This is a genomic window from Streptomyces nigra (genome assembly GCF_003074055.1).
GTDB lineage: Bacteria > Actinomycetota > Actinomycetes > Streptomycetales > Streptomycetaceae > Streptomyces > Streptomyces nigra.
This window is the reverse complement of the sequence record NZ_CP029043.1, coordinates 5646128-5703798: the sequence shown is the minus strand read 5'-3', so window position 1 is coordinate 5703798 and position 57671 is coordinate 5646128. Positions and strand designations below refer to the sequence as shown.

At 71.8% G+C, this 57671-nt stretch carries 47 protein-coding genes, 1 pseudogene and 1 riboswitch (1 of these 49 cut by a window edge); of the genes and pseudogenes, 16 read left to right on the top strand and 32 right to left on the bottom strand.

The genetic code is table 11. From position 1 onward, the window contains the following. Positions 1–117 precede the first annotated feature (117 nt). Positions 118–1170, top strand: coding sequence for a septation protein SepH (gene sepH / locus DC008_RS26425; protein WP_108709076.1), 1053 nt, complete (start codon positions 118–120; stop codon positions 1168–1170). A 105-nt stretch (positions 1171–1275) separates the two neighbouring features. Here the strand turns inward: sepH and DC008_RS26420 are convergent, their stop codons facing one another. Then, the gene (locus DC008_RS26420) at positions 1276–2127 is read right to left on the bottom strand and encodes a sulfurtransferase (RefSeq protein ID WP_108709075.1); all 852 of its coding nucleotides are present in this window, start codon (positions 2125–2127) and stop codon (positions 1276–1278) included. Between the two features lie 286 nt (positions 2128–2413). Between DC008_RS26420 and DC008_RS26415 the strand changes: the two genes are divergently transcribed. Then, positions 2414–3217 (top strand): VOC family protein, encoded by an 804-nt coding sequence (locus DC008_RS26415; protein WP_108709074.1) that lies wholly within the window; start codon positions 2414–2416, stop codon positions 3215–3217. Between the two features lie 118 nt (positions 3218–3335). Here DC008_RS26415 and DC008_RS26410 read toward each other — a convergent pair. After that, positions 3336–3659: pseudogene (locus DC008_RS26410) on the bottom strand (MFS transporter); the annotation flags it as partial. On the opposite strand from DC008_RS26410, the gene DC008_RS26405 reads away from it, so the two are divergent. Beyond that, complete coding sequence (locus DC008_RS26405) at positions 3634–3837, top strand: hypothetical protein (RefSeq protein ID WP_425276552.1); 204 nt, start codon at positions 3634–3636, stop codon at positions 3835–3837. The pseudogene DC008_RS26410 and the gene DC008_RS26405 overlap by 26 nt on opposite strands. 4 nt (positions 3838–3841) lie before the next feature. Here the strand turns inward: DC008_RS26405 and DC008_RS26400 are convergent, their stop codons facing one another. From DC008_RS26400 to DC008_RS26380, 5 genes are read right to left on the bottom strand one after another with little or no spacing between them, the layout of a single operon-like run. Further along, positions 3842–4312: a hypothetical protein gene (locus DC008_RS26400; protein ID WP_108709073.1), complete on the bottom strand. Its 471-nt coding sequence runs from the start codon at positions 4310–4312 to the stop codon at positions 3842–3844. Continuing rightward, positions 4309–4956: a thymidine kinase gene (locus DC008_RS26395; RefSeq protein WP_108709072.1), complete on the bottom strand. Its 648-nt coding sequence runs from the start codon at positions 4954–4956 to the stop codon at positions 4309–4311. Before DC008_RS26395 ends, DC008_RS26400 begins: the two co-directional genes overlap by 4 nt. 49 nt (positions 4957–5005) lie before the next feature. Continuing rightward, on the bottom strand, positions 5006–6199 hold the full coding sequence (locus DC008_RS26390) for an alkaline phosphatase family protein (RefSeq protein WP_108709071.1): 1194 nt from the start codon (positions 6197–6199) through the stop codon (positions 5006–5008). Next, a complete protein-coding gene (locus DC008_RS26385) occupies positions 6199–6786 on the bottom strand; it encodes a DUF5998 family protein (RefSeq protein WP_055622092.1) in 588 nt (195 codons plus the stop codon). The genes DC008_RS26390 and DC008_RS26385 overlap by 1 nt, the downstream gene beginning before the upstream one ends. 49 nt (positions 6787–6835) lie before the next feature. After that, positions 6836–9682 (bottom strand): bifunctional acetate--CoA ligase family protein/GNAT family N-acetyltransferase, encoded by a 2847-nt coding sequence (locus tag DC008_RS26380; RefSeq protein WP_108709070.1) that lies wholly within the window; start codon positions 9680–9682, stop codon positions 6836–6838. Between the two features lie 177 nt (positions 9683–9859). Here DC008_RS26380 and DC008_RS26370 point away from each other — a divergent pair, with 177 nt between their 5' ends. Then, positions 9860–10141 carry an HPr family phosphocarrier protein gene (locus DC008_RS26370; RefSeq protein WP_055622094.1) on the top strand — a complete coding sequence of 94 codons (282 nt, stop codon included), beginning with the start codon at positions 9860–9862 and terminating at the stop codon, positions 10139–10141. A gap of 202 nt (positions 10142–10343) precedes the next feature. Here the strand turns inward: DC008_RS26370 and DC008_RS26365 are convergent, their stop codons facing one another. The 4 genes from DC008_RS26365 to DC008_RS26350 all read right to left on the bottom strand — a co-directional run bounded on the left by DC008_RS26365 (position 10344) and on the right by DC008_RS26350 (position 15136). Continuing rightward, positions 10344–11039, bottom strand: coding sequence for a GntR family transcriptional regulator (locus DC008_RS26365; protein ID WP_108709069.1), 696 nt, complete (start codon positions 11037–11039; stop codon positions 10344–10346). A gap of 193 nt (positions 11040–11232) precedes the next feature. Further along, positions 11233–12018: a M23 family metallopeptidase gene (locus DC008_RS26360; protein WP_108709068.1), complete on the bottom strand. Its 786-nt coding sequence runs from the start codon at positions 12016–12018 to the stop codon at positions 11233–11235. 12 nt (positions 12019–12030) lie between these two features. Beyond that, a riboswitch (cyclic di-AMP (ydaO/yuaA leader) is annotated at positions 12031–12194 on the bottom strand. A gap of 213 nt (positions 12195–12407) precedes the next feature. Next, entirely contained in the window at positions 12408–13796 is a 1389-nt protein-coding gene (locus DC008_RS26355; protein WP_108709067.1) for a M16 family metallopeptidase, read from the bottom strand. Next, positions 13793–15136: a M16 family metallopeptidase gene (locus DC008_RS26350; protein ID WP_108709066.1), complete on the bottom strand. Its 1344-nt coding sequence runs from the start codon at positions 15134–15136 to the stop codon at positions 13793–13795. The genes DC008_RS26355 and DC008_RS26350 overlap by 4 nt, the downstream gene beginning before the upstream one ends. Before the next feature lie 679 nt (positions 15137–15815). Here DC008_RS26350 and DC008_RS26345 point away from each other — a divergent pair. Further along, a complete protein-coding gene (locus DC008_RS26345) occupies positions 15816–18272 on the top strand; it encodes a DNA gyrase/topoisomerase IV subunit A (protein ID WP_108709065.1) in 2457 nt (818 codons plus the stop codon). A gap of 19 nt (positions 18273–18291) precedes the next feature. Here DC008_RS26345 and DC008_RS26340 read toward each other — a convergent pair whose 3' ends face one another. After that, positions 18292–19353 (bottom strand): CobW family GTP-binding protein, encoded by a 1062-nt coding sequence (locus tag DC008_RS26340; protein ID WP_108709064.1) that lies wholly within the window; start codon positions 19351–19353, stop codon positions 18292–18294. 377 nt (positions 19354–19730) lie between these two features. Between DC008_RS26340 and DC008_RS26335 the strand changes: the two genes are divergently transcribed. Both DC008_RS26335 and DC008_RS26330 read left to right on the top strand, forming a co-directional pair. Further along, positions 19731–20240 carry a DUF6082 family protein gene (locus DC008_RS26335; RefSeq protein WP_341867302.1) on the top strand — a complete coding sequence of 170 codons (510 nt, stop codon included), beginning with the start codon at positions 19731–19733 and terminating at the stop codon, positions 20238–20240. Positions 20241–20370: 130 nt separating this feature from the next. After that, positions 20371–20607 (top strand): hypothetical protein, encoded by a 237-nt coding sequence (locus DC008_RS26330; protein WP_108709062.1) that lies wholly within the window; start codon positions 20371–20373, stop codon positions 20605–20607. 194 nt (positions 20608–20801) lie between these two features. On the opposite strand, the gene DC008_RS26325 is transcribed toward DC008_RS26330, so the two are convergent. Then, complete coding sequence (locus DC008_RS26325; RefSeq protein WP_108709061.1) at positions 20802–21968, bottom strand: citrate synthase/methylcitrate synthase; 1167 nt, start codon at positions 21966–21968, stop codon at positions 20802–20804. 110 nt (positions 21969–22078) lie between these two features. Here DC008_RS26325 and DC008_RS26320 point away from each other — a divergent pair, with 110 nt between their 5' ends. The 4 genes from DC008_RS26320 to DC008_RS26305 all read left to right on the top strand — a co-directional run bounded on the left by DC008_RS26320 (position 22079) and on the right by DC008_RS26305 (position 26837). Then, positions 22079–23341 carry a citrate synthase gene (locus DC008_RS26320; protein WP_108709060.1) on the top strand — a complete coding sequence of 421 codons (1263 nt, stop codon included), beginning with the start codon at positions 22079–22081 and terminating at the stop codon, positions 23339–23341. Positions 23342–23418: 77 nt separating this feature from the next. Further along, entirely contained in the window at positions 23419–24366 is a 948-nt protein-coding gene (locus tag DC008_RS26315) for a sucrase ferredoxin (protein WP_108709059.1), read from the top strand. Between the two features lie 117 nt (positions 24367–24483). Continuing rightward, entirely contained in the window at positions 24484–26160 is a 1677-nt protein-coding gene (locus DC008_RS26310; RefSeq protein ID WP_108710863.1) for an ATP-binding protein, read from the top strand. Further along, the gene (locus DC008_RS26305) at positions 26157–26837 is read left to right on the top strand and encodes a response regulator (RefSeq protein ID WP_108709058.1); all 681 of its coding nucleotides are present in this window, start codon (positions 26157–26159) and stop codon (positions 26835–26837) included. The genes DC008_RS26310 and DC008_RS26305 overlap by 4 nt, the downstream gene beginning before the upstream one ends. 319 nt (positions 26838–27156) lie before the next feature. Here DC008_RS26305 and DC008_RS26300 read toward each other — a convergent pair whose 3' ends face one another. From DC008_RS26300 to DC008_RS26290, 3 genes are all read right to left on the bottom strand, one after another. Continuing rightward, positions 27157–28752: a solute symporter family protein gene (locus tag DC008_RS26300; RefSeq protein ID WP_108709057.1), complete on the bottom strand. Its 1596-nt coding sequence runs from the start codon at positions 28750–28752 to the stop codon at positions 27157–27159. Further along, positions 28749–29210 (bottom strand): DUF485 domain-containing protein, encoded by a 462-nt coding sequence (locus tag DC008_RS26295; protein ID WP_108709056.1) that lies wholly within the window; start codon positions 29208–29210, stop codon positions 28749–28751. The genes DC008_RS26300 and DC008_RS26295 overlap by 4 nt, the downstream gene beginning before the upstream one ends. Positions 29211–29414: 204 nt before the next feature. Then, the gene (locus tag DC008_RS26290; RefSeq protein ID WP_108709055.1) at positions 29415–31538 is read right to left on the bottom strand and encodes a DNA gyrase/topoisomerase IV subunit B; all 2124 of its coding nucleotides are present in this window, start codon (positions 31536–31538) and stop codon (positions 29415–29417) included. Positions 31539–31980: 442 nt separating this feature from the next. On the opposite strand from DC008_RS26290, the gene DC008_RS26285 reads away from it, so the two are divergent. Beyond that, on the top strand, positions 31981–32211 hold the full coding sequence (locus DC008_RS26285; protein ID WP_055622107.1) for a DUF7455 domain-containing protein: 231 nt from the start codon (positions 31981–31983) through the stop codon (positions 32209–32211). 99 nt (positions 32212–32310) lie between these two features. Here DC008_RS26285 and DC008_RS26280 read toward each other — a convergent pair whose 3' ends face one another. The 7 genes from DC008_RS26280 to DC008_RS26250 all read right to left on the bottom strand — a co-directional run bounded on the left by DC008_RS26280 (position 32311) and on the right by DC008_RS26250 (position 43351). Further along, a complete protein-coding gene (locus tag DC008_RS26280; RefSeq protein WP_108709054.1) occupies positions 32311–33168 on the bottom strand; it encodes a serine protease in 858 nt (285 codons plus the stop codon). Positions 33169–33298: 130 nt separating this feature from the next. Further along, positions 33299–34837 carry an RNA polymerase sigma factor gene (locus tag DC008_RS26275; protein ID WP_108710862.1) on the bottom strand — a complete coding sequence of 513 codons (1539 nt, stop codon included), beginning with the start codon at positions 34835–34837 and terminating at the stop codon, positions 33299–33301. Positions 34838–35288: 451 nt separating this feature from the next. Further along, the gene (locus DC008_RS26270; RefSeq protein ID WP_079033647.1) at positions 35289–36176 is read right to left on the bottom strand and encodes a FadR/GntR family transcriptional regulator; all 888 of its coding nucleotides are present in this window, start codon (positions 36174–36176) and stop codon (positions 35289–35291) included. Between the two features lie 163 nt (positions 36177–36339). Further along, positions 36340–38385, bottom strand: coding sequence for an ABC transporter ATP-binding protein (locus DC008_RS26265; RefSeq protein WP_108709053.1), 2046 nt, complete (start codon positions 38383–38385; stop codon positions 36340–36342). A 248-nt stretch (positions 38386–38633) separates the two neighbouring features. Then, complete coding sequence (locus DC008_RS26260) at positions 38634–39392, bottom strand: NUDIX hydrolase (protein ID WP_108709052.1); 759 nt, start codon at positions 39390–39392, stop codon at positions 38634–38636. A 120-nt stretch (positions 39393–39512) separates the two neighbouring features. Then, positions 39513–41063 (bottom strand): DUF4192 domain-containing protein, encoded by a 1551-nt coding sequence (locus tag DC008_RS26255; protein ID WP_108709051.1) that lies wholly within the window; start codon positions 41061–41063, stop codon positions 39513–39515. A gap of 134 nt (positions 41064–41197) precedes the next feature. Further along, positions 41198–43351: a RecQ family ATP-dependent DNA helicase gene (locus tag DC008_RS26250; RefSeq protein ID WP_108709050.1), complete on the bottom strand. Its 2154-nt coding sequence runs from the start codon at positions 43349–43351 to the stop codon at positions 41198–41200. Positions 43352–43688: 337 nt separating this feature from the next. Here DC008_RS26250 and DC008_RS26245 point away from each other — a divergent pair, with 337 nt between their 5' ends. Beyond that, on the top strand, positions 43689–44324 hold the full coding sequence (locus DC008_RS26245; protein WP_055622112.1) for a hypothetical protein: 636 nt from the start codon (positions 43689–43691) through the stop codon (positions 44322–44324). A gap of 260 nt (positions 44325–44584) precedes the next feature. Here DC008_RS26245 and DC008_RS26240 read toward each other — a convergent pair whose 3' ends face one another. The 3 genes from DC008_RS26240 to DC008_RS26230 all read right to left on the bottom strand — a co-directional run bounded on the left by DC008_RS26240 (position 44585) and on the right by DC008_RS26230 (position 46692). Then, a complete protein-coding gene (locus tag DC008_RS26240; protein WP_108709049.1) occupies positions 44585–45217 on the bottom strand; it encodes a hypothetical protein in 633 nt (210 codons plus the stop codon). 68 nt (positions 45218–45285) lie between these two features. Then, positions 45286–45987: a ribonuclease HII gene (locus tag DC008_RS26235; protein ID WP_108709048.1), complete on the bottom strand. Its 702-nt coding sequence runs from the start codon at positions 45985–45987 to the stop codon at positions 45286–45288. An 81-nt stretch (positions 45988–46068) separates the two neighbouring features. After that, positions 46069–46692, bottom strand: a complete 624-nt coding sequence (locus DC008_RS26230; protein WP_108709047.1) for a TetR/AcrR family transcriptional regulator — start codon at positions 46690–46692, stop codon at positions 46069–46071. A gap of 305 nt (positions 46693–46997) precedes the next feature. Here DC008_RS26230 and DC008_RS26225 point away from each other — a divergent pair, with 305 nt between their 5' ends. Beyond that, complete coding sequence (locus DC008_RS26225; protein WP_425276568.1) at positions 46998–48548, top strand: MFS transporter; 1551 nt, start codon at positions 46998–47000, stop codon at positions 48546–48548. A 90-nt stretch (positions 48549–48638) separates the two neighbouring features. Here DC008_RS26225 and DC008_RS26220 read toward each other — a convergent pair whose 3' ends face one another. From DC008_RS26220 to DC008_RS26210, 3 genes are all read right to left on the bottom strand, one after another. After that, the gene (locus DC008_RS26220; protein ID WP_108709046.1) at positions 48639–49544 is read right to left on the bottom strand and encodes an ADP-ribosylglycohydrolase family protein; all 906 of its coding nucleotides are present in this window, start codon (positions 49542–49544) and stop codon (positions 48639–48641) included. A gap of 12 nt (positions 49545–49556) precedes the next feature. Continuing rightward, positions 49557–50216 carry a histidine phosphatase family protein gene (locus DC008_RS26215; protein WP_055622117.1) on the bottom strand — a complete coding sequence of 220 codons (660 nt, stop codon included), beginning with the start codon at positions 50214–50216 and terminating at the stop codon, positions 49557–49559. A 116-nt stretch (positions 50217–50332) separates the two neighbouring features. After that, on the bottom strand, positions 50333–50938 hold the full coding sequence (locus tag DC008_RS26210; RefSeq protein WP_055622118.1) for a YdbC family protein: 606 nt from the start codon (positions 50936–50938) through the stop codon (positions 50333–50335). A gap of 155 nt (positions 50939–51093) precedes the next feature. Between DC008_RS26210 and DC008_RS26205 the strand changes: the two genes are divergently transcribed. Continuing rightward, positions 51094–51624: a TerD family protein gene (locus DC008_RS26205; protein ID WP_108709045.1), complete on the top strand. Its 531-nt coding sequence runs from the start codon at positions 51094–51096 to the stop codon at positions 51622–51624. Positions 51625–51699: 75 nt separating this feature from the next. On the opposite strand, the gene DC008_RS26200 is transcribed toward DC008_RS26205, so the two are convergent. Together DC008_RS26200 and nrdR are read right to left on the bottom strand one after the other, a co-directional pair. Beyond that, on the bottom strand, positions 51700–54594 hold the full coding sequence (locus tag DC008_RS26200; RefSeq protein ID WP_108709044.1) for a vitamin B12-dependent ribonucleotide reductase: 2895 nt from the start codon (positions 54592–54594) through the stop codon (positions 51700–51702). A 164-nt stretch (positions 54595–54758) separates the two neighbouring features. Next, a complete protein-coding gene (nrdR, locus tag DC008_RS26195; protein WP_108709043.1) occupies positions 54759–55328 on the bottom strand; it encodes a transcriptional regulator NrdR in 570 nt (189 codons plus the stop codon). 679 nt (positions 55329–56007) lie between these two features. Between nrdR and lexA the strand changes: the two genes are divergently transcribed. Further along, positions 56008–56787 carry a transcriptional repressor LexA gene (gene lexA / locus DC008_RS26190; RefSeq protein ID WP_055622122.1) on the top strand — a complete coding sequence of 260 codons (780 nt, stop codon included), beginning with the start codon at positions 56008–56010 and terminating at the stop codon, positions 56785–56787. Between the two features lie 183 nt (positions 56788–56970). On the opposite strand, the gene DC008_RS26185 is transcribed toward lexA, so the two are convergent. After that, positions 56971–57671, bottom strand: the 3' portion of a protein-coding gene (locus DC008_RS26185; protein ID WP_108709042.1) for an ATP-dependent DNA helicase. It continues 1327 nt past the right edge of the window; only the last 701 of its 2028 coding nucleotides appear in the window; its start codon lies beyond the right edge, outside the window; it ends in the stop codon at positions 56971–56973.

Here is a 57671-nt window from a genome sequence, read left to right as displayed (position 1 = left end):
GCCCGACACGCCGGGCAACTCGGCAAGGTTGTGGCAGGCTGCACCCGGGCAGGCCACACTCGACTAGCGGAAGCAGCGACGCACGTGACGTCGGCAGGCACCACCCGGGAGGTCCCCATGCCCGAACTGCGTGTCGTGGCCGTCTCCAATGACGGCACACGGCTGGTGCTGAAGGCTGCCGACGCGACGGAGTACACCCTTCCGATCGACGAACGCCTGCGCGCCGCCGTGCGCGGCGACCGTCCCCGCCTCGGCCAGATCGAGATCGAGGTGGAGAGCCATCTCCGCCCCCGCGACATCCAGGCGCGTATACGAGCCGGTGCGACCGCGGAAGAGGTCGCCCAGCTCGCCGGCATCCCCGTCGACCGCGTACGGCGCTTCGAGGGCCCCGTGCTCGCCGAGCGCGCCTTCATGGCCGAGCGCGCCCGCAAGACCCCCGTCCGCCGCCCCGGTGAGAACGCCGCCGGTCCGCAGCTCGGCGAGGCCGTCCAGGAGCGCCTGCTGCTGCGCGGCGCCGACAAGGACACCGTGCAGTGGGACTCCTGGCGCCGCGACGACGGCACCTGGGAAGTGCTGCTGGTCTACCTGGTGGCGGGCGAACCGCACTCGGCGAGCTGGACGTACGACCCGCCCCGGCGGCTCGTCCAGGCCGTCGACGACGAGGCGCGCTCGCTGATCGGCGAGTCCGACGACCTCTCCGCGCCCGAGCCGAGCTTCCCGTTCGTGCCGCGTATCGCCCGGCTGCCGCGTGAGCGCGCGGAGCGCTCGATGGACCGCGCGTTGGACCGTGCGCTGGAGCGGCCGAGCCTGCCCGCGCAGGCGTCCGAGCCGGCCGAGGAGATGACGGAGGAACGGGACTCGCTGACCAGCCTGCTGGAGGCGGTGCCGAGCTTCCGCGGCGACCTGGTGGTCCCGGAGCGGCCCACCGAGCCCGACCCGGAGGAGCCGGTGGTCGAGCCGGCCGCCGAGGAGCCCCCGGCGCCCGCCGCGTCGGCCGGGTCCGCGTACGCGGACGTCCTCATGCCGCGCTCCGTCGGCAGCCACCGTGACCGTCTCATCGGGGCCACGGACCGTCAGGCCGAGGCGGACGGCGTCCGTCCCGGTCGTCGGGCCGCCGTGCCCAGCTGGGACGAGATCGTGTTCGGCACCCGGAGGAAGAAGCAGGAGTAGCGGGCGCGTACTCGTGTCTCGCTGAGCGTTCGGGAAGGGCCGCGTCGGACGGACGCGGCCCTTTCCCATGCCACTGCTGGGGGGGGCAGGCCTTCCCCCTTGCCGCTACTGGGGGTCCGGGCCCACGGCCACCGGGCGGGCCGGGTCCGACGACCACTCCGACCACGAACCGACGTACAGGGCCGCCGGGACACCTGCCACGGCGAGAGCCAGCGCCTCATGGGCCGCCGACACGCCCGAGCCGCAGTACACGCCGACATCCGTGCCCTCGACCGCGCCCAGCTCCTTGAAGCGGGCGGCGAGTTCACCGGCGGGCAGGAAGCGGCCGTCCGGGCCCACGTTCTCGTTCGTCGGCGCGGACACGGCACCCGGGATGTGCCCGCCGACCGGGTCGATCGGCTCGACCTCGCCGCGGTACCGCTCCCCCGCCCGCGCGTCCAGCAGCACACCCGACCGCGCGAGGGCCGCCGCGCCGTCGGCGTCGAGCAGTCCGGTCGGCGACGGCACCGGCTCGAAGTCGCCCTCCGCCGGGGCCGGTACGGCCTTCTCCAGCGGCCCCTGCCAGGCCGGCAACCCGCCGTCGAGGACCCGCACATCGGGGTGTCCGGTCCAGCGCAGCAGCCACCAGGCGCGGGCCGCCGCCCAGCCCTGCCCGCCGTCGTACACGACGACGGGACGCGCCGCCGACACGCCCGCCCGTCGCATCGCCCGGCCGAAATCGGCCAGGTCGGGCAGCGGGTGACGGCCGCGCGGGCCGGGCGCGGAGGCCAACTCCCGGTCCAGGTCGACGTAGACCGCGCCGGGGATGTGTCCGGCCACGTACTCCGCCCGGCCGTCGAACGGCGGTTCGCCGTTCGCCGTGGCGAGCGTCAACTGCCAGCGGACGTCCAGCAGCACCGGCGGGGCGTCTCCCGCCAGCACAGTGGCCAGATCGGATGCGGTGATGATGGCGTTCATGGCCCCATCCTCGCGCACAGGGTGGCCGTGACGGCTCACGCCGGTTAATCTGCCCGCCGGACAGGCCCGATCACGAGGCGTACGGGATCGGGCACATGCTGTACAGCCGATCGACATCCGTCGGCCATCGCACGGCACGGATGGTACAGCGCACACCGGGCACCCTCCGGCCGCCGTGCGGCGGCGCGCCCGCGACACGCGCGGCCACGGTGGTGCGAGCATCGGCTCGGGGGTCCGGACAGCGGAAGCGACACGGCCTGCGCCAGCGGCCGAGGAGAGAGTGACGATGACCGAGGCACGGGGGTCGGCCGGCCCGAACGGCGCGACGCACGCCCGGCACGCGCCCGGCACGCCCTGCTGGGTGAGCCTGATGGCACACGCACCGGACGCCACCCAGGAGTTCTACGGAGCGCTGTTCGGCTGGGAGTTCCAGCCCGGCCCTCAGCAACTCGGACCGTATCTGCGGGCGCTGCTCGACGGGCGCGAGGTGGCCGGTATCGGCCAGTTGCCGCCCGACCGTGATCTGCCGATCGCCTGGACGCCCTACCTCGCCTCGCCCGACGTCGACGCGACCGCCGAGACGGTACGGCTGTGCGGCGGCACGGTGGGTGTGGGGCCGCTGGACGCCGGTGAGGCCGGCCGCATGGCGATCTGCTCCGACCCCGCCGGGGCCGTCTTCGGCGTCTGGCAGACCGCCGCGCACCTCGGCACGGCCGTCTCCGGCGTCCCCGGCACCCCCGCCTGGAACGAACTGCGGACCTACGAGTCCGAGAACATCGCCAAGTTCTACGCCACCGTGTTCGGTTACGAGGAGGAGCCGGCCGGTGCCGACGCCCCCGACCATGTCACCCTGCTCGTCGACGGCCGCCCGGTCGCGGACATCCACGGCGACGGTGCCGCGCTTGCCCGGGACCGGGGCGCGCACTGGCTGACGTACTTCACCGTGCCGGACACCGACGCCGCCGTGGACCGGGTCGTCGGGCTCGGAGGAAGGTCGTTGGTCGCGCCCCATGACACCGCGCACGGCCGGGTCGCCACGGTGACCGATCCGGAGGGGGCGCGGTTCGCGGTGGTGGGGGAGGCGAGTTGACGGCTTTCGGCGGGGGCCGTTGAACCGGGCCTCTTTCAGCGGGGGTTGTGAAGCGGGCGTCGAGGCGGTGGCGGGACTGGACCGCCAGGGCCGCCGCCATGAGGAGGGCGGGCAGGAGTGTGAAGCCGAGCAGGATGGCGGTGTGCGCGCCGCCGGACCGGGTGACCTCCTCGCCGGCCCGCGCGGCCGCGTAGCCGCCGAGGGCGAGGGCCGCCGAGCAGAGGTGGGGACCGGCCGCCGCGCCCGTCGCCTCCGTCACGGTCCACACGCCGCTGTAGGCGCCGGTACGTCCGATCTCGTCGCCGTCGGCCGCGCGGACCGTGTCCGGGACCATCGAGAACGGGAAGAGCTGAAGTCCCGCGAAGCACACGCCGGGTACGAGCGCGCACAGCACTTGGACGACGAGCCCGGCCGCCTTGCCCGACCCTGCGGCTCGCAGCATCCCCCGTACGCACATCCACTGCGTCGGCCCGGCCCCGGAGGGCATCACCCGCCGCCCGGCCCCGGCGACCCAGCCGAACGGTTCCCCGTCCCGGGCCCACGAACTGCCCACGGGACACGACTGCATGATCCCCACGCCGAAGGAACTCGGCGACCCGCTGCTGAACCTCAGCGGCTGAGCGCTCAGGTACCCGGCCTGTCGGTGGAGGACGACTCCTTGTCGGACTCAGCGGGCTGCTGGGTGAAGAAGGACAGGTGCCAGGCGCCGTCCTCCCGTATCACCGTGAAGCTGTCCCGCAGGGGGCGACCCGCCTTGTCCTCGGCTTCGAGGCGGGCCGAGCCGGTGTCCGGGCCCATGTCGAGGTCGACCCGCACGCCCTCGATCCGCCATCCGCGTCCGCCCCGGTTCGCGAGGATCCGTTCGGCCTCCCGCCTGGACCACGTCTCGTCCGCCACGCCCCCGACGTCGATCAGCCGGGCGACGCTGCGGGAGTTCAGGGCGTCGACGTACGCCACGACGGCGGCGCGAGCCCCGTCTGCCGATGCCGAGGAACTGGATGACGCGGGCTGGTCGTCGCCGGACGCGCAGCCGGGCAGCAAGGCCAGTGCGGCCACCGCCGTCAGGACGGTCGGCAGACGCCGGCCGGCGCTCATGTCGCCGTCACCGGCAGGACGTCCGGTGACAGGGCCGCCGCGCGGGCCGTCGCCGCTGTCATGCGGCGGCGGTGGTGGCGGCGGCACAGGACCTCGTAGCCGATGGCGTCGGACTGGTTGACGTCGCCGACGACGACCTGGGCGCCTTCGACGACCATCTCGCCGCCGATCGTGCGGGCGTTGTGCGTGGCGCGGGCGCCGCACCAGCACAGGGCCTCGACCTGGAGGACCTCGACGCGGTCGGCCAGTTCCACCAGGCGCTGGGAGCCGGGGAAGAGCTTGGTGCGGAAGTCGGTCGTGATGCCGAAGGCGAAGACGTCGAGGCCCAGGTCGTCGACGACGCGGGCGAGTTGGTCTATCTGCTCCGGGGCGAGGAACTGCGCCTCGTCGGCGATGACGTAGTCGGCGCGGCCGCCCCGGGAGAGGTGGTCGACGACATAGGCGTACAGGTCGGCGCCGTCCTCGACCTCCACCGCGTCGGTGACCAGGCCGAGCCGGGAGGACAGCTTGCCCTCGCCCGCGCGGTCGTCACGCGTGAAGATGATGCCGGCCAGGCCCTGTGCCGAACGGTTGTGCTCGATCTGGAGAGCCAGCGTCGACTTCCCGCAGTCCATGGTTCCGGAGAAGAACACCAGCTCGGGCATGTGGGGTCGAGCGCCTTTCGGTGAGGGAGCCATCAAGGGGTGCGGGGCTTCAGGAGCGTACTTCGAGCAACGGGACCAGCTGCTCGGCGGGGGTCATCGAGCCGTGGTTGCCGACCATCGCCGACTCCTTGGGCTCCCGTTCGGACGCGATGATCAGGACGTCGTCCCGCGCGGCCGCGATCACGTCGCCGAGGCGGCCGTGGACCCGCTCGTCGATCTTCGGGCCGAACCAGCCCGCCTCGATCGCCTCGTCCCGCGACGCCACCCAGAACTGCTCCCCCAGCACCTCGCGCCAGCAGGTCAGGACGTCCTGCGCGGCGCCGGGCACCGCGTAGACGTGCCGCGCCCGGCCCTCGCCGCCCAGCAGGGCGACCCCGGCCCGCAGCTCCCAGTCCGCGTCGAAGTCGATGCGGTGGTCCTCGTCGAAGGGCACGTCGATCATGCCGTGGTCGGCGGTGACGTAGAGCGCGGTGCGCGGCGGGAGCTGTTCGGCCAGGCGCTGGACGAGCCGGTCGACGTACATGAGCTGGCCGCGCCAGGTGTCGGAGTCGACGCCGTAGCGGTGTCCGGCGCCGTCGAGCTCGGCGTAGTACGTGTAGACCAGCGAGCGGTCGCCCGCCGCCAGCTGCTCGGCGGCCAGGTCGACACGGTCCTCGCCGGTCAGGCGCCCGAGGAAGCTGCCGCCGCTGAGGGCGACCTTGGTGAGCGGGGTGTTCTGGAAGGTGGGGGACGAGACCTGCGCGGCGTGCACGCCCGCGCGGTGCGCCAGCTCGAAGACGGTGGGGTACGGCTGCCAGATCTGCGGCGGGGTCCAGGGGTTCCAGCGGAGCTGGTTCATCAGCTCGCCGGTGTCGGGGTTGCGCACGGTGTAGCCGGGCAGGCCGTGCGCGCCGGGCGGCTTGCCGGTGCCGACGGAGGCGAGCGACGTCGCCGTGGTCGCCGGGAAGCCCGCGGTGATGGGGTTCCCGCTGCCGCCGCGGGAACCGGCGAGGAGCGACGCCATGAACGGCGCCTCGTCGGGGTGCGCCCGCAGCTGCTCCCAGCCGAGCCCGTCGATCAGGAACACGCAGTTGCGGTCGGCGGCGGACAGCTCGGTGATCGCGGCCGTCATGTCCGGTACGCCCATGCCCGCGGCCAGCGTGGGCAGCAGGTCGGCGAGGGATCCGCCGCCGTACTGGGGGACGGGGGCGGAGGCGACGGCGAGGGGTTCCGGGTGGGCGTCCCAGGCGGCGGTGTGGACCATCAGCGGGCGACGTCCGCGGTCGCCTCGGAGAGCGACTGGGCGAAGAGAAGGGCCTGGCGGACGGTCTCCGGACCGTCACCGGCCTCGCTGACCCGCAGGCTGAGGTCGTCCGCCGTCGAGCTGCCCGTGTAGCCGTGGTCGGCCTCGCAGTTGGGGTCGCCGCAGGCGGCGGGCTCCAGGTCGATCCGGGAGACGGCGCCCCAGCCGATGGTGAGGACGATCTCACGGGGCAGGGTGCCCGGCGTGTACTGCTCCGGGTTGGCGACGACACGGCTGACGACGACCGACGAGATCCGGCCGAGCTTGACCGACTCGGTGGACGTCGTGGCGTACGGCGTCGGAGAGGTGCTGTCGGCGGCCTGCTCGTCGGTGTGGCTGACGATGAAGCGGTTGTGCGTGAGGACGAGCACGGTCACATGCCGGCGCACCTCGTTCTGGTCGAACGTCGTCTCCTGGTGGACCAGGTACGACCGGATGGGCTCGCCGCCCACGGCGGCCTCCACCGCCTCGGCCACGAGGGCCGGGTAGTAGCCGCTGCGCTCGATCGCCGCACGCAGCCCCTGGGTCGTCGTACTGGTCTTGGCCATGACGCCATCCTACGGGGGTGCACTGACTGCGAGGCACCGGTCAAGGGTCTCAGTAGGCGGGCAGGGTCCGCGGCCCGAGGTCGTCGCGGGCGGGCGGCGGCGCCAGCCGCACGGAGGCGCCGAGCACGCTGAGGCCGTGCCCGGCGACGACCACCGGTTCGAGGGTGACGGCGACGACCTCGGGGTGGTCGTGGACCAGCCGCGACACCCGCAGCAGCAGCTCCTCCAGGGCCGGGGTGTCGACGGGCGCGGAGCCCCGCCAGCCGAACAGCAGCGGGGCGGTCCGGATGGCGCGGACCAGCGAGGCGGCGTCGCGGTCGGTGACCGGGACCAGGCGGTGCGCCATGTCCCCGAGCAGCTGGGAGGCGGCACCGGCGAGCCCGAAGGACAGCACAGCACCGGCCGCCGGGTCGATCACCGCGCGTACGACGGTGTCGACGCCGCGTGGTGCCATGCGCTGCACGACCGGCCTGAGCTCCTCCGGCTTGCCGAACAGCTCGGCCAACTCGGTGTACGCCCGACGCAGTTGCTCCTCGTCCGCGAGGTCGAGCCGGACGCCGCCGAGGTCGGCGCGGTGCCGCAGATGGGGCGCGGTGGCCTTGAGGGCGACGGGGTAGCCGAGCGTCTCGGCGGCCTCCACGGCGGCGTCGGCGGTGGGGGCGTGCAGCGCGCGGTGCACCTGGACGCCGTAGGTGCCGAGCAGCTCGCAGGTGTCGTCGGTGCCGAGCGTGAGGCCCTGGCCGCGGGCGAGCAGCCGGTCGATGAGCCGGGCGGCGCCCTTCTCGTCGATGTCGTCGTACTCGGGGACGCGGCCGGGTTCCGCGGCCTCGCGTCGCCACTGGGCGTACTTGACGGCTTCGCCGAGCGCGCGGACGGCCCGTTCGGCGGCCGGGTAGGCGGGGATGAGACGGGGTGCGGCGTCACCCTCGCCGTCCGGTCCGGGCTGCGGGTCGGCCGGGAAGTCGAGGGGGCGGACGGGGTGAGGGCGGGGCAGGGTGCCGCGGGCGGTGGCGTCGGTCCGAGGTGCGGTGCTGGCGGCGGCCGACAGGGCCTCGGCCAGTCCGCCCAGCTCGACGTGCACGACCAGGACCGGCTTGCCCGGCACCCGTTCTGCCGCCGACCGCAGGGCTTCGGCGAGCTCGGCGTCCCGGGTCGAGGCGTCGCCGATCCCCGGGATCGCGGTGACCACGACGGCGTCACAGGTGTCGTCGGCGAGCGCGTGGGACAGGGCGGTGTGGAAGTCGGCGGCGGACGCCGCGGTCGTCAGGTCGAGCGGCGGCAGGGGGCGCAGCCCCTCCGCGAGGCAGGCGTCGTACGTGAGCAGGCCGAGCGACTCGGAGTTGCCGAGGATCGCCACCCGGGGGCCGGCCGGCAGCGGCTGGCGGGCGAGCAGCAGTCCCGCGTCGACCAGCTCGGTGATGGTGTCGACGCGGATCACACCGGCCTGGCGCAGCAGCGCGGACACGGTGGCGTGCGGCAGCCGTGTGACGCGGACGGTGTGGCCCTGCGGGGCGGCGCCGCCGTGCCGGGCGCCCTGGACCACGACGAGCGGCTTGGCCGCCGCCGTGCGCCGGGCGAGGCGGGTGAACTTGCGGGGGTTGCCGATGGACTCCAGGTACATGAGGGCGACATCGGTGTCGGGGTCGTCGTACCAGTACTGGAGGACGTCGTTGCCGCTGACGTCGGCGCGGTTGCCGGAGGAGACGAACGTGGACACGCCGGTGACCCCGGTGACGCCGCCGCCGCGGCGGTGCAGCCGGGAGAGCAGCGCGATGCCGATGGCGCCGGACTGGGCGAACAGCCCGATCCGGCCGGGGCGGGGCATCTCGGGGGCGAGGGAGGCGTTCAGCCGGACCTGGTCGGAGGTGTTGATGACGCCGAAGGCGTTGGGGCCGATGATCCGCATGCCGTAGCTGCGCGCCTGCCGTACGAGGGCGCGCTGCCGCTCGCGTCCGTCGGGCCCGCTCTCGGCGTATCCGGCGGAGAGGACGACCAGTCCCTGGACGCCGTGCTCACCGCACTCGGCGACGACGTCGGGCACGTGCTCGGCGGGGACGGCGACGACCGCGAGGTCGACCTGCTCCTCGATCTCCCGCACGGACCGGTGCGCGGGTACTCCGTCGATCTCCTCGAGGTCCTTCGGGAACGCCCTGTTCACCGCGTACACCCGGCCGGTGAACCCGGCGTCCGTGATGTTGCCGAGGACGCCGCGGCCGACGCCGCCCGGGGTGCGCCCGACGCCCACGACGGCGACCGAGCCGGGCACGAGGAGGCGCTGCACCGATCGGGCGTCGGCGCGCTGCTCGCGCGCGTACTGCACGGCGAGCGAGCGGTCGGTGGGCTCCAGGTCGAACTCCAGACGGACGACGCCGTCCTCGAAGCTGCGCTTCTGGGTGTACCCGGCGTCCGTGAACACCTTGATCATCTTGTTGTTGGCGGGCAGCACCTCGGCGGCGAACCGGCGTATGCCGCGCTCCCGGGCGACCGCCGCGATGTGCTCGAGCAGGGCGGAGGCGACGCCGCGCCCCTGGTGGGCGTCCTGGACGAGGAAGGCGACCTCGGCCTCGTCGGCGGGGGCGGACGCGGGCGTCCCGTCGGCGCCGATCCGGTCGTACCGCACGGTGGCGATGAACTCGCCGCCGACGGTGGCCGCGAGTCCCACCCGGTCCACGAAGTCGTGGTGCGTGAAGCGGTGGACGTCCTTGGCGGACAGGCGTGGGTAGGGCGCGAAGAAGCGGTAGTACTTCGACTCGTCCGACACCTGCTCGTAGAAGCTGACCAGGCGCTCGGCGTCGTCGACGGTGATGGGACGGATGCGGGCGGTGCCGCCGTCGCGCAGCACCACGTCGGCTTCCCAGTGGGCGGGGTACACGTGCCGGTCCGAGGCGCTCTGCATGGGGCCAGGTTACGGCTCGCGTACGACACCGGCGCGAGGCAGGCTGGTCCCGACGTCCCGCGGGCCGGGGCCGGGATCCGGCGGCCGTCGAGGCAGGGGCGCCCGGGCCGTTCCGCCGGGCCCCCCTCGTGTGGGAAACTGGTCTAGACAACCCTGAACCACGAAGGGCAGCAACACATGGCTGAGCGCCGCGTCAACGTCGGCTGGGCCGAGGGTCTCCACGCCCGCCCCGCCTCCATCTTCGTCCGGGCCGCCACGGCCACGGGAGTCCCGGTGACCATCGCCAAGGCCGACGGCAACCCCGTCAACGCGGCCTCGATGCTGGCCGTCCTGGGCCTGGGCGCCCAGGGTGGCGAGGAGATCGTCCTGGCCTCCGACGCCGAGGGCGCGGACGCCGCCCTCGACCGTCTGGCCAAGCTGGTCGCCGAGGGCCTCGACGAACTGCCCGCGACGGTCTGAGGGGTCCGGGCGGGTATCCCGCACGGAACCAGGAAGCCGCGTCCGCCTGACCGGCGGGCGCGGCTTGGTCTTTCCCACCGCATTACCGCCCGGAGCGCATGGAATCTCACGGCGGCGGGCTCCATAATTACCCGAGCACCCGAAAAAGGGCAGCGGGAATTCACCGCCCCGAAATTGCTCTTCTTTGTATACGGTGCCGGTGTTAATTCCGCAGGCTCGGCATGTTTACGGCATGTTGCGAATTCCTCACACGCTCCGTGCGGTCGCCGCCCGAGCCGAAGCGCAGCCGGTGCGCGGACAGCCCGCGCTCGGTGTGCAGGGTGGTGAGCGCGCGGGCGCGTTCGCCGTCGCCGCGCGCCACCGCGTCCACGATCGCGCCGTGCTCGGCCCAGATCTCCGCGGGGTCGGCGGACGCCTGCACGGTGTACATCCAGGCGATCTTGTGCCGCAGCTGGGTCAGCGTCGAGGTCAGCGCGGTACTGCCGGACGCCTGGGCCAGCGTCTCGTGGAACCAGCCGCCCAGCGAGCGCAGATCCTCGCTGTTGCCGCCCCTGGCCCGCTCCTGCCCCAGCCTGACCAGCCCGCGCAGCACCTTGAGGTGGGCCTCGGTGCGCCGCTGGGCGGCCCGGGCGGCGCCGAGGGGTTCCAGCAGGGTGCGCATCTCCAGCACGTCCGCGGCCTCCTGCTCGGTCGGCTCCGCCACGCACGCGCCCGCGTGCCGGCGGGTCACCACGAAGCCCTCCGCCTCCAGGGTGCGCAGTGCCTCGCGCACGGGGACACGGGAGACGCCGTAGCGGCGGGCGAGGACTTCCTCCGTGAGACGGCCGCCGCGCTCCAGGACACCGGCGACGATGTCGTCCCGGATCGCGGTGCACACCGAGTGCGCCGGAATACGCATGCCGACCTCCGCCTTAATCCCCGTGAAACGTCGACGAATGACGTGTGTTCAGCGACTCTATGGCAAGGAGCGTCAATTTCCGACGGCAGGCCGGAATCCATGGATATTTTTTGGACAGTCATTGTCCAGAAAGACCGAAAGCCCCGGCTCGGGAGCCGGGGCTGCGGTAAGGCGGTCGGAGACGCCGGAGGTCTCAGATGTCGACGCCGTGCGAGCGGAGGTAGGCGACGGGGTCGATGTCGGAGCCGTACTCGGCGGTGGTGCGCGCCTCGAAGTGCAGATGCGCCCCGGTGACGTTGCCGGTGGCGCCGGACAGGCCGATCTGCTGGCCGGGGGTCACGGTCTGGCCGACCGAGACGCCGATGGACGACAGGTGGCCGTACTGGGTGTAGGTGCCGTCGTTCATCTTGATCACGACGTTGTTGCCGTAGGCGCCGCCCCAGCCGGCCTCCACGACGGTGCCGGCGCCGACCGCGTGCACGGAGGTGCCGCTCGCGGCGTGGAAGTCGATACCGGTGTGGCTGCCGGAGGACCAGACGGCCCCGCCGGACTGGTACGAGGTGGACACGTACGACCCGGCGATCGGGGATACGTAGGAGAGCAGGCGCTTGCGCTCGGCCTCCCGGGCGGCGCGCTCCTTGGCCTCGCGCTCCTCCTTGGCCTTCTCGGCGGCCAGGTGGCGCGCGGCCTCCTCGGCGGCCTGCTTACGGGCCGCGGCCTCGGCGGCGGCCCGCTCCTGGGCGGCGGCCTGCGCGTCGATCTGGAGGGCGATCGTGTCCTCGACGGCGACGACCGGGATGAGGCCGGTCTGCTCCGCGGCGGGCTCGGCGGCCAGCGCCGGGGCCGCGAGGGTGCCCACGACGCCGGTGGCGGTGAGGGCGGCGACACCGGCCGCGCGGGCCGTGGTGCGCTCGAACCGGCCGGGCTTGCGGTGCTTCCCGGAGGGGCGGTTCTTCCCCGAGGCGCAGCTGAACGCCATGTGGTGGCTGATCCTTTCCTTCCCTCTCGCCTACCGGGTTAGCTGACGGGTTCGGAGCAGGAAGGTCTCCTACGGGCCCCCTCGCGGCTGCGCGGGCGTCCGATTCACCCCAGGGACTGCGATGGGTCCCCGGCTCCCCTGGCTCGCGCCGTACGGGGACTCGGCGATGACTGTCCGGTGCCGCGGACGCGGCGCACTGCTGGACGAACAGCCCGGAAGACGCTAAGCGGGGCGGCTTTCAATTCCCAAACGGATCGGGGCTTTTGTAGTGCATCCCACAGGGCAGACAGGCAACCTCCGCATCAATTCGGGCATAAGGGAGCCCCGGTGACACAGCCGTCACCGGGGCTCGCCTCGCGCGCCGGTCCGTCGCGGGGCCGGCGAATCCTCTACTCGGCCGTCACGACGGTGACTTCACCGATGCCGAGGGCCTCCACGGGCTCCCGGATCGCCGAGGCGTCCCCGACGAGGACCGTGACGAGGCGGTCCGCCGGGAAGGCGCTGACGACCGCGGCCGTGGCCTCGACGGTGCCGGTGGCGGCGAGCTGCTGGTACAGCTTCGCCTGGTAGTCGTCGGGCAGATGCTGCTCGACCTGGTCGGCCAGGGTGCCCGCCACGGCGGCGGCCGTCTCGTACTTCAGCGGCGCCACCCCGACGAGGTTCTGCACGGCGAAGTCCCGCTCGGCGTCGGTGAGTCCCTCGGCGGCGATCCCGCGCAGGACGGTCCACAGGTCGTCCAGGGCGGGGCCGGTGTTGGGGGTGTCGACGGAGCCGGTGATGGCGAGCATCGAGGCGCCGGTGCCGTCCGGCGCCGAGCGCAGGACCTGGCCGAACGCGCGCACGCCGTACGTGTAGCCCTTCTCCTCGCGCAGGACCTTGTCCAGGCGGGAGGTGAGGGTGCCGCCGAGGCAGTACGTGCCGAGCACCTGCGCCGGCCATACGCGGTCGTGCCGGTCGGGTCCGATCCGGCCGATCAGCAGCTGCGTCTGGACGGCGCCGGGGCGGTCCACGATGACGACCCGCCCGGTGTCGTCCGCGGTGACCGGCGGGACGGGCCGCGGCTCGGCCTGCGAACCGGTCCAGGCGCCCAGGCTGTCGCCCAGCAGGGCGTCCAGGTCGACGCCGGTCAGGTCGCCGACGACCACGACGGTGGAGGTGGCGGGGCGGACATGCCGCTCGAAGAAGGCGCGTACGGCCGCGGAGTCGATGCCGGCGACGGTCTCCTCGGTGCCCTGGCGCGGGCGCGACATGCGCGAGGACGCCGGGAACAGCTGCCGGGACAGCTCCTTGGCCGCCCGGCGCGACGGGTTCGCCAGCTCGTGCGGGATCTCGTCGAGGCGGTTGCGCACCAGGCGCTCCACCTCGGCGTCGGCGAACAGCGGCGCCCTGAGCGCGTCGGCGAGCAGGTCCAGCGCCTTCGGGAGCCGGGAGACCGGCACCTCCAGGCTGACGCGCACGCCCGGGTGGTCGGCGTAGGCGTCGAGGGTGGCGCCGCAGCGCTCCAGCTCGGCGGCGTACTCCTCGGCGGTGTGCTTGTCGGTGCCCTCGGACAGGGCCCGCGCCATGATCGTCGCGATACCGTCGAGGCCCTTGGGCTCGGCGTCGAGCGGGGTGTCGAGGAGGACCTCGACCGCGACGACCTGCTGGCCGGGGCGGTGGCAGCGCAGCACCGTCAGACCGTTGTCCAGCGTGCCGCGCTCGGGGGCCGGGAACGCCCAGGGGCGGGGCGCGCCGGCCTGGGGCTGCGGGTGGAACTCCATGCTGGCGAGCTCGGTCACTGCGCCGACTCCTCGTTCTCGTCGGTGGTCTCGTCGGCCTCGGTGGCGGTCGGCTCGTACACGAGCACCGCGCGGTTGTCGGGGCGCAGCCGGGCCTGGGCGACCGCCTGCACCTCCTCGGCGGTGACCTCGAGGACGCGCCCGACGGCGGTGAAGGCGAGCTGCGGGTCGCCGAACAGGACGGCGTACCGGCACAGTTCGTCGGCGCGGCCGGCGCAGGTGCCGAGCCGGTCCAGCCACTCGCGCTCCAGCTGGGCCTGCGCGCGCTCCATCTCCTCGGCGGTGGGCCCCTCCGCGGCAAAGCGGGCGAGCTCCTCGTCGACGGCCGCCTCGATCACGGGCACCTCGACGTCGCCGGAGGTCTTCACGTCCAGCCAGCCCAGGGAGGGCGCGCCGGCCAGGCGGAGCAGGCCGAAGCCGGCCGCGACGGCCGTACGGTCGCGCCGCACCAGCCGGTTGTAGAGCCGGGAGGACTCGCCGCCGCCGAGAACGGTGAGCGCCAGGTCGGCGGCGTCGCACTCGCGCGTGCCGTCACTCGGCAGCCGGTAGGCGGCCATCATCGCCCGCGCCGGGACGTTCTCCTCGACGACCTCGCGCAGCTCCTTGCCGATCACGTCGGGCAGCGAGCCGTCGCGCGGGGCGGGCTTGCCGTCGTGGGCCGGGATGGAGCCGAAGTACTTCTCGACCCAGGCGAGCGTCTGCTCGGGGTCGATGTCGCCGACGATCGACAGCACGGCGTTGTTCGGCGCGTAGTAGGTGCGGAAGAACGCGCGCGCGTCCTCCAGGCTCGCCGCGTCCAGGTCGGCCATCGAGCCGATCGGCGTGTGGTGGTAGGGGTGCCCGTCGGGGTACGACATCGCGGTCAGGCGCTCGAACGCGGTGCCGTACGGGACGTTGTCGTAGCGCTGGCGGCGCTCGTTCTTCACGACGTCCCGCTGGTTCTCCAGGCCCTCCTCGTCGAGCGCGACCAGGAGGCTGCCCATGCGGTCGGCCTCCAGCCACAGCGCGAGCTCCAGCTGGTGGGCGGGCATGGTCTCGAAGTAGTTGGTGCGCTCGAAGCTGGTGGTGCCGTTCGGCGAGCCGCCCGCGCCCTGGACGAGCTCGAAGTGACCCGTGCCCTTCACGCTGTTCGAGCCCTGGAACATCAGGTGCTCGAAGAGGTGGGCGAGTCCGGTACGGCCCTTGACCTCGTGGCGGGAGCCGACGTCGTACCAGAGGCAGACCGCGGCGACCGGTGCGAGGTGGTCCTCGGAGAGCACCACGCGCAGGCCGTTGGCCAGGCGGTGCTCTGTCGCGGTGAGGCCGCCGGATTGTGCCTCCGGTGTGGCCGTGTGACCCATGGGCAAGATGTCCTTCCGGTCGCGTGCGCTGCGTTGTGTCGAGCGGATCCTGCTCAGCTCCTGCCACTGTATGCAGCGTGCGAAGGCTCGGCGAAGTTCCCGGATGGAACGTTGTGCCGGTCAGGCGGGGGCCGCGGCCTCCTTCGTTGCCCGGATGGACCCGCCGGGCCCCTCGGCCGGGCCTCACCGGGCCGGTACGTCGGAGCCGGGCGGTCCGGGACCCGGGCCGACGCCCGGTGGCTCGACCTGGCATGCTTCCCGTCGATCACCCCTGAGGGTGAACGGTCGCGCGGCACCGGCTTGCCGCCGGCGCCGTGCGCGGTCCCTAGGGGGTGTCTTGTCGATCAGGCCGGGTCAGCTCCCGGTGTCTGGTGCCGTGCATCGCAAGGCGGAGGAGGGAGCCGATGCGGCGCATCGGGGACCGACGACAACGCGGCGAGGCGCGGTGCCAGGCGCCGGGAGCCCGGCCTGATCGGCAAAGCACCTCCTGGCGGGCCGGCCGGTGCCGCCTGCGCCACCGCGGTCGCGGGAGGAGACCGGCGTCGGCGACACTCGTTCCTCGCCGGGCGGGAGCCCAACATCGGGTCCTGGTCGGTGGTTGTCAGTGCCGCGGTCCACAATGGTCCGCGTCAGACCCGTCACACGCTTGCGCCACAGCACACAGAAGGAGCCGGCAGCGATGGCCCGCCGCAGCACGAAGACCCCGCCGCCCGACGACTCGTTCGAGGAGCGGATCCTCGACATCGACGTCGTCGACGAGATGCAGGGCTCCTTCCTCGAGTACGCCTACTCGGTCATCTACTCGCGTGCCCTGCCGGACGCCCGCGACGGCCTGAAGCCGGTGCACCGGCGCATCGTCTACCAGATGAACGAGATGGGCCTGCGCCCCGACCGCGGCTATGTGAAGTGCGCCCGTGTCGTCGGCGAGGTCATGGGCAAGCTGCACCCGCACGGCGACGCGTCGATCTACGACGCCCTGGTGCGCATGGCCCAGCCCTTCTCGATGCGTGTGCCGCTGGTGGACGGCCACGGCAACTTCGGCTCGCTGGGCAACGACGACCCGCCGGCCGCCATGCGGTACACCGAGTGCCGGCAGGCGCAGGCGACGAGCCTGATGACGGAGTCCATCGACGAGGACACGGTCGACTTCGCCCCGAACTACGACGGCCAGGAGCAGGAGCCGGTCGCCCTGCCGGCCGCCTTCCCGAACCTCCTGGTCAACGGCGCGTCCGGCATCGCCGTCGGCATGGCCACGAACATGCCGCCGCACAACCTCTCCGAGGTCATCGCCGCCGCCCGGCATCTGATCCGCCACCCCAACGCGGATCTCGACACCCTGATGAGGCACGTCCCCGGCCCCGACCTGCCCACCGGCGGCCGGATCGTCGGCCTCTCCGGCATCCGGGACGCCTACGAGACGGGCCGCGGCACCTTCAAGATCCGCGCCACGGTCGAGATCGAGACGGTCACCGCCCGCCGCAAGGGCCTGGTCGTCACCGAGCTGCCCTTCACGGTCGGCCCCGAGAAGGTCATCGCCAAGATCAAGGACCTGGTCGGCTCGAAGAAGCTCCAGGGCATCGCCGACGTCAAGGACCTCACCGACCGCGAGCACGGACTGCGCCTGGTCATCGAGATCAAGAACGGCTTCGTGCCCGAGGCCGTCCTGGAGCAGCTGTACAAGCTGACGCCGATGGAGGAGTCCTTCGGCATCAACAATGTGGCGCTGGTCGACGGGCAGCCGCTCACCCTGGGCCTGAAGGAGCTGCTGGAGGTCTACCTCGACCACCGCTTCGAGGTCGTACGGCGCCGCAGCGAGTTCCGGCGCGGCAAGCGGCGGGACCGGCTGCACCTGGTCGAGGGCCTGCTCACGGCGCTCATCGACATCGACGAGGTCATCCGTCTGATCCGCTCCAGCGAGAACAGCGCGCAGGCGAAGGAGCGTCTGATCGGTCGCTTCTCGCTGTCCGACGTGCAGACGCAGTACATTCTCGACACCCCCCTGCGCCGTCTCACCAAGTTCGACCGCATCGAGCTGGAGGCGGAGAAGGAGCGGCTGGGCCAGGAGATCGACGAGCTGACCCGGATCCTGGAGTCGGACGCGGAGCTGCGCAAGCTGGTCTCGGCCGAACTGGCGGCGGTGGCGAAGAAGTTCGGCACCGAGCGGCGTACGGTCCTGCTGGAGTCGGCCGGCACCCAGGTGTCCGCCGTGCCGCTGCAGGTCGCGGACGACCCGTGCCGGGTGCTGCTGTCCTCGACGGGGCTGCTGGCCCGTACGGCGAACGGCGACCCGTTCGCGGACGACGGCGACGCCAAGCGGTCCAAGCACGACGTGATCGTCTCGGCGGTGCCGGCCACGGCCCGCGGCGAGGTCGGCGCGGTGACGTCGACGGGCCGGCTGCTGCGGATCAGCGTGGTCGACCTGCCGCAGCTCCCGGAGACCGCGACGCGGCCCAACCTCGCGGGCGGCGCCCCGCTGACGGAGTTCCTCTCCCTGACGGAGGGCGAGCGGGTGGTCTGCCTGACGACGCTCGACGAGTCCTCCCCCGGCCTGGCGCTCGGCACCGAGCAGGGCGTCGTCAAGCGGGTGGTCCCCGACTATCCGTCCAACAAGGAGGAGCTGGAGGTCATCACCCTGAAGGAGGGTGACCGGATCGTCGGCGCGGTCGAGCTGCGCACCGGCGAGGAGGACCTCGTGTTCATCACGGACGACGCCCAGCTGCTGCGCTACCAGGCCTCCCTGGTGCGCCCGCAGGGCCGTCCGGCGGGCGGTGTGACCGGTATCAAGCTGGCGGAGGGCGCGAAGGTCATCTCGTTCACGGCGGTGGACCCGGCGTCCGACGCGGTGGTGTTCACGGTCGCCGGTTCGCGCGGCACCCTGGACGACTCGGTGCAGACGACGGCGAAGATGACGCCGTTCGACCAGTACCCGCGCAAGGGCCGCGCCACAGGTGGTGTGCGCTGCCAGCGGTTCCTGAAGGGCGAGGACTGCCTCTCCCTGGCCTGGGCGGGTCCCGCCCCGGCGCGGGCCGCCCAGAAGAACGGCACACCGGCCGAACTGCCCGAGATGGACCCGCGCCGCGACGGCTCGGGTGTCTCCCTGCCGAAGACGGTAGCGGTGGTGGCAGGACCGTTCTGATCCTCGAGGGGAGGCCGCGTCAGGCGGCCTCCTCCGGTTCCCGCACATAGCGAAGGACGCCCCACATGCCGTGCTCGTCCGCGGTGTGCGGGGCGTCGCTCGTACAGGCCCGCAGGTCCTTCTCCAGGGCGGCCGCGTCGATGCCGGAGCCGATGAGGACGAGCTGCGTACGACGGACCTCGTCGCCGGGCCACGGCTCCGGGTAGAAGCGCAGGAACGGCCCCACGGCGTGCACGGCGTAGCGGTTCACCGTGTCGTACGCCCCGAAGTCCACGTAGCCCTTGATCCGGTACAGCCCGTCGGGCCGCCCGTCGAGAAACCCGATGACCCGCCGCGGATCGAGCGGAACGTCGGAGGCGAAGGACAGGCTGTCGTACTGGGTATGCAGATGCCCCTCATGATCGCCACGGTCCTGATCCCGATCCCGATCGTGCAGATCGTCGAAGGACAGCTGCCCGACGCGCTCCTGGCTGGGCCGGCAGTCGAAGAGGAACCCGGGGTCGATCCGGCCGTAGGTGGCGGGGACGACGGCGGCGTGGTCCGTCAGCCCGCGGACCGTCCCGAGCACGCGCTCGGCGTCGGCGGCCCGGTCCAGCTTGTTGACGACGACGAGGTCGGCGAGGGCGAGATGCCGGTCGATCTCGGGGTGCCGGGCGCGGGTGGCGTCGAACTCGGCGGCGTCGACGACCTCGACGAGGCCGCCGTACACGATGCCGGGATGCTCGCTGGCGAGCAGCATCCGGACGAGTTCCTGCGGCTCGGCGAGCCCGCTGGCCTCGATGACGATGACGTCGATCCCGGCGTCCGGCCGGGCGAGCCGCTCCAGATAGGCGTCCAGCTCGCTGGAGTCGACGGCACAGCAGAGGCAGCCGTTGCCCAGGGACACGGTGGAGTCGCCGAGCGCGCCGGCGACGGCGAGCGCGTCGATCTCGATGGCGCCGAAGTCGTTGACGATCGCGCCGATACGGGTGCCTCCGCTGCGGTGGAGGAGGTGGTTGAGCAGAGTCGTCTTGCCGGAACCGAGGAATCCGGCAAGGACGACGACCGGAATCTGCTGCGGACCCTTGCTCGGTTGACGCACCGTGCGACCTCTCTCACGCCGACGGGTGCACCGGCTCGTGGCCCGGCGCACGTACGAGGATTGAATGCCGGACCAGGATACGAGTGGGAAGAATCGCCGCGAAGTGAACGATTGTTAGCAGCACTTGCCGGGCAGACGTCTGGCATGGCGCTGGAGTGTGCGACCCTCGCTTCCCTCTGTGCGCCTCCTCTCCGCCTCCCCGCCGATCAGAGCCGCTCGGCACTCTGGGAGACGGCAAGCGCCGCCCACCGCTCGCCGGTCCCCTCCAGTCGACCCACATCCCGACGACCGGCGGACGGCCGCCGCCTGATTCGGGGGTTGACATGGCCACACGGAAACGTTCCACAAGGAGGCTGGGTGCCGCAGCGGTCGCGGTCATGGCTGCCGCCGCCACCGCGACACTGGCAGCACGCCGCAGCCTCGAAGCGGAGAAGCTGCAGTTGAGGCGCCTGGAACTCGAGGAACTGACCTCACGCCGCCGGGCACTGGCCCACCAGCAGCGCATGCACTGGGAACTGCTGTCCCGGGCGATCGACGATCCGTCGCTGGCCGCGGTGATCGACACGTACGCTCCGGATACGCCTGCGGCCAAGCGTCGCCAGTACTTCTATGCCAACGCCTGGTACGTCAACCTGTACCACCTCTATCGGGTGGGTCTCATCGACTTGGAGGAGTTCCACGGGCACGCCCGGGAACTGATGCACAACCCCCTGATGCGGGAGTACTGGGAGGCGTCGAAGGCGTTGCGCGCGACTCTCGCGGACTCCTCCGACGAGGCCGAGCTCGGCCGTATCGTCGACCAATTGGTCACGGACTTGGACGAAGCTGACACGGACGAGTGGTGGGTGGTCGGCGACCCCCCGACCATTCCTAGGGACGACAGCTGAGGCACCGTATGCCAACGGGGTCAACTCGTCGCTACGACTCGGGTTCTTTGTGAGTCAGACGTCGGTCAGACGTCAGGAATCCCAGTAACGTTCTGCCGTCCACTAACCCTCCGTAGTGATCGGAAGTAACTTGAAGATCAAGCGCCGCACTGGTGTGCCTCCAAGTGCCCGTGGGAGTGCCTCGGGAGGCAACTGCCCGGATGTGTTCGAGCTGACCGACGGGAACTTTGCCGTGATCGGCACCGAGGCCACTGAGGCGCTTGAGCGAGAACTTCCCGCCGACGCCTCACGTGCCGACTACGAGCGCATCGTGATCGTGAGCAGAGAGACGCTGATCCGCGCCAAGGCCGACATCCCCGACGCCTGAGACCACGCGAGCAGGCGTCAGCCAGGCTCGTCCACCGAAGCCGCACCCGACCGCGCGCCACCGCTGAGCGACCCGGGTCCACCCACTCGCGAGCAGACCGGCACCCCGTGACTGCTCGATCCGCGCCCGATGAGGCCTGGAGCCAGAACGGCACCAGGCCACACGTATGTCCGGGCACTTGCCCTGCTGGGCGCTCACGCCGCCGACGGCACCGCCACCGGTGCCCCCGGCCCCACGTACCGGGCCGACGGCCGGATGATTTTCGAGTCCTCCGCCTGTTCCAGGACGTTGGCACTCCAGCCGACGACCCGGGCCGCCGCGAAGGTCGGGGTGAACATCTCGCGGGGCAGGCCGCACAGTTCCATGACCACGCCCGCGTAGAACTCGACGTTCGTGTGCAGTTCACGGCCCGGCTTCAGTTCCGCCAGGATCGCCTCCACGCGCCGTTCGACCTCCACGGCGAAGTCGACGCGCGGCCCGCCGAAGGACTCGGCGATCTCCCGGAGCATCCGGGACCGAGGGTCCTCGGTCCGGTAGACCGGGTGCCCGAAGCCCATGATGCGGTCACCGGCGAGGACGCGTTCACGGATCCAGGAATCGATGCGATCCGGGGTGCCGATCGCGTCCAGCGTGTCCAGCGCCCGGCTGGGAGCACCCCCGTGCAGCGGTCCGGACAGCGCGCCCACCGCGCCCACCAGGCAGGCCGCCACATCCGCCCCCGTGGAGGCGATGACCCGCGCCGTAAAGGTTGACGCATTGAACCCATGGTCAATGGTGGAGATCAAGTATTGCTCGACCGCCCGCGCCCGCCGCGCCTCCGGCTCCACCCCCGTCACCATGTACAGATAGTTCGCCGCGTAGGAGAGGTCGTCCCGCGGCTCCACGGGGTCGAGCCCCTCCCCCAGCCGGTACAGCGCGGCCAGCAGCGTGGGTACGGCCGCCGCGGCGACCAGCGTGTCCCGGCGGCGCCGCTCCGCGTCGATGTCGTACACCGGCCGGAACCCCTTCGCCGCCCCCAGCAGGGACAACGCGCTGCGCAGACCGGCCGGCGGACCGGAGCGTCCGCTGGCCGCGGCGATCGCCGGCAGGACGGCCCGCACCTCATCGGGCAGCCGCCTCAGCGCGGCGGTCTCGGCGGCGAACGCGGCGGCCCGTGCGGCGTCCGGCAGTTCCCCGTGGACGAGGAGGTGCCAGACGTCCTCGAAGGGCAGGGTCCGCGCCAGTTCGACGGCCGAGTACTGGCGGTAGTGATAGAAGCCCTCACGCCCCCGGACGTCCCCGACCTCGGTGTCGGTCACGACGACCCCCGCGAGCCCGCGCGGCACGTCGACGAGTGTGGCTGCTGACCTGTTGACGGACATGGTTACCTCCCTGGACTTGATTCGACTGTCCATGCTTGACTGATTCTCTGTCAATATTGATTCGATCAATACATCAGTCCATGTACCGACCCGCTGGATACGGTGACCCCATGCGCGATCAAGAACCCGGCCCGGAGGGCAGGCGGCTGACCACCCGCGAGGCCGCCGAGCTGCTCGGCGTGAAGCCGGAGACCGTGTACGCATACGTCAGCCGCGGGCACCTCAGCAGCCGCCGCGCGCCCGGCGGCCGGGGCAGCACCTTCGACGCCCGGGAGGTCGAGACGCTCGCCCGCCGCAACAGACGGGAGAGCACGCCCGGTTCGGGTTCCGGCGCCGAGCTGTCGGTACGGACGGCCCTCACCCTCATCGAGGGCGACCGCTACTACTTCCGGGGCGTGGACGCGACCGAGCTGGCCGCACGGCACTCCTACGAGGAGGTCGCCGAGTGGCTGTGGACGGGCAGTCTGCGCCCCGGCGTCACCTTCACCGCGCCCGCCGCCTCCGTCGCCGCCGCCCGTCGCGCCGCAGGCGCCCTGCCCGAGCACGCCGGTCCCGTCGACCGCCTGCGGGTAGCGGCGGTCGCCGCCGCGGCCGCCGACCCGCTGCGCTTCGACCTGGCCGAGACGTCCGTGCTCGCCACCGCGCGCACCCTGATCCCGACGCTCGTCGCCGCCCTCGGCCCCGCCGACCCCACGGACCGCGACGAGGGCCCGCTCGCCCGCCGCCTGTGGGGACGGCTCAGCGGACGCCCCGCCGACGAGAAGACGCTGCGGGTGCTGGACACGGCGCTCGCCCTGCTCGTCGATCACGACCTGGCCGCCTCCACCCTCGCCGTACGCGTCGCAGCGTCGGCCCGCGCGCACGCCTACGCGGCCGTCTCGGCGGGTCTGGGCGTGCTCGAGGGCCCCCTGCACGGCGCGGCCAGCGGACTGGCGCACAAGCTGATCGTGGAGGTGCTCGACCGGGGCGACGCCGGCCCCGTCATCGCCGAGGAACTCCGGGCGGGCCGCCGCATCCCGGGGCTCGGCCACCGGCTCTACACCGGCGAGGACGCCCGCGCGCGTCTGCTGTTCACCCTGCTGCGGGAGCTGCCGCAGTGCGAGCCCGCCCTCGCCGCCGCCCACGACATCGTCGCGACGGCCGCCCGCCACACCCCGCTGCACGCCAACGTCGACCTGGCGCTCGCCGTGTTCACCGCGTCGTTCACGATGCCCGCGACGGCAGGCGAGACGATCTTCGCGGTGGGCCGTACGGCGGGCTGGATCGCCCACGCCCTGGAGGAGTACGGCGAACGCCCGCTGCGAATGCGGCCGTCGGGGATCTACGTCGGCTCCACGCCTCCCCAGCCGCTGCCGCGCCCCCTGCCCGAGTAGCCCGCGAAGCCGCTGCCAGCACCGTGTCGTAAGGGGCTGAAGAGCCGGTCGGGGCGGCTCAGGTTAGGCTCACCTCTGTGAGTACGTGCACGAGCGTCTCGCAGGACCTCGACGAGCCCGTCGCGGGGACCGCGGCGACCGCGACGACCTGGCTGCTGCTGGAGCAGCCCGGGCCGTGGGGTGCCAAGGCGCTCACCCAGAGCCATCTCGATCCCACGCTGGGCCGCGCGCTGGAAGCCGCCGCGCAGGGCACGGGCGTGCGCGTCGCGCTGATCCGCCGACCCGGCCGGCACGCCGACTACAAACGCCCGTCCGAGCGCCGGGTCTACGCCGCCCACACCGTGCCGGGCGGCGTATGGCTGCGCACCGCCACGGTCCGGGACCCGCGACAGCTGCTCGACCTGGATCTCGCCGCCCTCGGCCGGGGCGAGCACCACACCTTCGACGAGGTGCTGGGAGGCGAGGCCCACACCGGTGGTCCCCTCGCGCTCGTGTGCACCAACGGCAAGCGCGACCGCTGCTGCGCCCTGCTCGGCCGGCCTCTCGCCGCCGAACTGGCCGCCTCCGGCGTGGACGGCGTCTGGGAGGTCACGCATCTGGGTGGCCACCGTTTCTCACCGACGCTGCTGGTGCTGCCGTACGGCTATGCCTACGGGCGCGCCGAGGCGGATGTCGTGCGGAGGGTGCTGGACGGGGTCCGGGAGGGCCGGATCGTCGGCGAGAGCTGCCGGGGGAACTCCGCGTGGGAACGGCCCGGCCAGGCCGCCGAGCTCGCGGTGCGCAGGACGACGGGTGAGACCGCCGCCGAGGCGCTGAGCGTCGTACGGACGGACGGTGCCGCTCCGCGGTGGGAGGTGACCGTGGCCCATGTGGACGGGCGGCGCTGGCGCGTCGACGTGGCCCAGGGTGCCGCGCAGCCGCCGCGCCCCGAGAAGTGCGGCACCTCGGTGCTGGGCTCGCCCGCGCGCATGGACGTCGTCGCCGTACGGGAGCTCAGGGCGACGGCCACGGCCCTCGCCGGCTGACCCTGCGGGCGGATGCCCGGCGTGCCGTACGCGTACGAGCCAAGCGGAGACGTCCCGTACGAGATCCCCGCCACATCCCCCTACGGCCCGCCCCGCACCCCCGCGTACGGTCGGGGCATGAGCCCCACCTCCCTCGTCCGCCGGCTGCGCCTGCGCCTGGGTCTGCCCCGGCGCATGTTCGCGCAGGTGTTGCTGATGCAGGTGGCGATCGCGGCGGGCGTGGCGGTGCTGGCGACCGGCCTGTTCCTGGCGCCGCTCAGCGACCAGCTGGACGACCAGGCGATGCGCCGCGCGCTGTCCATCGCCCAGACCACGGCGGCCCAGCCCCGGATCGCCACCGACCTGACGACGACCCCGGCGACGGCAGGCGGTCCGGTGCAGCGGGAGGCGGAGCGGATCCGCGCGGCGACCCGGGCCGAGTACGTCGTCGTGATGGACCGGCGGGGCGTGCGCTGGTCCCACCCGACGGCGAGCGAGATCGGCCGGCTCGTCTCGACCGACCCGGGGCGCGCGCTGGCCGGGCACGAGGTCATGCAGATCGACGACGGCACCCTGGGCCGCACCGCGCGCGGCAAGGTGCCGTTGCGCGACGAGGAGGGCCGGATCGTCGGCGCGGTCTCGGTCGGTATCGCGTACGACAGTGTGCGGGCGAGGCTGCTGCACGCGATCCCGGGGTTGTTCGCGTACGCGGGCGGCGCTCTGGCGGTCGGGGCGCTGGCCGCCTGGCTGATCTCCCGGCGGCTTCAGCGGCAGACCCGTGACCTGGCCTTCTCCGACATCTCGGCGCTGCTGGCGGAGCGCGAGGCGATGCTGCACGGCATCCGGGAAGGCGTCGTCGCGCTGGACCGCACAGGACGTATCCGCCTCCTCAACGACGAGGCCCGGCGGCTGCTCGGCCTCGGCGACGAGGCCGTCGGCCGCTCCCTCGACGAGGCGCTCGGCACCGGCCGTACCGCCGATGTGCTGGCCGGGCGGGTCACCGGCACCGATCTGCTCACGGTGCGTGGACAGCGCGTCCTGGTCGCCAACCGCATGCCCACCGACGACGGCGGTGCCGTGGCCACCCTGCGCGACCGCACGGAGCTGGAGCAGCTCGGCCGGGAGCTCGACTCGACACGCGGCCTGATCGACGCCCTGCGCGCCCAGGACCACGAGCACGCCAACCGGATGCACACCCTCCTGGGCCTGCTGGAGCTGGAGATGTACGACGACGCCGTGGAGTTCGTCGGGGAGGTCGTCGGCGACCACCGGGCCACCTCGGAGGAAGTCGCCGAGAAGATCCAGGACCCGCTGCTCGCCGCACTGCTGGTCGGCAAGGCCACCGTGGCGGCCGAGCGGGGCGTCGCGCTGCGCCTGTCGGAGCGCACGGGGCTTCCGGACCGCCTGGTCGACCCGCAGGGGCTGGTGACCGTCGTGGGGAACCTCGTGGACAACGCCCTGGACGCCGTCGCCGCCACCCCGCACGCGCGCGTGGAGGTCGAACTGCGCGCCGAGGGCCGTGCGGTGACCCTCGTCGTCCGGGACACCGGGCCGGGAATCCCGGTGGAACAGCGTGAGTTGATCTTCACCGAGGGCTGGTCCACCAAACAGCGCCCTGCGCACCGTGAGCGCGGGATCGGGCTGTCGCTCGTACGGCGTCTGACCGAACGGCAGGGCGGCACGGCCCGTGTGGACGAGGCGGCGGGCGGCGGCGCCGAGTTCACGGTGGTCCTGCCCGAGGCGCTGACCGAGCCGGCGCCCGCCCCTGCGGAGCCCGTTGCCGCGCACACCGTCGCCGAGGAGGAGTCGCGATGATCGAGGTCCTGGTCGTGGACGACGACACGCGCGTGGCGCGGGTCAACGCCGCGTACGTCGAGAAGGTGCCGGGCTTCCGTGTGGCCGGCGAGGCGCACACGGCGGCCGAGGCCCTGCGGCAGGTGACGGAGCTGCCGCGGCTGGACCTGGTGCTCATGGACCACTATCTGCCCGACGACACGGGTCTCGCGGTGGTCGGGGAGATGCGGCGGCTCGGCCACCAGACCGACGTGATCATGGTGACGGCCGCGCGTGACGTGTCGACCGTGCAGGCGGCGATGCGGCTCGGCGCGCTCCAGTACTTGGTGAAGCCGTTCGCCTTCGCGGGGCTGCGCGCCAAGCTGGAGGCGTACGCGGAGCTGCGCCGCACCCTCGACTGCGGCGGCGAGGCGGAACAGGCCGAGGTGGACCGGATCTTCGGCGCCCTGTCCGCGCCGTCGGAGCCGAACCTGCCCAAGGGCCACTCCCCCACCACCGCCGAGGCGGTGCGCCGGGCCCTGATGAACGCCTCGGGGCCGCTGTCGGCCCAGGAGATCGCCGAGCGGACGGGCGTGAGCCGGCAGACCGCACAGCGCTATCTCAAGCTTCTGGAGCGGACCGGGCGGGCCCGCCTCACCCTCAAGTACGGGGACGCGGGCCGCCCTGAGCACCGGTATGTGTGGGCGACCCGCGCCTGAGGCACGGCTCGTGGGGGCGGGGGAAGGAACCGTGCCGCCCTTTCATACGGACGCCGGCGGCCGAAGCGTCACCGGTGCGCGGTGATTCCCCCGGGGCTATGGCCTTTCGCTTGGATCATCCCGGCGTCGCGGGGTCCGGCACGCGCATCTGCGGCGTTGTCGTCGGTTGCCGACTCCCCCACGCTCGGCTTCGCTCGCGCGGGAGGGGCCCCCATCGCGTCGCCGCCCTCCTCCGCCTTGCAACTGCACGCACCAGACACCGCTCGGGCACGTCACCATGTCCCGTCGGCCACAGCCGGGCTGATCCAAATGAAAAGCCCTAGACAGCGCCCGCCCCGGTCAGCGAGCGCACCTCCGTCTCGGCGTGCTTGGCCTCGTCGGGCGCCTCGGCCGAGGTGACCGTGCCCAGCCAGCCCGCGACGAAGCCCAGCGGGATCGAGACGATGCCGGGGTTGTCCAGCGGGAAGAACTGGAAGTCGACGCCCGGGAACAGCGACTGCGGGCCGCCCGACACCACGGGTGACAGGACGACCAGCACGACGGACGGGATCAGGCCGCCGTACACGGACCAGACGGCGCCCCGGGTGGTGAAGTCGCGCCAGAACAGGGAGTACAGCAGCACGGGCAGGTTTGCCGAGGCGGCGACGGCGAAGGCGAGGCCCACGAGGAAGGCGACGTTCAGGTCGCGGGCCAGCAGTCCCAGGCCGATCGCGACGACTCCGATGCCGACGGCGGCGAAGCGCGCCACCGTCACCTCGCTGCGGGCCTTGCCGCCGCGCCGGCGCCGCAGGGACGCGTACAGGTCGTGGGCGACCGAGGCCGACGAGGCGAGCGTGATGCCGGCGACGACGGCCAGGATCGTGGCGAAGGCGACCGCCGCCACGACCGCGAAGAGCACGGTGCCCGCGGTGGAGCCCGCGCCGCCGCCGAGGTCGAGCGCGAGGAGCGGTACGGCCGTGTTGCCCGCGGCGTTCGAGGCGCGCACCTCCGCGGTCCCCACGATCGCGGCCGCGCCGAACCCCAGGACGATGGTCATCAGGTAGAAGCCGCCGATGAGGCCGATCGCCCAGACCACCGAGCGGCGGGCGGCGCGCGCGGTGGGCACGGTGTAGAAGCGGGACAGGATGTGCGGCAGACCGGCGGTGCCGAGGACGAGTGCGAGGCCGAGGCTGATGAAGTCGAACCGGGACGTCCAGTCACCGCCGTAGCGAAGCCCGGGCGCCAGGAACGCCCGTCCATGGCCGCTGTGCTCGGCCGCGCTCAGCAGCAGCCGGTCGATGTCGCCGTGGAAACGCAGCAGGACGAGCACCGTCAACGCGATGGTGCCGCCGAGCAGCAGGACCGATTTGACGATCTGGATCCAGGTCGTGGCCCGCATCCCTCCGAACGACACGTAGATGACCATGAGCGCGCCGACGCCGATGACGGTCCAGGCCTGGGCCGCCCCGCCGTCACCTCCGAGCAGCAGCGCGACCAGGGTGCCCGCCCCCACCATCTGCGCCACCAGATACAGAACGGACACGGTGACCGAGGAAGTTCCCACCGCGATCCGGACGGGGCGTTCCCGCATCCGCGCGGCGACGACGTCGGCGAGGGTGAACCGCCCGCAGTTGCGGACCAGTTCCGCGACGAGGAAGAGCACGACCAGCCAGGCCACGAGGAAGCCCACCGAGTACAGCATGCCGTCGTAGCCGAACAGGGCGATCAGCCCGGAGATGCCGAGGAAGGACGCGGCCGACATGTAGTCGCCCGCGATGGCAAAACCATTCTCCATGGGCGAGAAGAGACGGCCCCCGGCATAGAACTCCTCCGCGGAACCATGGCGATTGCGGCCCGCCCAGGTCGTGATCGCCAGCGTGACCGCGACGAACACGCTGAACAGCACCAGAGCCAGGCTGCGTTGATCCTCCGTCATGCCACGCCCCCCTTGGTGCCCCGCGTCAGCTCCTGGGTGTCCCAGCGCAGTTCGAGCGCGGCCCGGTCCCTGCGCAGGCGCGCGTGACGGGTGTAGGCCCAGGTGAGCATGAAGGTGGTGAGGAACTGCCCGAGTCCCGCGAGCATCGCGACGTTCACGGCGCCCGCCACCGTCCGGGCCATCAGCCCGGGCGCGGTGACGGCGGTGACGACATAGGCGACGTACCAGGTCAGGAACGCGGCGGCGGTCGGCAGCGCGAACCTCCGGTAGCGGCTGCGCACTTCCTGGAAGGCGGCGCTCCGCTGCACCTCGAGGTACACGTCGGCGGCGGCCGGCGGGGCGGTGTCAGGGGCCACCGTGACGTCCGACTCGCCCCATCCGGAGGCGAGGGCGTCGTACCAGGGATCGTCGTACCGCGGGGGCCTGGCGTCGCGGGGACGACCGTCGCTTGAGCACATGCCCAAGCATGGACAGAACGGAAAGACCGTCGACCGGGCTTCTCAGGCCGTTTCACCCCATCAGGTGATTCAGCAGGCAAAGCGGCATACCGGTCAGGCGCGACAAGAGACGCGTCCAGCGCGTTCGATGCAGGAAGGGCCCCGGAACGGCAGAACCGGCCGGGGCCCACGCCCCGACCGGTCCTCCGTACGTTCGGTCTCGTCCTAGGTGTCGATGCGCGAGCGGTCCAGCGTCGCGGCCGAGCTGGAGATGAACTCCTTGCGCGGCGCCACGTCGTTGCCCATGAGCAGGTCGAAGACCCGCTCCGCGGCCTCGAGGTCGGTGAGGCTGATCCGCCGCAGGGTGCGGTGGCGCGGGTCCATGGTCGTCTCCGCCAGCTGGTCGGCGTCCATCTCACCGAGACCCTTGTAGCGCTGGATGGAGTCCTTGTACCGCACGCCCTTGCTCTCGAACTCCATGAGCTTGTCGCGCAGCTCGCGGTCCGAGTACGTGTACACGTACTTGTCCTGGCCCTTCTTGGGCTGGACGAGCTCGATCCGGTGCAGCGGGGGCACCGCGGCGAACACCCGGCCCGCCTCGATCATCGGGCGCATGTACCGCTGGAACAGCGTCAGCAGCAGGGTGCGGATGTGGGAGCCGTCGACATCGGCGTCGGTCATCATGATGATCTTGCCGTAGCGCGCCGCGTCGATGTCGAAGGTGCGGCCCGACCCCGCCCCTATGACCTGGATGATCGCTCCGCACTCGGCGTTCTTGAGCATGTCGGTCACGGACGACTTCTGGACGTTGAGGATCTTGCCGCGGATGGGCAGCAGCGCCTGGAACTCGGAGTTCCGGGCGAGCTTGGCGGTGCCCAGCGCGGAGTCTCCCTCGACGATGAAGAGCTCGCTGCGGTCGACGTCGTCGCTGCGGCAGTCGGCCAGCTTGGCGGGCAGCGAGGAGGACTCCAGGGCCGTCTTGCGGCGCTGCGCGTCCTTGTGCTGGCGGGCCGCGATCCGGGTGCGGGCGGCGGCGAGGGTCTTCTCCAGGACCGAGCGCGCCTGTGCCGCCGCGTCCCGCTTGGCGGACGTCAGGAACGCCTTGAGCTCCTTGGCGATCACGCCGTTCACGATGCGGCGGGCCGCCGAGGTGCCGAGGACCTCCTTGGTCTGCCCCTCGAACTGCGGCTCGGCGAGGCGGACGGTGACGACGGCGGTCAGACCCTCCAGGGCGTCGTCCTTGACGATGTCGTCCTCGGCGACGCGAAGCATCTTCTTGGCGCGCAGCACCTCGTTCATGGTGCTGGTCACGGCGGTCTCGAAGCCCGCGACATGGGTGCCGCCCTTGGGGGTGGCGATGATGTTCACGAACGACTTCAGGGTCGTGTCGTAGCCGGTGCCCCAGCGCAGGGCGACGTCGACGCCCAGCTCGCGGGTGACCTGGGTCGGGGTCATCTGGCCGTGCTCGTCCAGGACCGGGACGGTCTCCCTGAAGGTGCCCTGCCCGGTGAAGCGGAGGACGTCGCAGACCGGCTTGTCGGTGGCCAGGTACTCGCAGAACTCGCTGATGCCGCCATCGAAGCGGAAGGACTCCTCGCCCTTGCTCCCGCCGGCGCCGAGGCCGACCTCGTCCCGGACGACGATGGTCAGGCCGGGCACCAGGAAGGCGGTCTGGCGGGCGCGCTGGTGCAGCGTCTCCAGGTCGAGCTTGGCGTCCTTGAGGAAGATCTGCCGGTCGGCCCAGTAGCGCACACGCGTGCCCTCACGCGCCTTCGGGATCTTCTTCGTCTTGCGCAGACCGCTCTTGGCCTCGAACTTCGCCGCCGGGCCGTCTCCGGCGAAGACGCCGGGGACCCCGCGCCGGAAGCTGATCGCGTGGGTGTGGCCGCCGCGGTCGACCTCGACGTCGAGACGGGCGGACAGGGCGTTCACCACGGAGGCGCCCACACCGTGCAGACCGCCGGAGGCGGCGTAGGAGCCGCCGCCGAACTTTCCGCCGGCGTGCAGCTTGGTCATGACGACCTCGACGCCGGAGAGGCCGGTCTTGGGCTCGACGTCGACCGGAATGCCCCGGCCGTTGTCGCGGACCTCGACGGAGCCGTCGTCGTGCAGGATCACCTCGATGTGGTCGCAGTAGCCGCCGAGGGCCTCGTCCACGGAGTTGTCGATGATCTCCCACAGGCAGTGCATGAGACCGCGGCTGTCGGTCGACCCGATGTACATGCCGGGGCGTTTGCGCACGGCTTCGAGGCCCTCGAGGACGAGCAGGTGCCGCGCGGTGTAGTTGGAACCGTCCCGGTCTGCTCCTGCCAGCAGCGCTGTGGACGGCACGGACGTATCGGCGGTCACGCGGTTCGCTCCTCGCTGAATTTCACTGGGCGCCCTAGTGGGTACGGGCTTGGCTTCGGTTGCCGCTCAGAGGGTACCGAGGCCTGGTAGAGCCGTTGTAACGCCACCCTCGTCGGAAGTCACCCTAGTCCAGACTCGTATGGATGTTCGATCCCTCGGAGGAGTGAAGCACATATCACGTTCCCTTCGGGGCATGAACCATTTAGGCTCCGGGCACGTCCTCATGAACAAACCGGCAACCGGCCGGGGAGGACCGACCATGACCAAGAGCGCGAAACCGTAAGCACGACAGCACGCAATACGGCACATTCGCCGCCACACCGGCAGCAGCCCACCACCCCCGAAAAATTTCTCTCTGGGAGAAGCCACGAGCGGGAACGTTTTGGGGCTGGTTGGATGTTGACCCTGGTACGACAGCTCGTCGAGCTAGAGAAGAGGCGACGTGACTACTGTTCTGACCCCCGCGAGCCCCCTGACGGCCGCTGACCGCTGCGACCGTTGCGGCGCCCAGGCGTACGTGCGCGTCGTCCTGCTCAGCGGCGGAGAGCTGCTCTTCTGCGCCCACCACGGTCGCAAGTTCGAGCCGGAACTCAAGAAGATCGCCGCTGAGATACAGGATGAGACGGAGCGGCTGACGACCGTTCCCGCGACGGCGACCGAAGACGAGCGCTGACACCTCGCATCACGACGAGCCAGCACCGGCACAGGCCGGTAGACGGGCGGTCCCCCCTGAGACCACAGGGGGGACCGCCCGCACTCGTCTCAGGGGCGCTCAGCCGCTCCCCGCGCCCTCCCGCACAGCGGACCGCCATCCCGCGATCCGGATGATGTCGGACACCCGGGTGTAGACACCGGGGCTTCCCGCACGTCCGCAGCCATTGCCCCAGGACACCAGTCCGATCAGCTTCCCCTGCGCGACCAGGGGCCCTCCGCTGTCTCCCTGACAGGCGTCCCGGCCGCCCTGGCGCTCCCCCGCGCACACCATGCTGTCGCCCAGATACCGGCCCTCACCACCGCCCGGATACGCCTCCTCGCACAGCGCGTCCGGCAGCACCCGCACCTGCGCGGCCCGCAGCCCCCGCGGATAATCCCCCGCACCCGTGACATCGCCCCAGCCGTAGACCAGCGCCCGGGTGCCCGGCGCATAGGCCGGGTCGCCCGCGCCCGCCATCCCGATGACCGCCGAGGCGGGCAGGGCCTCGGCCAGCGAGAGCACGGCGAAGTCCCCGTCGTTGGTGTCGCCGTCGTAGTCCGGGTTCACCCAAGCACCGCTGACGGGGACCTCACGGCCGCGCGACGACGTCAGATCGGTGCGCCCCGCGATCACGCTGAGGTCGCTCACCTGGTCCGGCGTGGACCCCAGGACCTCCGGACTGAGGCAGTGGGCGGCCGTGAGCACCGTGGAGCGCCCCACGACGGCACCCACGCAGAACTGCCCCGCCCGGGTACCCCCGAACCGGTCACGACTGGACACCGCCACGGTCCAGGGACTCTGCGACACATCGACGGGGAACCCGCCCACGACGACTCGGTCGGCGGCCGCCGGCGCGGCCGTGACCAGCGGTATGGCGGCCGCCGCAGCCGCCAGAACCAGCGGCCGGGCCAGCGCCCGGACATAGGTACGACGCATGACGCTCCTCACTCTCGGGTGGTCATGGCACACCCAGAGTGATTCAGCGGCCCCGACCCCGCACCCGCGCACACACGAAGGCCCGGCACCCACGAGGGGTACCGGGCCTTTCGCGTGCTGTCGGTGCGGCCTAGTCGAGGTAGTCGCGCAGGACCTGCGAGCGCGACGGGTGGCGCAGCTTCGACATCGTCTTCGACTCGATCTGGCGGATGCGCTCACGCGTCACGCCGTAGACCTTGCCGATCTCGTCGAGGGTCTTCGGCTGACCGTCGGTGAGACCGAAGCGCATGGAGACCACGCCGGCCTCGCGCTCGGACAGGGTGTCGAGCACGGAGTGCAGCTGCTCCTGCAGAAGCGTGAAGCTGACCGCGTCGGCCGGGACGACGGCCTCGGAGTCCTCGATGAGGTCACCGAACTCGCTGTCGCCGTCCTCGCCCAGCGGGGTGTGCAGGGAGATGGGCTCGCGGCCGTACTTCTGGACCTCGATGACCTTCTCGGGGGTCATGTCGAGTTCCTTGGCCAGCTCCTCCGGGGTGGGCTCGCGGCCCAGGTCCTGGAGCATCTGGCGCTGCACGCGCGCGAGCTTGTTGATGACCTCGACCATGTGCACCGGGATACGGATGGTGCGGGCCTGGTCGGCCATGGCGCGGGTGATCGCCTGACGGATCCACCAGGTGGCGTACGTGGAGAACTTGTAGCCCTTGGTGTAGTCGAACTTCTCGACCGCGCGGATCAGACCGAGGTTGCCCTCCTGGATCAGGTCCAGGAAGAGCATGCCGCGGCCGGTGTAGCGCTTGGCCAGGGAGACCACGAGGCGGAGGTTGGCCTCCAGCAGGTGGTTCTTGGCGCGGCGGCCGTCCTCGGCGATGATCTCCAGCTCGCGCTTGAGCTTGGGGGCGAGCTTGTCGGCGTTCGCCAGCTTGTCCTCGGCGAACAGACCGGCCTCGATGCGCTTGGCGAGCTCGACCTCCTGCTCGGCGTTGAGCAGCGGGACCTTGCCGATCTGCTTGAGGTAGTCCTTGACCGGGTCGGCGGTGGCACCGGCGGCCGCGACCTGCTGCGCGGGCGCGTCGTCCTCGTCCTCGTCGGACAGGACGAAACCGGCGCTCTCGGTGCCCTCGGGCTCGTCGCCCTTGGGGGCGTCCTCGAGGACCTCTTCCTCGACGAGCTCGGCGTCGTCCTTCTTGCCGGAGGTCTTCTTGGCCGCCGTCTTCTTCGCGGCGGCGGTCGTCTTCTTCGCGGCAGCCTTCTTGGCCGTCGTCTTCTTGGCCGCAGCCTTCTTCGCGGGGGCGGCCTCGTCCTCGACGGCGGGTTCCGCGGAGGGCGCCGCGGGCGTGGCGGTCGCGGTGGCCTTCTTGGCGGTCACCGTCTTCGCCGCGACCGTCTTGGTGGCGGTGCGCTTGGCCGGACTCTTCGCTGCGACGCTCTTTCGGGTGCGCTTGGGCTCCGCGGCACTGACCATCAGCGTCACACCCTCTTCCTCGAGGATCTGGTTGAGGCTGCGCAGTACGTTCTTCCACTGAGTGGCCGGAATCTGGTCAGCTTCGAAGGCCCGACGCACATCGTCGCCGGCGATCTGCCCCTCAGCCTTTCCCCGCTCGATGAGAGCCATGACAGAGACGGACTCGGCGATCTCCGGCGGGAGCGTACGGGATGTGCTGGCCGACACGAACAACCTCTCGGAACGTTGGAAAGCGGCTTCCGGCCCCGTCCGGTGCGGACAGGAGCCGACCACCGGCCTGGGGATTGGACCGACGGTGCGGGCAGGGGCCGGGAAGACATACAGCGCCTCGAACGGCGTCCGTATTCCCTTCCTCGGCTGTCACCTCTTAGGTCATCGCGCTGTTCCCCCGAGCGTTACGCCCATTCTGCGTGGCCCGAGTCACACCCCGTAGCAGACCAAAAGCAGACATATGACAATAAAAGAGGTCAGCCCGGTGCCGGCCCGGTGTCCTTCACGATGTCACGCCCGGCACGGTACGGCCGTCGAATCCCCTCTTCGCGCCGTCGGACCCGCAGGATCCGTCGTGGATCCTGCGGGTCCGACGGGGAAGGGTGCGCGTACGGGGGACGCCCAGGAGGGGGAGGCATCGCCCGGGCGCGGCACCCGGGGGGTGGAGTCAGTGCTCGCGGGGGGCGGGCACCACACGCTCCACCTCGGGGTGGACGGTGAGCAGCTGGCGCATGGCCGCCTCGGCGGCCGCGCCGTCGCCGGCCGCGAGGGCGTCGACGATCCTGCCGTGCTGCCCGAGGGACGTCTCGTTCGGCCGGTCACAGCCGGTCACCGGGCCGCCGGAGACCTGGAGAGCGGCCGAGACGATGCCGGAGAGGTGTTCGAGCATGCGGTTGCCCGCCATCTGGATGAGCAGCGAGTGGAACTCGGCGTCGGCACGGGAGAAGGTCAGGACGTCGCCCTGCCCCATCGCGTGCCCCATGATCTCGACCATGTCGGAGAGGCGCTGCTGAACGTCGTCGCGCCCGTGCCCGGCGGCAAGACGGGCGGCGAGCGGCTCGATCGTCCAGCGCAGCTCGCTGAGCTCCCGGCGCTGGTCGTCGCGCTGCGGCCCGAAGGCCCGCCACTCGATGATGTCCGGGTCGAGGAGGTTCCAGTCACTGACGGGGCGCACCCGCGTGCCGACGTTCGGACGGGCACTGACCAGGCCCTTCGCCTCCAGGACGCGGAGCGACTCCCGCACGACGGTCCGGGAGACCTCGAAGCGCTGGCCGATCTCCTCGGGCACGAGCGGACGGTCGGCGCCCAGGTCCCCGGAGACGATCATCTGTCCGAGCTGCTGAACGAGTTGGCCGTGCAGCCCGCGTCCGCGGCTGCCCGCCGTACGGCGGCCGACGCGGCCGAGTTCGGGGTCCGCGCCCTCCCAGGTGGGGGTCCCGACGCGGTCGGCGACGGAGGCCTCGGCGTAGGGGTAGCGGTCGAGTTCGCCCGGGCCGACGAGTCCGGAGTCGGCGGCGCGGGCGGCGGTCATCATGGTGTGCGCAAGGGTACTCACGCATCCTTTGTCGGCGCCGATTCCAACTCCCTTGAGGTCTTTGGTGAAAAGCACACGAAAGGGTGATCGCTCACCCCGTCGCAATTGACGCCTTATCGGAAAGAAATGAGCTATCCCCGGGGAGTTGCGCGCAAGGCCATTCAATAAAGGGCGGGAAGAGTCGTCATCGGACCTTTCCGCGTAGGGTCGTGAAGAGGAAGGCGCCGAGCAGAGCGGCGAGGGACAACGTCAGTGCCCCACCCACGGGTTGGGCGATCAGACGGGCCGCGGCCTCCACATACCGCTCCCCGCCGAACGGCCACTGGTTCAGCAAAAGCTCCCGGATCCGCAGCGGAAACCCGGCCGCGGTGCGCACGGACGGCCCCTCCACGATCTTCTGCACAACGGGTACGACGGCGACGGGCACCGCGACCACGGCCGCCAGCCCGGCCGTCGTGGACCGGAACAGTCCGGCCGCGAGCACCCCGGCCCATGCGCAGCCCACCACGAGCCCGAACCAACTGGCGGTGAGCGAAAGCCAGTCCGAGGGAACTTCCGCGAGCTCCCGGCCGTATACGAGATAGAGCATCTCGATGTCGCAGCCCAGGGTGAGCACCGCGAGCAGCAGCGCGGTGGCGGTGGTGACGAGGAGTTTCGCGGCCAGCAGCCCCAGCCGGCGGGGGACGGTGCCGCGGTCCGCCGCGAGCGCGGGATGGCGGAACTCGTCGCCGAAGGCGAGCGCCCCGAGCAGCCCGGCCCCCAGCGCCGCGGGGGGCAGCGGCAGCTGCTGGGGCCACCCGGCCATCAGCCGGGGCCGGGGCGTGTGGCCGACGCGCGCCAGCAGGACGGCCGTGACGGCGGACACGAGGAGGACGGCCCCGCAGGTGACGAACCCGGTGCCGACACCGGCGGCGCGCCGCAGCTCGTAGCGCAGGGGGCGGAGGGGGCTGGGGGCGGGGCGGACGGAGATGGGGGGCGGGAGCTCGGGCAGCGCGTCGAGCTCGGCGGCAGCGGCCTCGGCGGCCCGCCGACGGGGTGCGGTGTCGGACGCCTCGGCCTCCGGCTCGGTGCGCTGCCGGTCGCCCGAGCGTGCCTGCGGGGTGCGCGCCTCGGTGTCCGGAGCCGTGACGGACCGCTGACGCCGCTTGCGCACCGGGGCGGACGCGGTGGACGACGTTGCGGACTCCGTCGCGGAGGAGGTCGCGGTGCCGGTGGCGCGGGTCGGGCCGCCGCTGCGGGCACGTGTCGCCGCCTGCTCGCGGGACCCCTCGGACCGCGATGCGGCTGCCTTGCGCTGCGGTGCCACGTCGGCCCGGGCCTCGCCGGCGGACCGGTCGGCCGTGGTCGACGCCCTAGGCCCCATGTCCCCCACCTCGTCGGCGAGTTGATGGACCGGGATGCCGTTGCGGAACGCCGTCTCCCCCACGTCGGCGCATGTACTGCCGTACACCGACAGCCGGTTGCCGCTCTCGCGCACGACCTCGACCGAGCGGTGCGTGGCGCGGGCCTCCTTGGTGAGCAGGGTGGCGAGACGGGGGGCGTGGGGGGTGCGGACGGCGACCCGGGGACGCAGCCGGGTGCGGGCGAAGTCGGCCGCCTCCTGGTCGGCGACGACGCGTCCTCGCTCCAGGGTGACGACCTGGTCGGCGGTGCGCGCGGCCTCCTTGGGGTCCGGCGTGGTGAGCAGGACGGTGCCGCCGTGGGCGACGTGCGCGCGCAGCATGCCGTGCATCCAGCGCTTCTCCCGTGTCGAGAGCCCGCTGGTGGGGTCGTCGAGCACAAGGGTGTGCGGGTCGGTCAGCAGGGCGCAGGCCAGCCCGAGACGGCGGTCCATGCCGCGCGAGAGCGTGGAGAGCCGTTCGTCGCGCAGGCTGACCAGGCCGACGCCCTCCAGCACCTCGTCGGCGCGCCGGGCGGGGACACCGGCCGCCGCGCAGAGCATGCGCAGATGACCGCGGACCGTGCGGGCCGGATGACCGGGCACGTCCCCGAGGAGTACGCCCACCTCCCGTGAGGGATGGGCGATGCGGTGGAGGGGGCGGCCCCTGAAGTAGGTGACACCACGGCCCCGTTGGAGTTCGAGCATGAGTCTGAGCACCGTGGTCTTGCCCGCACCCGGCCCCCCGAGCAACGCGGTGACGTGCCCCGCGCGCGCCTCGAACGACACGTCGTCGGCGGCGGGGGGAAGGTCCTTGCGAGGGTCGCTGGTCAATCCGATGGCCTGGATCACCCGCAGCAAGATAGCGCGCTATGTCCGTTTTTTCGGGTAGGGCAAGGCCCGCTGCACGGACGCCGAACGGGGCGTCGTGTAGTGGGTCGCCGGGCGGGGCGTGCGGCGGTCGCCGTGCGGGCCGCCGTGCGGGGCGTGGTGCGGGCCGCCGTGCGGGGCGTGGTACGGGGTCTGGCGTGGACCGCCGTGCGGAGCGTGGTACGGGCCACCGCGCATGGCGTAGTGCCGGGCGTCATGCAGGCCGCGGGTCAGACCTCGGGGCGCAGCATCGGGGGGTTGAGCAGCGTCGCTCCGCCGGCCCGGAACAGCTGGGCCGGGCGCCCGCCCTGGCGGGTGGTGGTGCCGCCGGTCGGGACGAGGAACCCCGGCGTGCCCGTCACCTTGCGATGGAAGTTGCGCGGGTCGAGCGCCACGCCCCACACCGCCTCGTACACGCGTCGCAGCTCGCCCACGGTGAACTCGGCGGGGCAGAACGCCGTGGCCAGCGACGAGTACTCGATCTTCGACCGGGCGCGCTCCACTCCGTCGGAGAGGATCTGCGCGTGATCGAAGGCGAGCGGCGCGACGGGCTCGCCGTCCCGGCCGTAACCGCCCTGCTGCAGCAGTTCGTCGACCGGTGCCCATCGTGCGTTGCTCGCGTCGCCGCCCGCCTTGGGCGCGGGCAGGTCGGGGGCGAGCGCCAGGTGGGCGACGCTGACCACCCGCATCCGGGGGTCCCGGTCCGGGTCGCCGTAGGTCGCGAGCTGCTCCAGGTGAGCGCCGTAGTCCTGGGCCGGGGCGCCCGGGTCGTGCGCCCGCAGTCCGGTCTCCTCGGCCAACTCGCGCGCCGCCGCCTGCGCCAGGTCCTCGTCGGCCCGCACGAACCCGCCCGGGAGCGCCCAGCGCCCCTGGAACGGGGGCTCACCCCTGCGGATCGCCAGCGCACACAAGGCGTGACGGCGCACGGTCAGCACGACCAGGTCCACGGTGACGGCGAAGGGCGGAAAGGCTGACGGGTCGTAGGGCATGCGGCGATCATAGTCGTCTGCCTGACGATAAACACTCCCTTCTGTGGGTGGGGATCATCCGGGGTGGGCGGTCCGGGGAACCGTCGGTCCGGTGGCCTCGAACGTCCTCGATCCGGTCGGTCACATCGCCGTACGTTCGGTCCCGTCGCACCCGCCGTCCGGGCCGGCGGTGGTCCGGCCTTCCGGACGCTTCCTCGGTGTGCGGCGGTCAGCCGTCCTCTTGGTGGCACGGGAAGCGGTGGTACCCGGTCGTGCGGGGCCGGGGTGCGTGCCGGCGGACGTACGCGGGCGGGGGATCTTGGGCCGGCGCTCGCGTACGGGGGTCTTGGCCGCCGAGTGCGAGCCCTCCGGGGCGGCCGCCGAGGGGTGGTGCCCGGTCAGGAGGCCCTCCTCCGGCGCTGCGTCCACCGTTCCCGGCGCTTCGGCGATCTTCCGCTGCCGCCCCGTGCGTTCCGCTCGCAGGCAGCGGCGGATCGACTCCGGGTCGAGTCCCTCGTTGCAGGCCTGGTGCAGCAGGCGGGCGAAGAGATAGTCGGGGTCCGCCGCGAGGGCCATGGCGAAGGCTTCCCGGGCCTCCAGTTCGTCGCCGCTGGACCAGGCCACCCAGCCCGCCAGCGTCAGGGGCGCCGCCGCGTGCTCGTGGTACGGCCGGACGCACCGGCGGGACAACGCGCGCCACATGCGGAGGGCGGGAGGGGCCTCGCCGTCCTCCATCCACTCGGCCACCCGGTCACGGGTCGCACGGTCCTGGAGGCCCAGAATCAGTCGCGCGGCCTCGTCGTGTCCGAGCAGTTCGTCGTCGCGCAGGTCCGAGAGGAGCGCTTCGGACATGACCGGGGACTCGGCGAACCGGCGCAGCATCCGCTCGGCGAGTTCCAGCGTCTCCGCCGCGACGCCCGCCCGTGTCGATTCGTCGAGGACCCGAGGGACCAGTTCCATGCCGACGGTGTCGAGGGCGACCTCCTGCTCCAGCGCCGCCCCGGTCTCCAAGGGCTGCAGCCGCGCCCTCAGCTGACGGAGGGTGCCGCGCACCTGGACTCCCGCGTAGGCGGCCGCCGCCGCCAGGACGGACGTACCCGGGAGGCCCATGGGCCGACCTTCGGGCGGGCAGCATTCGCCGCGGTCGCAGCAGTACGACCAGAAGCGGCCGTCCGAGATGCACAGGGCCTCGACGACGGGGACGTCCAGGCTGCCGCAGGCCAGGCGGATCTTCTGGGCGAGCGGGCGGAGCCGCTCCATGACCTGCCGGCCGGTCTCGCCCTTCGCCGGTTCCCGGCAGAGGAAGGCGACCATCTGCTCCGGCTTGGCGCCCCTGCGCTCGCTGCCCGTCACGAGGCCGTGGGCGAGCTGCCCGGCGGCGGAGTCCCAGTCGTCGGCGGTCGCCGGAATGCCGAGCCGCGCCCGGCCGCCGAACCGTCCCCGGCCGTCCGCGTCGTGCAGCGCGACCAGCACGATGCTGTCCTCCGGGCGGTACCCCAGCAGATACGGCAGGGCGTCGGCCAGCTCCTCCGGGGTGCGGAGGGTGACCTGGTGCTCGGGCAGGGGGCGCTCCTGCACCGCCGGGACGCGGTCGAGGTCGGTGGCCCGCCGGGCGCGCCGCCGCTCGCCGCCCACGGGGTCGTCGTTGTCGGGAGATCCGGGAGATCCAGTCGTTCCGCTGTGGTTCGTCATGCGCCGACGATCTCGCGGAACTCAGAACTCCGCTTGGGCCTGTGGATAAGTCCGACCAGGGACACGACAACCACCCACGTCCACGCCCTCGTCCCCACCCACGTGCGCCCCCTCGACCACCGACGCCCCCCGCATCACCCCGTCGCCGCCAGCACCAGCGGCAGCACCTCCCCGCTCCCCGACCTGCGCAGCAGCCGGGCGGCGACGGCGAGCGTCCAGCCGGTGTCCGTGCAGTCGTCCACCAGCAGCACGGGGCCGGGCGTGGCCGCCAGCGCGTCGGCCAGTTCCGCGGAGACGGTGAACGCCTGGGACAGCCCCTTCAGACGCTGGGCGGAGTTGCTGCGCCGGGCCGCGTGCGCGCCGTCCTCCGCGACGTACGTCAGCGCGCCCAGGAACGGCATGCGGCCGATGGACGCGACCCCGCGCGCGAGGGAGCCCACCAGCTCGGGGCGGGTCAGCGAGGGGACGGCGACCACGCCCACGGGCCGTTGCACGGCGTCGGGGACGTCCGGCGCCCAGCCGCCCGGGGAGCGCGCCCAGTCGGCGAGGACGGCCACCACGGCCTTCAGCACGTCGTCGGGGACGGGCCCGTCGGGCGCGTTCTCGGCGAGCAGGGGGCGCAGCCGGTTGCCCCAGCCGATGTCCGAGAGCCGTCCCAGGGCGCGCCCCGTGGAGCACTGCTCACCCGCCGGGATGCGGCCCTTGAGCTCGATGCCCAGCGCGGGCATCCCGGTGGGCCACATCCGGCGCGGTTCGATCTCCACGCCGGGGCGGTCCAGTTCCTTGGCCGCGCCGGTCAGCGTCTCCGACGACACGGACGCGTCGGCCCAGGCGCCGGCGCAGTTGTCGCAGCGGCCGCAGGGGGCGGCCCCCTCGTCGTCGAGCTGCCGGCGCAGGAACTCCATCCGGCACTGGGTCGTACCGACGTAGTCGCGCATCGCCTGCTGCTCGGCCGCCCGCTGACGCGCCACGCGCGCGTAGCGCTCGGCGTCGTACACCCACTCGGCGCCCGTCGCCGTCCAGCCGCCCTTGACCCGCTTGACCGCGCCGTCGACGTCCAGCACCTTCAGCATCGTCTCCAGCCTGCTGCGGCGCAGGTCCACCGACGCCTCCAGGGCGGGCACGGACAGCGGACGTCCCGCGTCCGCGAGCGCGGCGAGGGTCTGGCGGACCTGCGACTCGGGCGGGAAGGCCGTGTCGGCGAAGTAGCGCCAGATCGCCTCGTCCTCCTGGCCCGGCAGGAGCAGCACGTCGGCGTGCTCGACGCCGCGTCCGGCCCGTCCGACCTGCTGGTAGTAGGCGATCGGCGAGGAGGGCGAGCCGAGGTGCACGACGAAGCCCAGGTCCGGCTTGTCGAAGCCCATACCGAGGGCGGAGGTCGCCACCAGCGCCTTGACCCGGTTCGCCAGCAGGTCGTTCTCCGCCTGCAGCCGGTCGGCGTTCTCCGTGCGGCCCGTGTAGGACGCGACGGGGAAGCCCCGCTGCCGCAGGAACGCGGTGGCCTCCTCGGCGGCGGCGACCGTCAGCGTGTAGATGATGCCCGAGCCCTGCAGCTCCTCCAGGTGCTCCGCGAGCCACCCGAGGCGGTGCGCGGCGTCCGGCAGCCGGACCACGCCCAGCCGCAGGCTCTCCCGCTCCAGCGGTCCACGCAGCACCAGGGCCTCTCCGGCGCCGGTGCCCAGCTGCTCGGCCACATCGGCCGTCACGCGCGCGTTGGCCGTCGCCGTCGTGGCCAGCACGGGGACGCCGGGCGACAGTTCGGCGAGCATGGCGCGCAACCGGCGGTAGTCCGGGCGGAAGTCGTGGCCCCAGTCGGAGATGCAGTGCGCCTCGTCGACGACGAGCAGACCGGTGGTGGCCGCCAGCTTGGGCAGCATCTGGTCGCGGAAGTCGACGGAGTTGAGGCGCTCGGGGCTGACGAGGAGCACGTCGGTCTCACCGCGTTCGATCTCGCCGTGGATGGTCTCCCACTCCTCGGGGTTGGCCGAGTTGATGGTGCGGGCGCGGATGCCGGCCCGTGCCGCCGACTCGACCTGGTTGCGCATCAGCGCGAGCAGCGGCGACACGATCACCGTCGGTCCCGCGCCCCGCCGTCGCAGCAGCGCGGTCGCGACGAAGTACACCGCCGACTTCCCCCAGCCGGTCCGCTGGACCACCAGGGCCCGCCGGCGCTCGCGCACCAGCGCCGCCACCGCCTGCCACTGGTCCTCCCGCAGTCGCGCCCCGGGGGTGCCGACGAGCTCGGCGAGGATGGCATCGGCTTCGGCGTTCAGCTCACGGTCGTCCATGTCTCCATGCAACCCGATGACCGGGTAGGTCAGCCACTCACAGCAGGTGACAGCCCTCTCACGTGCGGTTCTGGAGGTCGTGTCCGATCACTGCGTGTGACCACCGCACGTCCGACGATGCGTCGCGGACGGAATTTCCGGGTAGGGATATAACCCTCGCACCACCCGATATCGGTCGGCGACGCCAATTGCTCGTTGCCGCAAGCAGGTTCGCCAGGAAGAATTGAAGTCCGCTCCCCGCACGGCTCGTCCGTGGTCCGGTAGGGCTCTGCTGCGGTGCGCGCTCCCCCGAATCCGACCTCGCCCTCAGTGTGGGCGCGTAGCCGAAGGGAGGACCGTGACCTTCGGATTCGCTCCGTCCTCCGCGGCATCCACGTCGACGTCAGCCGACCTGTCCGCCGCAACCGCCAACCCTCTGGCCCGCATGCTCGAACCCGCCGAATGGGCTGCCGCGGGCATCCCGCTGCTGCGCAATCCGCGCGAGGTCGTCAGCGGACTCCACTCCCGGCATCGTCCCAAGCCGTCGACCGCGATCGTGGCCGTCCTCGATCCGGACGAACGGCTGCGGGCGAGCGCGTCGTTCGTCCGCCGGCCGGCACCCGCCGACGGGTGGATGTTCCGCAACGCCCTGCTCTCCCAGCTCCGTCGCGTGATCCCGCACGACCTGCGGCGCCGCACCCCGGTGCGGACCGCGGTCCTGCTGTACTGCCGCGACGGCGACGGCCGTTGGACGGAGGAGGACGGCGCCTGGATGTGGGGGCTGCGGGACGCCTGCACGCTGCACGGCCTGCGCTGCGGCGCGTACATCACGCTGACCCGTGACGGCTGGCAGGTCCTCGGGGAGGGCCGTGGCGGCCGTCGCCCGAACAGCGAATCGACCCCGGAGCCGTTCGCCACGTCCGAGGCCCCGCTGCCGATGCCGCGCACCGGCGGCGCGGCGTCGGAGGTCATGCGCCGCGCGGCGGCCCGTTGACACAGCCGAGATCCCGGTGCGTGGCTCCCGCCACCACCGGGCGCACGGCCGGCCGATCGAACCCCTCGGTGACGCGTGAAGGCCCGCGCACGACGCCTGCCGGGCACCCTCGTACGTACGCGGCACCGAGCCCAGGTCTGCCCTGCCCTCCGCGGCCACGCCGCACGACCGGCGAGGGGAGCCGCACTCCGACCGCCGAGGTGAGCCGAGGACGGCTCAGGCACCGGCGTTCCGGACCCGACGGCTGAGCCGAGTACGGCTCAGACCCCCGCGCCCAGCACCGAGTTGATGCGCTGCGGGTCGCCGCAGACGATCAGCAGGGCACCGGCACGGCCGAGCGCCAACGGCAGCGTCGCGGCGGCCACCTCGTCGGATCCGCCGTTCAGCGCCACCACGACCACCTGACGCGCACCGGCACGGCCGGCGGCGGAGGCGTCGGCGTAGAACACGTCGTCCTTCGCGTCGTGCTGCGCCCAGTAGGACGTCTCGCCGAAGGACAGCTCGTGGGTGGCCCACGGGTGCTGCTCGCCGGTCGTGATCACCAGCACCTCGCCGGGGGCGCGCCCCGAGTCGAGGAGCAGGTCGACGGCCTCCTCGGCGGCGTCCAGCGCACCCTCGGGCGAGGCCGGGATCAGCTGGATCTGCGGGGCGGCCGGAGCGGCAGCAGGAGCGGCGGGAGCCGACGGCTCGGGCTTGGCGGCGGCCACGTCACGCGGGGTGCGCTGCGCCGGCGGCGTGGGCCGCAGGGGCCCGGGGCGGCCGGGACGCGGCGGTGCCGCGGGGCGGGGGCCGGGAACGGGGCGGGGGGTCGGCGCGGTACGGCCACTGGCCGGAGTGGGGCGGGGACCCTGGGCACTCTCGTGAATCTGAGGCTCCTCGGGAATGAGAGGCATGAGCTGATTTTTATCAAACGCTGGTCCGGCTGGCGCCGGCGGGTGGCACACAAGTGCGAGCGGAAACGTCAGAAATCGAAGCCGAGCTGGCCCTCGATCGCCGGAACGCTTTCCTCCACCCATGTGCGGACCTTCTTGAGGTGCCGCCACTGGGGCAGCGCATCAAGATACGCCCACGACAACCGGTGGTACGGGGTGGGGCCCCGCTCCGCCAGTGCGGCCTTGTGGACGGGCGACGGATACCCGGCGTTGTCCGCAAAACCGAAGTCTGCATGGTCGACACCCAGTTCGGCCATCATTTTGTCGCGCTGAACCTTGGCGATCACCGAGGCCGCGGCCACCGCCACGCACGACTGGTCGCCCTTGATCACCGTACGGACGCGCCAGGGGTTGCCGAGGTAGTCGTGCTTCCCGTCGAGGATCACGGCGTCGGGCCGGACCGGCAGGCCCTCCAGGGCGCGTACGGCGGCGAGCCGCAGCGCGGCCGTCATCCCGCGTTCGTCGATCTCCTCCGGGGAGGCGTGCCCGAGGGCGTACGACGTCACCCAGGTCCGCAGCGTCTCCGCGAGTTCATTGCGGCGCTTGACGGTGAGCAGCTTGGAATCGGTGAGCCCCTCGGGCGGCCGGCGCAGTCCGGTGATCGCGGCACAGACGGTGACGGGACCGGCCCAGGCTCCCCGCCCGACCTCGTCGACACCGGCAATGATCTTCGCTCCGGTCGTGGCTCGGAGGGAGCGCTCGACGGTGTGGGTAGGCGGTTCGTACGGCATGGCGCCCTCAGCCTACGCCGCCCGGAACCCGCTTCGACACCCGGTTCGCCACAGTCGCCACGCACCCGGAACCGCGCCGGATCAAGCGTCGGACCTGCGCAGCAGCGGAACCATCAGCTGGTCGATCATCTCTTCGAGATCACGGTCCCCCCATTCGCTTCCGCACACCTTCGACCGGTACATCATCATCGCCGGGATGGCGTCGCAGACATAGCCGTTCACCGCGTCCTCACGCACCTCACCCCGCTCGATCCCACGGACGATGACCTCCCGCAGCAGCCGTATCGTCGGCTCGACCAGCCCTTCGAAGATCACGGTATGGAACCGCTCAGCCTGAATGTCTTCACACTCGTGAATGACCGCACGAAGGGCGAATCCGGGCCGCGAGAACATCGCGTCACGCGCCAGCCGACACAGCTCGAGCAGATCCTCGCGCACGGACCCGAGGTCGGGAGCCGAGTCGAGCGACGGCAGCCCGGCACGCAGCGCGTCGGCGACGAGATCCTCCTTGGAGGGCCAGCGGCGGTACACGGCGGCCTTCCCGGTCTGGGCGGACGCCGCGACGCCCTCCATCGTCAGCCCGTTCCAGCCGACGGTGCTGAGCTGCTCCAACGCGGCGTCGAGGATCGCCCGTTCGAGCACCGCACCGCGTCGGCGCGGGGACACCGCCCGAGCGGGGGCGGCCGTCCGGTGCGAGGTAACCATCTGAGCGTCTCCAACGAACGGGCGAAGCGGGGATACGGGGACGAGGGAGCGGCACGCGGCGACCGAAGGGGGACGCGCCACGCGACCACGCCCTCCACCAGCATGTCAGGCCTCGGCCACTCTTTCGATGCCCCAGGCATCTCGGCGGCATCCCGACAGCCCACGGCCAACCACCTCACGTACGGCCACCAAGGAGCCGTTAGAGAACGCTTGTGTTCACTAAGTCGGACTCGCTATGGTCCCCACTAGTGAACGCACACGTTCACTACTACGTCTTTGGGGGACGCTCTGTGACGCACGACCAGATACAGACCCACTCACCCACGCCCGCCCCACCGCCGGGCGGCCCTGCCTCCCGCCCGTCGCATCCGGGCATCGCCCTCGCGGTCATCGCGGCGTGCCAGCTGATGGTGGTGCTCGACGCCACGATCGTGAACATCGCCCTGCCCGACATCCAGAACGCGCTCAGCTTCTCCACGACCAACCTGACCTGGGTGGTCAGCGCCTACACCCTCACCTTCGGCGGCCTGCTGCTGCTCGGCGGGCGGGCCGGCGACATCCTCGGGCGCCGCCGGGTCTTCATCGCCGGCATCCTGCTCTTCACCTTCGCCTCGCTCCTCGGCGGACTCGCCCAGGAACCCTGGCAGTTGCTGGCCGCGCGCGTCCTGCAGGGCATGGGCGGCGCCATCGCCTCACCCACATCGCTCGCGCTCATCACCACGACGTTCCCCGAAGGCCCCGAACGCAACAGGGCGTTCGGCATCTTCGCGGCCGTCTCCGCGGGCGGCGGAGCGATCGGGCTCCTGGCCGGCGGTCTGCTCACCGACTGGCTCGACTGGCGGTGGGTCCTCTTCGTGAACGTGCCCATCGGCGTCCTCATCGCCGCCGTCGCGCCGCGCTACATCAACGAGTCCGAGCGCCACCCCGGCCGCTTCGACCTGACCGGCGCGCTCACCTCGACGCTCGGCATGGTCGCGCTGGTCTACGGCTTCATCCGGGCGGCGTCCGACGGCTGGCGGGACTCCCTGACACTCGGCGCGTTCGGCGCCGCCGTCGTCCTGCTCGCCGCGTTCCTGTACGTCGAGAGCCGCGCCAAGGAACCGATCACTCCGCTGCGGATGTTCGCCGACCGCAACCGCTCGGGCACGTACCTGATCATGATCAGCCTCGCCGCGGCGATGTTCGGCATGTTCTTCTACATCGTGCTGTTCGTGCAGAACGTGCTGGGCTACTCCCCCATCCGCGCCGGCCTGGCCTTCCTGCCCGTCACCGTCGTCATCGCCGTGGGCGCCGGGATATCGCAGCGGCTGCTGCCGGTGCTCGGCCCCAAGCCGTTCCTGCTGACCGGCACCACGCTCGCGGCCGTCGGTCTGGCCTGGCAGTCCCTGGTCGACTCGGGCAGCTCCTACGTCAGCGGGGTGCTCGGCCCGATGCTGCTGTTCGGCCTCGGCATGGGACTGAACTTCGTCACGCTCACCGTGACCGCCGTGTCCGGCGTCGCCTCGCGCGAGGCGGGTGCGGCCTCCGCCCTCCTCAACACGACACAGCAGGTCGGCGGCGCGCTCGGGCTGTCCATCCTCACGACGGTGTTCGGCACCGCCAGCCGCGACGAGGCGACCGAGCAGGTCGCGTCCTTCATGGCCCAGGCCACGCCGGAACAGAAGGCGGCGTTCGCCGAGTCCGGGCAACTGCCCGCCCCCTGGAGCCACGACGTGCTGTCCCAGGGCATCTCCACGGCCTTCGTCCCGGCGGCCGCGATGGCCGTCCTGGCGTTCGTGGTCGCCGCGGTCGTGGTGCGGGTCCGCAAGAGCGACCTGGAGGCTCTGTCCGGTACGGCGGGTCCGACGGCGGGCTGAGCACCCCGCCCCGCAACGGCCGGCCCACGGGGACCCCGGACGAACGACGACCCCGGGCCGGCCACCCGGACAACCGATGAACCCCGGGCTCTACACCGCCGCCCGCACCCACCCCGGCAATGCCTCGGTCCGCCGCTCCCACTCGACCGGGACGGTCCCCGCCTTGCCCGAGCCGATCACGCCGCCCACGATCGCGCAGGTCGTGTCCATGTCGCCGCCGACCTGGGCGGTCGTCCAGAACGCCTCCTCGTAGTCACCGAGGGCACGCGCGGCCGACCAGAGCGCGAAGGGCACCGTGTCATGGGCCGTCGTCCGCCGGCCGCAGCCCAGTACGGCCGCGACGGTGGCCGCGTCACCGTAGTCGAGCATGTCCCGGGCGCGGCGCAGGCCCGCGGCGACCGCGCTCTTCGGGACGAGGGCGACGACGTCGTCGAGCAGGGACTCGGGGCGGGGCGGCCCGCCCGGCGCGGCGGTGAGAGCCGCGGCGGCGGCGACCGCCATGGCCCCGACGACCGCCTCACGGTGCTGATGCGTGGGGTAGGCCGAGATCTCGGCCTGGTGGGTGGCCTGCTCGGGGTCGTCGGCGTACCAGGCGCCCAGCGGGGCGATCCGCATCGCCGCGCCGTTGCCCCAGGAGCCCTGCCCGTTGAACAGCGCGGCGGACAGCTCGCGCCAGTCGCCGCCCTCCCTGATCAGGCGCAGCAGCCGGTTGACGGCGGGCCCGTAACCCCGGTCGAAGTCATGGTGCTCGGCGAAGGAGCGGGCGAGGGCGTCCTGGTCGATGCGGTGGTGTGTGCTGAGCACGACGACGACCGAACCGGCCATCTCGGTGTCGTCCGTCCACTGCCAGGGGCCGGGAGGCAGCTCGCGGCGCTTGAGCAGCGGATAGTTCGCCGGGACGAAGAACTGCGAGCCCAGCGCGTCCCCGACCGCCAGTCCGCGCAGACTGGCGAGCGCGCGCTCCAGGCGCCCGTCGGAGGAGGAATCAGCGGTCATCGCACTGCCACTCTATCCGGTGATCCCGTACGGCTCCGGGTCACGCCAGCGGTCGAACGGCCGGTCAAGCGTGTACTTGCCGTCCTCCCCCAGAACGAGCATCCGCATCTCCGCGTTCCCCGGATTGGACAGGGACTCGAATTCGGCGACCGTCCAGTGGAACCAGCGCATGCAGAACAGCCGCATGGCCAGGCCATGGGTCACGAGCAGCACGTTCGGGGGGTGGTCGGGGGCCTCGAAGCTGCGGAAGAGGCTTTCCAGGAAGCCACCGACCCGGTCGTAGACGTCGGCGCCGGACTCGCCCTGCGCGAAGCGGTAGAAGAAGTGGCCGTAGGCGTCCCGGTACGCCTTCTGGAGGCGGACGTCGTCGCAGTCCTGCCAGTTCCCCCAGTCCTGTTCCCGCAGGCGGGGCTCCTCGCGGACGCGTATCAGCTCGGGGTCGAGGTGGAAGGCCCGCAGCGTCTCGTGCGTGCGGCGGTAGGGGGAGACGTAGACGCTGACGCGTTCGCGGCCGAAGACCTCGCGCAGCCGTTTGCCGGTCTCCTCCGCCTGCCTCCAGCCCCGCTCGGTGAGGGCGAGAGCATGATCGGGTTCACGTTCGTAAACGGTGTCATCAACATTGCCGGTTGACTCGCCGTGCCGGACAAGGACGATGCGCCGTGGTCGTGCCATGCCAAAACCCTAGATCGGGTGACGGCTGATCGAGCACTTCTGGGGGCTCCATACGGCGTAGGTCACACATTTCCTGCCCCAAGGATCACATCGGGACGGCCGTACGGGGTGGGACGTCACACCGTCCAGGTGGGCTCCAGTTCCACGATGTCGCCGGTGAGGGCGGCCACGTCGGCCTCCGTCTGGGCCCGCAGGGCGAGCCGCTCCACCCGCTCGGTGCGATATTTTCCGTGCTCGGCGGCCGACCGCCACATGGACAGCACCAGGAACTCGGGGCCCGGCGCCTCGCCGAACAGCCCGCGGATCATTCCCGGCGACCCGGCCATCGCGGGGTTCCAGACCTTCTCCTGCATGAGCATGAAGTGCTCGGCACGTTCCTCGTGGACCCGGCAGTGGGCCACCCGGACCAGGTCGGCGTCGGTGAAGCGCGGCTCGAAGCCGGTCTTCACGTCGAAGCGGTAGTCGAACAGCTTGACCTGGGCGTCCTTGAACGTGCCGGACTGGGTTGCGGCCAGGCGGTCGTGGGACCGGGCCATGAACGAGTCGTAGAAGGAGCGGCTCTCCCAGAACGAGAAGACATGCGCCACGCCCTGCCGCCCCCGGCTCCATCCACCGCCTTGCCCCCTGAACCCCGGCTCCCCCAGAAGCCCCGCCCATTTCCGCTGCCCCCGCTCGAAACCGCGGCGGTCCACCACGGTGCAGCGAATCCACTTGACCAGCACCGCGCCATCGTAAGGCCAGGGGACGTGGCGCCGGTCACGGTCGGCGGGAGTGCTTCGCGGCACGCGCTCCGCTTCACGTGGCAGGATGGACAACCGGCCTTGTCTGTCGGGCAGTTCAGGTCGACGCACTCGCGGCACGGGGAAGGGGAAACCTGGTGAACGCCATCAGCAAGAGCTTCCGGAAGGTCGAGATCTCGGTCAAATGGGATCCGAGTCCGGCCGGGCAGCCGCCCACCGACCTGGACATAGTGGCCGCGACCTATCCGGCGAGCGACCCGTACGGCGATCCCGCCTACGTGGTCCACTTCGACAGCCGCTCGCCCGACGGCACGATCCATCTGAACCGGGACAGCAAGGACGGCCAGGGTTTCGGCTGGGACGAGGTGCTGACCGTGGAGCTCGACCGGCTCGACAGCCGGTACGCGCGCGTGGTGGTCGGCGTGGTGATCCAGCAGCACCCGGCGCAGCGGACCTTCGTCAGCGTCGTGAAGCCGGCCCTGCGCATCCGCGAGGGCTACACGGTCCTCGCCGAGGACGACTTCGGCGGCGTCCTCGGCGCCACGGCGGCGACGGTCGCGGAGTTCGTCCGCGAGGGCCCCACGACCTGGGACTTCCGCCCCGACGTACACGGCTTCGAGGACGACCCGGCGACCTTCACCCAGACGATGGGCCACCGCCGCAGCTGAGGCCGGCCGGACACGCAGGAGGGGCGCCCGCACGATCGCCGGCGCCCCTCTTGTCACGCGTCACTCATCAGCGGGTCAGCTGCAGCCGCTCGTCGAGCCGCAGCCCTCGCAGATGTAGCAGGAACCGGCCCGCTGCATCTTCGTACCGCAGGAGAAGCAGAGCGGGGCGTCGGCCTGGATGCCCAGCTGCATCTCCACCAGCTCGGCGCTCGTGTGCGCCTCCTTCGGGGCGGGCTTGGCCGCCTCGGCCTCGGCCTTCGGCGTGGCGACGGCCTTCAGCTCCTGGGCGCGCGGCGCCGACTGGGCCAGGCCCTCGACGTCGACCTCGTCCTCGGACGGCTCGTACGAGCCGGTCTCCAGGTGGCGCTGACGCTCCTCGGCGGAGTGGATGCCGAGCGCGGAGCGCGTCTCGAAGGGCAGGAAGTCCAGCGCCAGGCGGCGGAAGATGTAGTCGACGATCGACTGCGCCATCCGCACGTCCGGGTCGTCCGTCATACCGGCCGGCTCGAAGCGCATGTTGGTGAACTTCGAGACGTACGTCTCCAGCGGCACGCCGTACTGGAGGCCGACGGAGACCGCGATGGAGAAGGCGTCCATCATGCCCGCGAGGGTGGAGCCCTGCTTGGACATCTTCAGGAAGACCTCGCCGAGACCGTCGTCCGGGTAGGAGTTGGCGGTCATGTAGCCCTCGGCGCCGCCGACGGTGAAGGACGTCGTGATCCCGGGGCGGCCCTTGGGCAGGCGCTTGCGGACCGGGCGGTACTCGACGACCTTCTCGACCGTCTCACGGATGGTGGCCTCGGCCTTCTCCGTGATCTCGGTCTTCTCCTTCTCCTTGGTCTTGGCGGAGAGGGGCTGGCCGACCTTGCAGTTGTCGCGGTAGATGGCGAGCGCCTTGACGCCCATCTTCCAGGCCTCGAAGTAGACCTCCTCGACGTCCTCGACCGTCGCCGTCTCCGGCAGGTTGACGGTCTTGGAGAGGGCGCCGGAGATCCAGGGCTGGATCGCGGCCATCATGCGCACGTGGCCCATCGCGGAGATGGAACGCTCGCCCATGGCGCAGTCGAACACCTCGTAGTGCTCGTGCTTGAGGCCGGGGGCGTCGATCACATTGCCGTGCTCGGCGATGTGGGCGACGATCGCCTCGATCTGCTCCTCCTGGTAGCCCAGGCGGCGCAGGGCCTGCGGGACGGTGCCGTTGACGATCTGCATCGAGCCGCCGCCGACCAGCTTCTTGAACTTGACCAGCGCGAGGTCGGGCTCCAGGCCGGTGGTGTCGCAGGACATCGCGAGACCGATGGTGCCGGTCGGGGCGATGACGGACGCCTGCGAGTTACGGAAACCGTTCTTCTCGCCGAGGCGCTGCACGTCCTGCCAGGCCTCCGTGGCGGCGGCCCAGATCGGCGTGTCCAGGTCGTCCACGCGGACGGCCGCGGCGTTGGCGTCGGCGTGCTGCTTCATGACGCGCAGGTGCGGCTGGGCGTTGCGGGCGTAGCCGTCGTACGGGCCGACGACCGCGGCGAGCTCTGCGGAGCGGCGGTACGAGGTGCCGGTCATCAGGGAGGTGATGGCACCGGCGAGGGCGCGGCCGCCGTCCGAGTCGTAGGCGTGGCCGGTCGCCATCAGCAGGGCGCCGAGGTTGGCGTAGCCGATGCCGAGCTGGCGGAACGCGCGCGTGTTCTCACCGATCTTCTGCGTCGGGAAGTCCGCGAAGCAGATGGAGATGTCCATCGCGGTGATGACGAGCTCGACGACCTTGGCGAAGCGCTCGATCTCGAACGACTGGTTGCCCTTGCCGTCGTCCTTGAGGAACTTCATCAGGTTCAGCGAGGCGAGGTTGCAGGACGTGTTGTCCAGGTGCATGTACTCGCTGCAGGGGTTCGAGCCGTTGATACGGCCGGACTCCGGGCAGGTGTGCCAGTGGTTGATGGTGTCGTCGTACTGGATGCCGGGGTCGGCGCAGGCCCAGGCGGCCTCGGCCATCTTGCGGAAGAGCGACTTGGCGTCGACCTCCTCGATGACCTCGCCGGTCATGCGGGCGCGCAGGCCGAACTTGCCGCCCTGCTCGACCGCCTTCATGAACTCGTCGTTCACACGGACCGAGTTGTTGGCGTTCTGGTACTGGACGGACGTGATGTCGTCGCCGCCCAGGTCCATGTCGAAGCCCGCGTCGCGCAGGGCGCGGATCTTCTCCTCCTCCTTCACCTTGGTCTCGATGAAGTCCTCGATGTCGGGGTGGTCGACGTCGAGGATGACCATCTTGGCGGCGCGGCGGGTGGCGCCGCCCGACTTGATGGTGCCCGCGGAGGCGTCGGCGCCGCGCATGAAGGAGACGGGACCCGAGGCGTTGCCGCCGGAGGACAGCAGCTCCTTGGAGGAGCGGATGCGGGAGAGGTTCAGGCCGGCACCGGAGCCGCCCTTGAAGATCATGCCCTCTTCCTTGTACCAGTCGAGGATCGACTCCATGGAGTCGTCGACGGACAGGATGAAGCAGGCGGAGACCTGCTGGGGCTGCGGCGTGCCCACGTTGAACCAGACCGGGCTGTTGAAGCTGAAGATCTGGTGCAGCAGGGCGTAGGCGAGCTCGTGCTCGAAGATCTCGGCGTCGGCGGGCGAGGCGAAGTACTTGTAGTCCTCGCCGGCCTTCCGGTACGTCTTCACGATGCGGTCGATCAGCTGCTTGAGGCTGACCTCGCGCTGCGGGGTGCCGACGGCGCCCCGGAAGTACTTGCTGGTGACGATGTTGACCGCGTTCACCGACCAGAAGTCGGGGAACTCGACGCCACGCTGCTCGAAGTTGACCGAGCCGTCGCGCCAGTTGGTCATGACGACGTCACGGCGCTCCCAGGCCACCTCGTCGTACGGGTGCACGCCGGGGGTGGTGTGGATGCGCTCGATACGCAGCCCCTTGGCCGTCTTGCCGCCCTTGGCGCGGGAACTCCGTGCCGGACCGCTCGCCGTCTCTGTCATGCCGCCTCCCTGTACGGGCGAAAACGCCCTGAAGTGCCCCGATGTTCCCCGTGGCACATGTTCTGTCCTTCGCTGCGGGCACCTCTGTCGCCGCCCGCAGCACGTCTTTGTCGCGCCGCTCGCTCGGCCGGATCCGGGTCTGTCGACACCGGGCCGGCCCGCCCTCAGTCGGCGGCTTCGGCGGGCACGGGCACCGGTACGGCTTCCGCGGCCCCGCCGTCGTCCTTCTGGCCCCCCGTGTCCGCGCGCGCCGCGCCGGCGCGGTCGTCGTCGTCCGCGGACCGGCGCCCCGTCGTCTCCCTCAGTTCCACGATCGCGGCCTCGAAATCCTCGAGCGAGTCGAACGCCCGGTACACGGAGGCGAATCGCAGATAGGCGACGAGGTCCAGCTCCTGCAGCGGGCCGAGTATGGCCAGCCCAACGTCGTGGGTGGTCAGCTCGGCGCTCCCGGTGGCCCGCACCGCCTCCTCGACCCGCTGGCCGAGCTGGGCGAGGGCGTCCTCGGTGACCGGCCGTCCCTGGCATGCCTTGCGCACACCGTTGATGACCTTGGTACGGCTGAACGGTTCGGTGACTCCGGACCGCTTGATCACCATCAGTGAGCACGTCTCCACCGTCGTGAAACGACGGGAGCAGTCGGGACACTGACGGCGCCTGCGGATCGACGTGCCGTCGTCCGTCGTACGGCTGTCGACGACGCGGCTGTCGGGATGCCTACAGAAGGGACAGTGCATGGCTCCGAACCCTCCTCACAGCAGACTCAATAGCCTCGCCGGGCCACATGGGCCCCGCCGAAGCAGCCTCAAGCATAGGCGATCTCCGAGCGTTCGAAGACCCGGGTCACCACAACTTCTGGGCCGCTTCCGCAATCCAACCACTAGATGTGGGGATTGGCCCATACATCCACGCCGTAGCGCGTGTCGTGCCGAGGCGAGCGCCAGGGCGGGCACCGGGTGAGGGCCGGACGAGTCCCGGAGCGGCTTCCGGGAGGCCTCGGAGGGCGCCGCCGGGGGCCACGGAGGGCGCCGCCGGGAGGGCCGCGCCTACGCCGTATGCCCCGCGACCGGGTCGTCACGCCGGACATTCGGGTGCACGCCCGTATCGCCACGGCACATACGGAGATAGCGTGAGCGCCGCACGGAGGGGAGGTGGGACTCCCGCACAGATGGGGGTCGATCCACGAGTGGACCGGCCCCGGATGGCAGACTGGGGCAACCACCTACGAGGCCGTGGCCCCGGCGGTGAAGAGTACAACAACGGGCCCCTTCGCCCGCCGGGAAAGCTTGCCAGCCATACACCTCGCCCTGTGATCACGTAAGACGATTCGCGATTTTTCACTCGAACGTGTGTTTGGCGCAACCTTTCGAAAGCAACTACCGTTGTGCAGCAGGGAGACCATCGAGAGGGGCCGACGTGACCACCACCGCAGACAGCGCCACCATCACCGCCCAGGACCGCTCCCAGGGCCGACTCGAGCCGGTGCATGCGATGAACGAAACCGTGAATCCCGAGGCGCAGAAGCGCTCGCTCCCGGGCCGACCTCCAGGCATCCGGGCCGACAGCTCGGGGCTCACGGACCGCCAGCGCCGAGTGATCGAGGTCATCAGGGATTCCGTGCAGCGGCGGGGGTACCCACCGTCGATGCGGGAGATCGGTCAGGCGGTCGGCCTGTCGAGCACGTCCTCGGTCGCCCATCAGCTGATGGCGCTGGAGCGCAAGGGCTTCCTGCGTCGCGACCCGCACCGCCCGCGCGCCTACGAGGTCCGCGGCTCCGACCAGGCCGCGTCGGTGCAGGCCACCGACACCGCCGGCAAGCCCGCCGCCTCCTATGTCCCGCTGGTCGGGCGGATCGCCGCCGGTGGCCCGATCCTGGCCGAGGAGTCCGTCGAGGACGTCTTCCCCCTCCCCCGGCAGCTGGTCGGCGACGGCGAGCTGTTCGTCCTGAAGGTCGTCGGTGACTCGATGATCGAGGCCGCGATCTGCGACGGCGACTGGGTCACGGTCCGCCGCCAGCCCGTCGCCGAGAACGGCGACATCGTGGCCGCCATGCTGGACGGCGAGGCCACCGTCAAGCGCTTCAAGCGCGAGGACGGCCACGTCTGGCTTCTCCCGCACAACGCCGCGTACGAGCCGATCCCCGGTGACGACGCGACCATCCTGGGCAAGGTGGTGGCGGTGCTGCGGCGCGTGTGACGGCCGCGGCGGGCGACGCCGAAGGCGCGTCGGCCCTCTGACCGGGCCCCGGGACCTCTGCGCCGGTTCCGGGGCCCTGTGCTGTCCCGGTCCCGGCCCACGGGGACCCCGGTGTCGGTCCGCTCCCGATCAGTGGTTAGCCTGTCGCGGTCCCGCGACAGGCTAACCACGATCAAGCACGGGTCACTCCGACTCCTCGGCCTCCACCGGCTCCGCGCCGGCCGCCTCGTTCGCCTCAGCGGCCTCCGTCTCCCGGGCCTTCGCGTCGATCGCCGACAGCGACCGGCGGACCTGGTTGCGGTCCGTCGTGTACCAGAAGTCCGGCAGGGACGCCTTCAGATAGCTCCCGTAGCGCGCCGTGGCCAGCCGCGGGTCCAGCACCGCGACGACACCGCGGTCCCCCGTCGCCCGTACGAGACGACCGGCGCCCTGCGCCATGAGCAGCGCGGCGTGGGTGGCGGCGACCGCCATGAAGCCGTTGCCCCCGGAGTCCTCCACCGCCTTCTGGCGGGCGCTCATCAGCGGGTCGTCCGGGCGCGGGAACGGGATCTTGTCCATGACGACCAGCTGGCAGCTCGGCCCGGGGACGTCGACGCCCTGCCAGAGCGACAGCGTGCCGAACAGACAGGTCTTCGGGTCCGCCGCGAAGTTCTTGATCAGCTCGCCGAGCGTCTCCTCGCCCTGGAGGAGGATCGGGTACTCGGGGATACGGGAGCGCAGCTCTTCGGCGGCCAGCTGTGCGCCCCTCATGGAGGAGAAGAGCCCGAGCGTGCGCCCGCCGGCCGCCTGGATCAGCTCCGTCAGCTCGTCCAGCATGTCCCCGCGGTCACCGTCCCGCGCCGGGCGCGACAGGTGCTTGGCGACGTAGAGGATGCCCTGCTTGC

Bases quoted from the DNA above. Each gene is read 5' to 3' on its own strand.
- DC008_RS26360 (WP_108709068.1), bottom strand. From the start codon at position 12,018: ATGGCGTTCAGCTGCGCCTCGGGGAAGAACCGCCCCTCCGGGAAGCAC.
- DC008_RS26335 (WP_341867302.1), top strand. From the start codon at position 19,731: ATGGCTGCCGCCGCCACCGCGACACTGGCAGCACGCCGCAGCCTCGAA.
- DC008_RS26385 (WP_055622092.1), bottom strand. From the start codon at position 6,786: ATGGCCAAGACCAGTACGACGACCCAGGGGCTGCGTGCGGCGATCGAG.
- DC008_RS26380 (WP_108709070.1), bottom strand. From the start codon at position 9,682: ATGCAGAGCGCCTCGGACCGGCACGTGTACCCCGCCCACTGGGAAGCC.
- sepH (WP_108709076.1), top strand. From the start codon at position 118: ATGCCCGAACTGCGTGTCGTGGCCGTCTCCAATGACGGCACACGGCTG.
- DC008_RS26310 (WP_108710863.1), top strand. From the start codon at position 24,484: ATGAGCCCCACCTCCCTCGTCCGCCGGCTGCGCCTGCGCCTGGGTCTG.
- DC008_RS26250 (WP_108709050.1), bottom strand. From the start codon at position 43,351: ATGGACGACCGTGAGCTGAACGCCGAAGCCGATGCCATCCTCGCCGAG.
- DC008_RS26345 (WP_108709065.1), top strand. From the start codon at position 15,816: ATGGCCCGCCGCAGCACGAAGACCCCGCCGCCCGACGACTCGTTCGAG.
- DC008_RS26390 (WP_108709071.1), bottom strand. From the start codon at position 6,199: ATGGTCCACACCGCCGCCTGGGACGCCCACCCGGAACCCCTCGCCGTC.
- DC008_RS26220 (WP_108709046.1), bottom strand. From the start codon at position 49,544: ATGACCGCTGATTCCTCCTCCGACGGGCGCCTGGAGCGCGCGCTCGCC.
- DC008_RS26200 (WP_108709044.1), bottom strand. From the start codon at position 54,594: ATGACAGAGACGGCGAGCGGTCCGGCACGGAGTTCCCGCGCCAAGGGC.
- DC008_RS26255 (WP_108709051.1), bottom strand. From the start codon at position 41,063: ATGACGAACCACAGCGGAACGACTGGATCTCCCGGATCTCCCGACAAC.
- DC008_RS26420 (WP_108709075.1), bottom strand. From the start codon at position 2,127: ATGAACGCCATCATCACCGCATCCGATCTGGCCACTGTGCTGGCGGGA.
- DC008_RS26400 (WP_108709073.1), bottom strand. From the start codon at position 4,312: ATGAGCGCCGGCCGGCGTCTGCCGACCGTCCTGACGGCGGTGGCCGCA.
- DC008_RS26295 (WP_108709056.1), bottom strand. From the start codon at position 29,210: ATGTGCTCAAGCGACGGTCGTCCCCGCGACGCCAGGCCCCCGCGGTAC.
- DC008_RS26260 (WP_108709052.1), bottom strand. From the start codon at position 39,392: ATGCCCTACGACCCGTCAGCCTTTCCGCCCTTCGCCGTCACCGTGGAC.
- DC008_RS26325 (WP_108709061.1), bottom strand. From the start codon at position 21,968: ATGTCCGTCAACAGGTCAGCAGCCACACTCGTCGACGTGCCGCGCGGG.
- DC008_RS26240 (WP_108709049.1), bottom strand. From the start codon at position 45,217: ATGCCTCTCATTCCCGAGGAGCCTCAGATTCACGAGAGTGCCCAGGGT.
- DC008_RS26395 (WP_108709072.1), bottom strand. From the start codon at position 4,956: ATGCCCGAGCTGGTGTTCTTCTCCGGAACCATGGACTGCGGGAAGTCG.
- DC008_RS26365 (WP_108709069.1), bottom strand. From the start codon at position 11,039: ATGCGTATTCCGGCGCACTCGGTGTGCACCGCGATCCGGGACGACATC.
- DC008_RS26230 (WP_108709047.1), bottom strand. From the start codon at position 46,692: ATGGTTACCTCGCACCGGACGGCCGCCCCCGCTCGGGCGGTGTCCCCG.
- DC008_RS26415 (WP_108709074.1), top strand. From the start codon at position 2,414: ATGACCGAGGCACGGGGGTCGGCCGGCCCGAACGGCGCGACGCACGCC.
- DC008_RS26215 (WP_055622117.1), bottom strand. From the start codon at position 50,216: ATGGCACGACCACGGCGCATCGTCCTTGTCCGGCACGGCGAGTCAACC.
- DC008_RS26370 (WP_055622094.1), top strand. From the start codon at position 9,860: ATGGCTGAGCGCCGCGTCAACGTCGGCTGGGCCGAGGGTCTCCACGCC.
- DC008_RS26300 (WP_108709057.1), bottom strand. From the start codon at position 28,752: ATGACGGAGGATCAACGCAGCCTGGCTCTGGTGCTGTTCAGCGTGTTC.
- nrdR (WP_108709043.1), bottom strand. From the start codon at position 55,328: ATGCACTGTCCCTTCTGTAGGCATCCCGACAGCCGCGTCGTCGACAGC.
- DC008_RS26280 (WP_108709054.1), bottom strand. From the start codon at position 33,168: ATGCGTCGTACCTATGTCCGGGCGCTGGCCCGGCCGCTGGTTCTGGCG.
- DC008_RS26235 (WP_108709048.1), bottom strand. From the start codon at position 45,987: ATGCCGTACGAACCGCCTACCCACACCGTCGAGCGCTCCCTCCGAGCC.
- DC008_RS26320 (WP_108709060.1), top strand. From the start codon at position 22,079: ATGCGCGATCAAGAACCCGGCCCGGAGGGCAGGCGGCTGACCACCCGC.
- DC008_RS26350 (WP_108709066.1), bottom strand. From the start codon at position 15,136: ATGGGTCACACGGCCACACCGGAGGCACAATCCGGCGGCCTCACCGCG.
- DC008_RS26305 (WP_108709058.1), top strand. From the start codon at position 26,157: ATGATCGAGGTCCTGGTCGTGGACGACGACACGCGCGTGGCGCGGGTC.